The organism is Pseudomonas sp. MF08875 (genome assembly GCF_059862525.1).
Genome location: NZ_JCBCUW010000047.1, coordinates 1 through 44,376, shown reverse-complemented (window position 1 = coordinate 44,376; position 44,376 = coordinate 1). Strand labels below are relative to the sequence as shown.

Below are 44,376 nucleotides of genomic sequence, written 5' to 3'. Positions count from 1 at the left end.
CAAACGCTTCGACTTCAAATGCCCGATCGAGGTGATGGGCGAAGTGATGCAAGAAGCCGTGGTGATGCGGCATGATGCTCCCGCTTCAATTCAATAACCGTGTTGCACTCAGATCCTGCAACCGCCGTTTTTATAAAGCTTGGTAATTTTGCTTATGTTTGTGTTTTGAGGATTTTTTAGAATAAGTTCGAGGGTTTTTCTCGAAATTGAAGTTTTTATTAGTGCGGTGCTTTGTCCGGAGTTAATAGGGGGGATCATAAATGAATTTATATTGTTCTGGGTAACTATGAGTTGGCTGAACGGTTTGTCCAACTTGTCAAATGTATAGAGTACAGGGGGCGTCTGATTGTAAAAGTCCGTGTTCAATGCGGTGATTGTTGACCCTGGCAGCAGGGTGATCCATTCATTCGCGTTATCGTTGGAGGCAACAATAAGGTCGAATTTGACAAGTTCTCGGAACTCGTCAAAAAGCGTGATGGTAAGTGTTGTGTGGCTGGTGATGTTGTCGGTTACTCGCGATGTTACTTGGATGGTCGAACTTTCCGGGTCATAGCGAATATCATTGGTAGTGAGGCTGGCTATCTTCGACTGCAAACCTTCGTAGTTCCATAACGCTTCAGGCGTCGTCGGTACGGGCGGTAAAGTAATAGTGCCGAACTGTTGTTTTCCATGGGGCAGCCAATACTGGAAGCGGCTGGCGCCATTTTCGTCGTGTGCAAATAAGTGGCCTACCCTGCGTACGTGGGCTTCGTCATCTTGTATTGGAATGGAACTTTGAATGACAGGGGGTGGGTTTACATAACCCTCAAAAGGGAATAGGGGCGTGAGGGTGAAGTTTTTGTCGATGCGTAATGTTCTAAGGAATGTATAAGAATCCTTAGTGCCATTGTCGGCATTGCCATGGTGGTGGCCATAGTACAGTGCAAGAAATAGCGTTTCCGGGGACGTTGTATTGTCGTACACCGCGATGGTGTCGGTTGCTTGTTCTACCAAGTGGGGGTCCAGTTTGGGGTCGAACATGTCTTTGGAAGTGCCGTACTCTTCAATATAAGTACGGGGTGTGCTCCAAGTGTTGTCGTATTTTTTATAGGAGCCATACAGCCGAAACAGTGGGCTGGCGGGGGTGGTTTCCCGCACTTGTGCATTGGGTGCTGCCGGGCGGGGGTCTTCAAAGGTCACATCGGCCCAGAAGATGAACAAGCGGTTGTTGAACCATACCGGGCGCACGCTGTGGGTGATGGCATGTTCGCCGATGGGCACGTTGGCCTTGTTCCAGTCCGACCAGGCCGCAGGCAGGGGTTTGTCGTACTTGGGCGCAGGTTGGTCGGGGGAAAGGGCGGGGGCCTTCTGCGGGCGTTGGCTCATGTCCAGGGAGCGCCAGTAAAACTGGTTTTCCGCCGGCGACTTGGCGACAAAGTAGTAGGGGCTGTTGGCAAAGTCCTGGCCGTCGATATAGCCATTGAGGCATTTGAGGTTGGCGATTTCCTCGAAGCGTGCCAGGTACGCCAGCACGGCGGCTTGTACGGTGTCTGGCTGGATCTGGGCCTGGTTGATGTCGTTTTCCAGTTGCTTGAAGTTTTCGGTGCGGGTCTGGCGCAGGGTCGGGTCCAGGTAGATGGACGGGAAGTAGTGCAGTTGCTGGTTGGCGGCCCACAGCGGGTATTGATACATCTCTTCGCGCCAGCGCTCCAACTGCTCGGGGGTGAGGCTATTGGAGGCGTAGCCGGGTTCCATGTTCATCAACATGCCGTGGATGTATTGCTGCAGGCTGGCGATGGCGCAGGCCACGGGGCTGGTAGGCACGTCCTGGCTGACCAGCACGTCGAGCAGCAGGTACTCGTAGAGATCGTTGGCGGTTTCGATGCGGTGGTTCAGTTGCAGCTCGATCAAGGTGGGGTCGGCGGGCACCACTTCGTGCAGGTACATTGCCACCAGGGCATCGCGCAGGGATTCGTTGAGCTGTTTTTCAATAGAGGCGGTCATGACTCACTCCTTGACTGTCAGGGTGCCCGGCTGGGGCGCAGAGGCCGCGGCAATCACGGCCTGGCCGACCTTTTTCCAGTCCGTGAAGGCGCTTTGGGGCGTCAGCGCGGTGGCGGCGAGCAAGCCACTGGTGGACAGGCCGCTGGCCAGGCAAGTGGCTTGGCAGCGGCGCACCCAGTCCACGTCGGCCATGGACGTGGCGTGTTTGGACGCCAGCAGGTCGGTCAGTTGTGCGACTTCCTGCTCGTTCCAGGCCAAGAGGTAGGCCAGGGCGGCATTGGCGTTTTCGGCGACGTTGGCCCGTAGTTGCTTGTTTTTCAGTTCGGCTGCGGGCGGGTTGGCCAGCACGAAATAGCTGAGCAAGGTGGCTTCGGGCAGAGGCTGGGAGCGCTGCCAGTGGCCGAAGCGTTCCAGCAGGTAGAGTTCGGCCAGGGCCGGTTTTTGCGTGGCCGGTGGGTTGTAGCCCGAGGCGCCGAGCCAGGTGGGGTGAAGCAGGAACAGGCGCAGGGTGCTCTGGCTGATTTGCAATGCCAGTGCCGCTTCGCCATGGCGCGCGACCCGCGAGTACAGGAAGTTCAAACTGCCGTCGTTGAACAGCGCCGAGAGCAGCAGGTCGTGGACCGAATCCTTAGCCCAGGCCAGTACGGGAGGGGTCAATTGCTTGGGCAAGGCCAGGGTTTCCTGCAGGAGCCCTTCGATCAACTGCTGCTGCCGGTCGTGGGCGGCGATCACCAGCGGCTTGAGGGTTTGCACCGCTTGGGCCTTGACCGCATCGGCCAGGGTGAGCCGGCCGACCACGGTGACCAGCGCGGTTTCGAAGTGTTCCGGTACATCGCTGGCCAAGGGCAGCGCTAGGAACAGGCCTTTACGGTCGATCAAGGGTTTTTTCGCCGCGCCGCCTTTTTCGTCCAGCAGCACGTTGAACCAGTTGATGGCAGGCGTGCCGGCGCCGTCTTCCTTGGCGGGCAACGCTAGGGCCGCCAGTTCCTGCGGGGTCAGCACCGCTTGGGCGGCGGCGTCGTGCAGTTGTAGCAGGCGTTGGGCCAGTTCTTGGGAGATGGGCGTCTTGTCGCGGTCCAGGCCCAGCAAGTGGCGCAGCCGCGGCACGCTGAGGTCGATTTCTCGCAGCCAGCCCAAGGCCCAGTCCATTTGCAGCAGCACGTCGAGGATATCGGTGCTGCCTGCCGTGGCCTGGTCCGCCAGGGTGCCGCGGCTCAGGTGGCTGCGGTACGCATCGCCACCCAGCACCTGGGCCAGGCCCAGGGTGTCGGCCGGCGACAGGCTGAACATCTGGCCGATTCGCGCCTGGCGGTACAGCGACGACACGGTGGTGAGGTCGCGCGTGAGCGCCTTGAAGTCGGCTAGGGTTTGGCGGGCCAGCAACAGCAACGAGTCTTCGGCCGGTTGCAGGCCGAGCCCGGCGGCGAGTTGCAGCAGGGTTTTCTGTGCGGCGGGGGTGGCATCCAGGGCGAATGGGGTCTGGTCCAGCACCAGCGGTGTATCGAATACCTGCAAGCGGTTGAATACCTGGTCGAACAGCGGCAAGCGATCGTCCGTGTTGTAGGGCGTCAGGTCATGCAGGAATGCGGCGAATTCCTCGGGCGCCAGTTTGGGGTAGCGGCGGCTCAGGTACTGATACAGGCCTAGGGCTCGCAGGGTGTTGGCGGTCAGTTGCAGGCCCAGGTTCAACGGGCTTTCGGCGCGGATGGCGCTGATAAGCAGGGTGTCCAGCTCGGTGAAAGGGATTTGCGTCCAGCGTTGCAGGCGGATCATGCGTTGCATGCGGTCCAGGCGATCGGGTGAGGTCTTGGTGATGCGCCAGCCGTTGTGATCGCCCACCTCGTAGGGCACCAGGGCCATGGCGTTGTCGTACTGGTCGTTCTGGATGGAAGTGGCATCCGGCGTGGTGGCGGTGTCGTAGTTGCCCGAGCCGGCGCCGTTGACGTAGCAGGCGCCGTAGTGGGACGAATGGGGGAAGCCTCTTGAGTAGCCAGCCCCCGGGCTGGCGGGGTTTTTGCTGGGGACGTTGGCGGACAAGCGCGGGAAATGCCGGCGCTGGGCCAAAAGCCGTTCCAACTGTTCGGAATTAAGGGCTGTGCGGTGCATGAACTCGTTTGCGTCGGTCAGCGAAGGCGCGGTGATCGAGAGTTCGCTGGCGCCATAGTGCGTGGCGAAAAATGCCTGCTCTTGTGCGTTGAGGCTCAAGTGATCGTCCAGGGTCAGGGTGAAGCTATGTTGTGCGACCCTCGCCCCTGCACGATCTACTTGTACCTGGAACGACACGCGATAGCCGTCAGCGATGTTGGGCTCAAGGGCTGTTTTCAGCAGGATGCTCATGTTCGCCGGTTTGCTAGATGCCGGGTGTGTCTGATTCAGCACATACCCGCCCGTTGAACCGATGCGGTTCGAATTCAGAAAGAACTCCACCGGTTTGTCGGGGTTTGTCGCGCTGTTGAATGTGAGAGGCACGGTGGTGTTTCCACTGCCGGAGCCTGGTGCATCGGCCTGTGGCGTGACCACGCCGACCCCAGGTTGATCCTTGGGCAACAAAAAAGACGTGTTCTTGTTGGTATGTATGGCTGAAAACTCGGGCGCGGGGCTCGCCCATGGCTGCCCGGCTGCGAAGTCGTTGAGGGCCAGGTAGAACGTGGTAAACGGCGCCTCCTGGGTCAGTAACTGCTGCTGCTCCGGCCCCAGCCCCGACATCAGTTGCTGGGCGATGGCGCTGTCTTGCTGCACACGGCCGTAGGCGTCGCTGGCGGTGGTGCTCAGGGGCAGCTTGAGGCTGATGCGCAGGTTCAGTTCGCCCAGCCTGGGCTTGCTTCCCGTCAGGCCCTGGACGCATTGCTGGTGGTGCAGGTTGTAAGGGAACTCAAAGGGGTAGCGGCGGCTGGCGAGCACTTCATAGAGGTCTTTGTTCTTGTCCGGGGTGCTGGCCAGGTGGGCATTGATGGTTTTGCCCAGGATGTCGTTGACGAGGTCGAGCATGGGCAGCGGAGTGAAGGTGCTGTCTTGGTCGATCAGCAAGTCCTTGAGGTCGGGGCGGCGTTTGTCCAGCAGCGCGCGGGGTGGCAGGTCGGGGTCCAGGGGGGTGGCCTCCAGTTCGCCGGCAAAGTTGTACAGGCGGCTCAGGTAGGCCACCGGCGAGTCGATGGCGGCGATGGCGCCGACGGAGCAGAAGTCGTCCCAGTTCTCTTTGAACAGGTTTTGGTACGAGGCGCCGATGCTCACCAGCGAACGCACGCCCGTGCGCTGCCCGGCGCTGGACCCTTGCCCTGATGAGGTTTGGTGTTCGCGGTACTGGCGGGCGATCTGCACCGCATACGACATGGCATTGTCGTAGGCCTGCCCGGCGTCGGCGTCACTGTATTGACTCAGCTGCGCGGCAAACACCTGGCGCGACAAGCGGATGATGTCGAACACCGAGGTCAATCCCATCTTCTTCATCGCCACCTTGAAGCTGTGCCGGCCGCTTTTGGCGCGAGTGCTGTCGTCGACGAGGGCTGGGAGTGAAGGGGGATTTTTCTCGTCCATGAAGCGCTCCTACCTTTGAAGGGGGCAGGCGACGGCATGCCCGGCAGGGTTCACGGTAACGAGTTGTGCTAAGGCTGTGACCTGTCAGATCTGACAGTTTTGTGGGGTTTTTTAGACCGAATGGGGTTTAGTGGCGGGTTGTTTATTGCCGATTGAACTGCGTGCCAGCGAGGCAAAAAAAAGGCGAGCGGGTTACCCCGTTCGCCTTTTCATTGACCCGTGGGCGAGGTGCTTAGTGCACTTCTACCGCCAGGCTTTCACTGATTTTCTGTTGCCAGATGGCCGGGCCGGTGATGTGCACCGACTCGCCCTTGCTGTCCACGGCCACAGTGACCGGCATGTCCTTGACGTCGAACTCGTAGATCGCCTCCATGCCCAGCTCGGCGAACGCGACCACGCGGGATTTCTTGATGGCTTGCGCCACCAGGTAGGCCGCGCCACCCACGGCCATCAGGTACACGGCCTTGTGGTCCTTGATCGCCTCGATGGCGGTCGGGCCGCGCTCGGACTTGCCGATCATGCCCAACAGGCCGGTTTGTTCGAGGATCTGGCGGGTGAATTTGTCCATCCGCGTGGCGGTGGTCGGGCCGGCCGGGCCAACCACTTCTTCGCGCACCGGGTCGACCGGGCCGACGTAGTAGATGAAGCGGCCCTTGAGGTCCACCGGCAGGGTTTCACCCTTGTTCAGCATCTCGACCATGCGCTTGTGCGCGGCGTCGCGGCCGGTGAGCATCTTGCCGTTGAGCAATACGGTTTCGCCCGGCTTCCAGCTCTGCACGTCCTCTGGGGTGAGGGTGTCGAGGTTGACGCGGCGCGCCGATGGACCGGCCTCCCAGACGATCTCGGGGTAGGCTTCCAGGGGCGGCGCCTCCAGGGCGGCCGGGCCGGAACCGTCGAGCACGAAGTGGGCGTGACGGGTGGCGGCGCAGTTAGGGATCATGCACACCGGCAGGGACGCGGCGTGGGTCGGGTAGTCCATGATCTTCACGTCGAGCACGGTGGTCAGGCCACCCAGGCCTTGGGCGCCGATGCCCAGTCGGTTGACCTTCTCGAACAGCTCCAGGCGCATTTCTTCGATGCGGTTGGACGGGCCACGCTTAATCAGCTCGTGGATGTCGATGGACTCCATCAACACCTGCTTGGCCATCACTGCGGCTTTTTCGGCGGTGCCGCCGATGCCGATGCCCAGCATGCCCGGCGGGCACCAGCCGGCGCCCATGGTCGGCACGGTCTTGAGTACCCAGTCGACGATCGAGTCGGACGGGTTGAGCATGGCCATCTTCGATTTGTTCTCGGAGCCGCCGCCCTTGGCTGCCACGTCCACTTCCACGGTGTTACCCGGGACGATGGAGTAGTGGATGACCGCCGGGGTGTTGTCCTTGGTGTTTTTGCGGGCACCGGCCGGGTCGGCCAGGATGGAGGCGCGCAGGACGTTCTCCGGCAGGTTGTAGGCGCGGCGCACGCCTTCGTTAATCATGTCGTCCAGGCCCATGGTGGCGCCGTCCCAACGCACGTCCATGCCCACGCGCACGAACACGGTGACGATACCGGTGTCCTGGCAGATCGGGCGGTGGCCGGTGGCGCACATACGCGAGTTAATCAGGATCTGGGCCATGGAATCGCGCGCGGCGGGCGACTCTTCGCGCAGGTAGGCCTCGTGCATGGCCTGGATGAAATCCACGGGGTGGTAGTAGGAAATGAACTGTAGGGCGTCGGCAACGCTCTGGATCAGGTCGTCTTGCTTAATCACGGTCATGAGTCGCGCTCCTCTATAAAGACGGGAACATTTAATAAGGTGGGGCCGGTTGGGTGGCGCTGGTCGCCGACCCCACCTTTGAAGCCACGCCGCTGTGGCAGGCGCGACGCTAAAAAGGCGCGGCAGTATACCCCGCCCCGTGCCCGGGCACACCCGCGGGGCGATAGACCATGGTCGCGGGCGTAGCGGCTGCGTGGGAGCGGTGGTGTGGGTGGGAGTTTCTTTTTCCTCTGTGGGAGCGAGCCTGCTCGCGAGGGAGGCACTCAGTGGCGGTGACGAATAAGGGTAAGACAGTTGCTCCCACAGCGCAGGGATGGGCCCACAGCCGTCGCGCTAAAAATTGAATAGTCATTTGTGGGCCGCATCTCTAAAGTGGCGCATGGCTTGTAGGGTAGGAAACCCGTTCAGCATCCTTTCGCACGGTGAGTCAAAGATTGACCCATAACGTCATCCAAAGCCTGTTGCTCAAGCGTTTCACCCTCGCGGCGGGCACCTATGGGCTGGCATTGCTCCTGCTCTGGCTGGCGTTGCTCAGCGGCCATTTCAAAGCATCCGTGTTCGGCGCCGCCCTGGGCAGCGGCTTGGTGGTGCTCAGCCAGGGCGTATTGCTGGCGCTGTTTCTGACCGGGCGCAACCTGCGCCTGCGCGACCCCAGCCTGACCGAAGTGCAGATTCTGCTGGGCCTGGCCTGGCAAACCTGGCTGATCGCCCACCTGGACAGTGCCCGCGGCGCGTTTTTGGTGTTCTACGTACTGATCCTGCTGTTTGGCCTCTTTCACCTGTCGCGCAAGGCCTTCGTGCGTTGCGCGGCGCTGGTGTTCGTCAGTTTTAGCGCCGTTAACCTGTGGGAGGGCTACCAGTTCCAGCTCCAAGACCCACTGCTCGCCGCGCTCCAGGTGTGCGTGCTGTTCGTGGTGCTAGCCTGGCTGTGCCTGTACGCCAGCTATGTGCAGGCCTCACGGGCCCGCATGCGCCAGCGCCGGTTTGCCCTACAAGCCCACCAGGACACCCTGCGCGGCATGATGCGCCAGCTTGAAGACCTGGTGGCCACCGACGAACTGACCGGGCTGTTCAACCGCCGCCACTTCCTGCGCCTGGCCTCCCGCGAGCTGCACACCCTGAGCCACGGCCAGGTGCATGGCCTGGCGCTGATCGACCTGGACCACTTCAAACGCATCAACGACGTCCACGGCCATGCCGCCGGCGATCAGGTGCTGCAAGCCTTCGCCGCCGTGGCCGGGGCCTGCCTGCGCGAGGGCGACGTACTGGCCCGTTATGGCGGCGAAGAATTCGTCCTGCTGCTACCCGCTTGCGATGCGCAGCGCCTGACCGCGTGCTGCGAACGCCTGCGCATCGCCTTTACCGACGTGCAATTGATCGGCCTGCATATTCACGACCTCAGCCTGTCGGCCGGCATGACGCTGCTGGAATTGGGCGACGACCTCGACGACGCCCTGCACCGCGCCGACCAGGCCCTGTACCGGGCCAAGCGCGACGGGCGTAACCGTTGCGCGGCGGCCTGGGAGAGCGTCGATGCCTGAGCTGCGCGTGGGCGAGCGGCGCTGGAGCGTGGCGCCGGGCAGCAACCTACTCGACGCCCTCAACAGCGCCGGGGTGAACGTGCCTTATAGCTGCCGCGCCGGCAGTTGCCACGCCTGCCTGGTGCAGTGCGTGGGCGAGGTCAACGACCGCCGCCCCGACGCCTTGAGCCCCGAGCAGCGCCAGCAGGGCTGGCGCCTGGCCTGCCAGTGCGAAGTGTTGGGCGACCTGCACGTCAGCGCCTTCGACCCGCTCAAGGACGGCTTGCCCGCGCGGGTCGAGGCCCTCGATTGGCTCAGCGCCCATGTGTTGCGCCTGCGCCTGCGCCCCGAGCGGCCCTTGCGCTACCGTGCCGGCCAGCACCTGGTGCTATGGGCCGGGCAGGTGGCGCGGCCTTATTCCCTGGCCAGCCTGCCGGGCGAAGATGACTTTCTGGAGTTTCACCTCGATTGCCACTTACCCGGGCAATTTTGCGATGCCGCCCGGCGTTTGCAGGTGGGCGAGCCGATTCGGCTGGGTGAACTACGCGGCGGCGCGTTGCACTACGACCCCGACTGGCAGGCCCGGCCCCTGTGGCTGCTGGCAGCGGGCACCGGGCTGGCGCCGCTGTTCGGTGTGCTGCGCGAGGCCTTGCGCCACGACCACCAGGGGCCGATCCGCGTTATTCACCTGGCCCATGATGAGCAGGAGCACTACCTGGCCAAGCCCCTGGCGGCATTGGCGGCCCATCACGCCCACCTGACGATCGACCTGCTCACCGCCGCCCAGGCGCCTGCGGCCCTGAGCCAACTGCGCGTGCCCTCGCGCCAGACCCAGGCCCTGCTGTGCGGCGCCCCCGACAGCGTCGAAGCCTTCGCCAAACGCCTGTACCTGGCCGGGCTGCCGCGCAACCAACTGCTGGCGGATGTGTTCTTGCCCCACGGGTAGGTACGCCAGGGCAGGCCCCATCGCGAGCGGGCTCGCTCCCACAGAATGTCGACGACCCGTTGTGGGAGCGAGCCTGCCGTGCGATGGCGGTGGCCCAGGCAATGCACATGCCCATGCAAAAAGCCCCGGCACTTGCATGCCGGGGCTTTTGGGGTGTTGCGGGGCTGGGCTTAGACCATTTTGTCGCCAACGTGCAGGATTTTCATGCCGTTGGTGCCGCCAATGGTGTGGTAGCTGTCGCCCTTGGTCAGGATCACCCAGTCGCCTTTTGCCACGACGCCCAGCTTGAGCAGTTCGTCGATGGCCGCTTGGCTCACTTGCTCGGGCGGCAGCGAGGCCGGGTCGAACGGTACGGTGTACACGCCGCGGAACATCGCCGCGCGGGCCTGGGTTTCACGGTGCGGGGAGAACGCGTAGATCGGCACCGACGAACGGATGCGCGACATGATGAGCGGCGTGTAGCCACTTTCGGTCAGGGCGATGATCGCCTTCACGCCCGGGAAGTGGTTGGCGGTGTACATCGCCGCCAGCGCGATGCTCTGGTCGCAGGTCTCGAACACCTGGCCGATGCGGTGGCTGGAGGTTTTGCTGGTGGGGTGCTTTTCCGCGCCCACGCAAATGCGCGCCATGGCTTGTACCGCTTCGAGCGGGTAGAGGCCGGCGGCGCTTTCGGCCGAGAGCATCACGGCGTCGGTGTAGTCGAGCACGGCGTTGGCCACGTCGGACACTTCGGCGCGGGTCGGCATCGGGTTCTGGATCATCGACTCCATCATCTGGGTCGCCACGATCACCGCTTTATTGTGGCGGCGGGCGTGCAGGATGATTTTCTTCTGGATACCCACCAGCTCGGCGTCGCCGATTTCCACGCCCAGGTCGCCACGGGCCACCATGACCGCGTCGGAGGCCTTGATGAGGCCGTCCAGGGTTTCATCGTTGGCCACCGCTTCGGCGCGTTCGATCTTGGCCACCAGCCAGGCTGTGCCGCCGGCTTCGTCGCGCAGTTGGCGGGCGTATTCCATGTCGGCTGCATCGCGCGGGAACGACACCGCCAGGTAGTCCACTTCCATCTCGGCGGCGAGCTTGATGTCGGCCTTGTCTTTTTCGGTCAGGGCCGGGGCGGTCAGGCCGCCACCGCGACGGTTGATGCCTTTGTGGTCCGACAGCGGGCCGCCGATGGTCACGGTGCAGTGCAGCTCGGTGGCCGTGGCGGTATCGACGCGCATCACCACGCGGCCGTCGTCGAGCAGCAACTCATCGCCTACGCCGCAGTCCTTGACCAGGTCCGGGTAGTCGATGCCGACCACTTGCTGGTTGCCTTCGGTCAGCGGGTGGCTGGTGGAGAAGGTGAACAGGTCACCGATTTTCAGCTCGATTTTCTTGTTGGCGAACTTGGCGATGCGGATTTTCGGGCCTTGCAGGTCACCCAGCAGGGCGACGAAGCGGCCGTGCTTGGCGGCCAGTTCACGCACCAGGCGCGCGCGGGCCTTGTGCTCGTCGGGCGTGCCGTGGGAGAAGTTCAGCCGGGCAACGTCCAGGCCTGCCAGGATCAGTTGTTCGAGCACTTCTGGCGAGTTACTGGCAGGGCCAAGGGTGGCGACGATTTTGGTACGACGAACAGACATGCACAGACTCCTGAGTTCAAGGGCCCGGCAAGGCTACTCCGCTGCAAAGCTGTAGTCATTGTTCGCATGCACTACCTTATGGCTTTGATGCCGAACTGAAGAAATCCGCCAAGGGGCCGATACAGGCCACAAGACAGGAGAACCTTTTATGCGATTCGTGCTTATTGCCGCCCTGGCCCTCAGCGTTGTGGGCTGCACCCGTTGGTCGATGGACCACCATTTGAACAGCGCCTACCGCGCCTACGAGCGTGGTAACTGCGACCAGGTGATGTTGGAGTTGTCCAAGGTCGAGCGCGAAAGCCGTACCCGCCGCTACGTGCAGCCGGAAGTGTCGCTGCTGCGCGGCCAATGCCTGGAACGCCAAAAACTGTTCGTCGACGCCGTGCAGACCTACCAGTTCATCATCAGCCAGTACCCGGCCAGCGAATACGCCTACCGCGCCCGTGCGCGCCTGGAGACATTGCAAAGCCTGGGCCACTACCCGACCCGCAGCGCGGCGGCCGTTCGCCCGACTGCCTTTTGATGCTGAGCATCATTTAATAGCTGGCCGTCAGCCAGCTTTGCGCTAGTCTTCGATATCAGGGTGTTTAGAGTGTCAACCCTAAAACCCGATCCTACTTGGGAGCGGCAGCAGTCAGCGCAGGGCCCTGGGCCGCAGGCGCACCACGACCGAGGAGAGCACGCCGGCCAGCACGGGCGCGTTCCGAAGCATTAGTGTGGCCATGCTTAATGGCCTTTGTAGGGCGAGCCTGCGTATGTTCACTAACCGCCGGATTGAGCGGCATCAACTGCCGTATTTCCTCAAGGTTTTCAACAGCATCACCGACAAACCCATTGGCTACCTGGGCAACGTCTCCGAAGACGGCCTGATGCTCATCAGCCAGATCCCCATCATGACCGACGCCGACTTCTCCCTGCGCCTCAAGGTTCCCGACAGCGAAGGCGCGCTCCAGGTCATCGATCTTCAGGCCCGCTGCCAGTGGAGCCATGAAGACGCCACGCCAATGCACTACGACGCCGGTTTTGTGGTGCTCAACGCCGCCCCCGAGTACCTGCAACTGGTGCGGGCCCTGCGTTGCTACTTCAGCTTTCGCTCCTTGTCTGAATCGGCCTAGGGGCCCTTCAGTGCCGCTTGCCCGCTGGCGGCAGGGCCAGCGCGGTTAGGAGCCCAGCGCGGGTTCCTGGTCCAGGGCTTTCTCCAGCAACAACCCGCCCAACTCCATCAGGCTGTAGATCGCCAGTGCCAGGTTGCGCTGGCGCCCGTCCAGGTCGTCGGACAAATCCAGGGTCAGGGCGCTGGCCGAGGTCAGGGTTTCAAAGGCATGGGCCAGTAAGGCCTGGGGGTTGATATCCGCCGCTACCGCAAACAGTTTCGCCCCCGCAGGGCGGCGTGGCGTGTCGGTGGGCGTTAGCAGGTAATAGTCCAACGCCCGGTTGGCGGCGTCGTGCAGTTTGTGCGGGTGCAGGTCGTCGTAGGGCGAGACTTCGGGGGGGCTGGGGGTGATCTTGAACATGCTTTCGATTCCTTGAGTGGGCTGCCACCGCTTCGCTACTAAACGAAGGGTGGCGGCTGTACGCAGGTTAGTAGACCGGGGAATCGAAGAAGCCGGCGCGCCGAAGCGCCCTGCGCACAGCCACCATCAAGTACAGGCGTAATGCCTGATTGCTTGCAGGTGTTGAGTGTCTTCAATTACCAAGGGCTACTAAACCCGGCCGCTGATGGGCAGCGACAGGGGCGAACATTAGCCACGACAACCCAGGCACTCAAGCGAGCGGATTCTGGGGGATCTGTAGATTCTGGCGCAAGGTGGCGTAGGCGGTGTAGGTGTTGAGGCGGGGCTAATAGGGCAGCACACGGACGGGGCGCGGGCGCTATGCCGTTGGTCGGAACTGTCAGATCTTACAGGTAGTTGAGAGGTTGATGAGGTGTTAGAGCTATACAGCAACTTCTATCGATTTGATTGGGTGCGCAGTTATGAATACTGAAAATAATATTCCGACTACTCCATTGGCAGTTCCCCAAGATGTATTCCCCCAATCAAATGCCACGTTGCCTTCGTATTTTAATGTTAAAGCTAGGGCGGAATCGTTAAGTGCCCACAGATGGGAGCTGGAATTTTTTGATTTGCAAGATTCGGTGCGTTTTATATTCGATTCAGCATCACCCTGGCTGTCGGCTTGGATAGAAGTCCCACCAGGAGAATATGATTATTTCAGGATTCGTTACTTTGCGTCGGCGGGCGCCAGTGACTGGGCGTATATGAGAAATATTAAAATAATTATAGATAAGCCGAGTGTCATGTTTCCCGAGGAGAATGAAGTACTTGAAGTGGGGACTATTTTTTATGGGTATGCCTATCCAGGCTCAAGAATTTCGGTAAGTATGCCTGGAGGCGGAGAAGTTGCAAGTGCTAGGACTAACGATGAGGGGGCATGGGATTCAACGCCACTGCCTGCGCAGTATGGCCCCGGGTCACATGAACTTCATGTGGCGGCTATCTATAATGGTCAAATTTCGGCGTGGGTATTTAGAAAGTTCAAACTCAGGCCGCCAAGGCTGACCATTTTGGATTTCTCATCAGATGTTTATCCAGATCAGACTCTGGTGGTTTCCGGAGTCTACCAAGGTTTGGCAACGGTGAAAATTTTTGATGGTAATAATCGTGAGGTGCCTGGAAGTATTACAGGGACCGGGGCTTTTCGCACATTTACGCCGAATATTCCGTGGGCACTCGGTAGTCACTCAGTCAAGGCGGTGCAAATTATCGCCAACCTGGAATCCACCCCAAGTAATATCAAGGCGTTCTGGGTGCGTATTCCTAAACCTCATATTTTTTCTCCCGCAGAAGAGGGCACGGTTAATCTTCTACCGGTTTTCTCAGGGAACAACGGTTGGGCTGGACTTGGCTCAAGAGTTTCAGTTCAACAGGAGGGCGGACATGAATGGGCGAATGCTGTGCCGCTTTCATCAGGCAATTGGATGACGCAGCCGTTACCCGCGGATTTTATAGCGGGTACCCACACTCTCTATGTCCGTATTGATAAAGGGGCAGAGCATTCGGATTATGTCGTTCGCACCTTTCATATCAGGCCGCCAAGACTCGTTTTATCTACGCCCGAATGTTCGTGTCTGCCTGGGCTTACCCTTAATCTGACAGGGCTTTATTTGGACGGTAATGATCTAACCCTGGCAGTGTTTGATAATTACGGAAAAGAAATACCGGGTTCTTTTTCTGGAGGTGGCACAACCAGGATATTTACGCCTGCTGTACCGTGGCCGATAGGTGAAAATATCGTTTACGCGACTCAAGTTTCGGGCGGGGTGAGTTCATTGCCCAGTGACCCGATTACTTTTTTTATCATTATTCCTTCACCTGAAGTATTAACGCCTGGGGAGGAGGGGATAGTCGATCTCGGCTCGATTTTCTCCGGGCGCAATGCGTATGTGGCGGCGATGTCGAGAGTGTCGATCAGAAATTCCACCAACCATGTTGAACAAGCCTGGGCTACACCATTGGTAGACGGTCGCTGGACTTCGACACCACTCTCATTGGCATCGAATCCTGGCCAATACATCGTTTATGTGGTGGTGGAAGTCGGTACGCAAAGCTCAGCAAAGGTCTTTCGCCGTTTTAGTGTCAGGCCACCTAAACCAGTAATCATTGCCCCCAGTGCTCCTGTGTTTCCCGAGCAAACACTGGTCATTACAGGCGTGTATACAGGCCAGGTTTCATTAAAGGTATTTACCAGCGCTGGTATTGAAATACTCGGAAGTTTTACAGGGGCTTCAGGAAGCAGGACTTTTACGCCGAGCACCGCTTGGTTGCCCGGTAGCAATGCGGTCAAGGTTGTACAGAGTGTTGCGGGAGTGGAATCACTGCCCAGCGATGTTCGCACGTTCATTGTCAGTATTGCGGCGCCGGAAATTCTCGAACCCCTAGAAGATGGAGTAGTTGATATTGGTTCATCGTTTTCCGGGCGAAAGGGCTATGCAGGTGTCGGTTCAAAGGTGACATTGCAAGAGTCTGGCGGTTATGAGCGGGCGACCGCTGAAGCGGCTCTCGATGGAAGTTGGACTTCAACGCCGTTACCCTCGAGCTTAGTTCCTGGGAGCTACACGCTGTATGTGCGTGTAGATAAAGCAGGCATGCCTAGTTCTGCGTATGTTGCTAGGTCTTTCAGAATACGCCCGCCAAAGTTGACGATCACTGCGTTAGAAAGTGTAATTTTGCCAGACTCGTCACTTCAGGTGGCGGGGGTTTTTGCTGGCTCGACAGAGCTAAAAGTCCTCAAGGAGCAAGATGTTGTTGTACCAGGCGATTTTTTGGGAAGTGGAGCAGTTCGAACATTTAAGCCGGAGCTACCTTGGGCTCAAGGTGAAAATAGAGTTCAGGCGGTACAGGTTTCTGGTGGAGTGGAATCACTGGCAAGTGACGAGTGTGTCTTTCAGGTAGATGGCAGAACACCAGTTATCCAAGTGCCAGCAGAAAATGAAGTTGTTGATATGGAATCTCCCGTTTCCGGTACTGACGGGGTGCCAGGGTACAAGGTTGTTCTCTACCTGGAAGGAAATTCTGATCAATGGCGCAACACAACAGCCGATCAGTGGGGCGGCTGGGAGATACCCAGTTTAAGGTTGGGTGCCGGCGAGTTTGGTATAAGTGTTCGTAATATTTTGGGTGATCTGGAACTGCCTTTGAGCCCGGTTCGGTATTTCAAGTTTAGACCGTTGGTTCCGCAGATTACTTTCCCCGAGCAAGGCGCTGGAGTTGAGTTGGGTGCAGCTGTGGCCGGAGTCAGGGGGCATCCTGGAGGTAAGGTTGCTGTTCAGGATGCGCGTAATAATCTGACCTTGAGAGAGGCCGTGGTGAACCAGGATGGAACGTGGAGCACTTCATCATTGAATTTCGATGCAGGTGAGTATGAAGTTCAGGCGCTTAGTATTTACAACGGCATTGAGTCCGTGCTGAGCAATTCACTTGGATTTTCAATAAAGCCTGCTGCACCTAACATTATTGCGCCGACTGGCGATGTTACTCCCGACGTGATTTTGGAGATCTCCGGGGTGCATGCTTTTGCTTCAAGGCTGGAGATGTTCGATAGTGAAAATGTACCTGTACCAGGCGTTTTTACTGTAGAGGGGGCAATAAGGAAGTTTACTCCTTTAACCCCATGGGCTGAGGGCGAGCATAGGGTCAAGGTTGTTCAAGTTGTCAATACGGTCACCTCGGATCCAAGTGAATTGTGTACTTTTTTAGTGAAGGCAAAAATTAGCCCCCCCGTGATTGTTTTTCCTGTGAGGGGGGGTGAGTCATCTTCCAGCCCGGAAATTAAAGGCAGTCACGCGCATCCGTATGCCGATGTTCACGTGCGCCATGTTGAAACTAAGGACCAACTGTTCCACGGCCCAGCCGACGCGGATGGCAACTGGTCATTTGTGGTTACGGACCATTTCCCTCTGGGCCATCACGCTCTGGAGACCATGCAACTGGACCGTGGCAGTGCTTCCGAGTGGAGCGCGCCGCACCCCTTCGAGGTGGTTCGCACTGCGGTTGGGCTGCCTGATATCAATCGGCCAAGGCCCAATCAGAACATTTACCCTGTGTTTGTCCAAGGTAGAGGTACGCCTCAGGCAACGGTGAACTTGCGACTCAAGCAGGCGGGTGTCCTCGTGGCCAGCTCAAGCGTGCGTGTATCGACTTCACAAAGCTGGAGTTGGGCTCCTGTAGCTGGATTGCTGCCGGGCAGCTACACGGTCGAGGGCCAACAGGTCTATGGCGCGAATGAATCAGGATGGACGGTACCTGCGGTGTCTTTCAACTTGGTGGCCCCCACGATCCGGTTTGCCGAGGCCGCCCCGGTGATCGGGCATCCGGTAGTGGAAAACGGCGAGTGGGTGTTACTGCGTACCCGGGTCGTGGATACCCTTACGTCGCAGCCGGTGGTTGGGCAGCCAGTGGACTGGCGCGAGGACAACGACCAGCCTCTTGGTACGACGGTGACTGACCAGGATGGTTGGGCCAGTTATCGTTATGTGCCGGTGAATGCCGAGTCGCATTGGGTGGTGGCGACTATCACCCACCCGGATAATCCGTTGACAAGGTTTGTTCAGCCATTTGAGATCCATCCGGATCAACGTAATCCCTGGTTACGTGAGTTCACCCTGTACCTCAACGATGAGCCCGTGGACTTTGCGGCGGAGGGCGTCGTGTTGCGTTCGGGCAGGTCCTATCAGCTGAAGCTTGTGGTGCGCCCAGGCAGCCCACTGATCGAGCAGACCACCGTGGCCCTGGAGGACGAGCAGAATGCCGAGCTCCTGGGCATCGAGGCGTCGCCGGCCCTAGGCAGTGAGCTGTTAATCACAGCGCAGCCGTTGGTATGGTCGGTTGCGGTCGAGGGGGTGGAAAGCGGCTATTTCGGCTTGAAAATAAGCTCTCCAAAACTGCCGGACTGGGTGCTGCCTGGGCGCGTTATCGGGACGAACCTGGCGGGTGATGTGGCGTTGGTGTTGGATGAGGTGATTGCCCTGAAGTTCGGCAGTGCGGGTTACCCCTGCCACGGCGTTGAGCACCAGTTGAGGTTACGGCCTACCGCAGGCAGCGCCTTGCTGGGCCAGACGGTGATACTGCACTGGTCGGGTGAAAGTGAGCAAGCGCTGGGGATTGCCTTGCTGCCGCGCCCCGGCCAGGCATTTGTGTTGGGCGAGGAGGGCATAACCTGGCAGTTGGACTGTCGCAACAGCATTAAAGACGGGGTGTTTTCATTGCGCCTGGAGGTGCCGCAGTTGGGTATCAGCTCGGCCGAGCTACAAATGGAGCTGGGGCATAACAAGGTCTACGTCAGCAAGCACACTGGGCCGACTCAGGTTAATCCGCCTTGGGGCTATTGGGTGATTGGCATTGAGGTCAGATCATTCTTTACCAAGCAGTTGGCGGCGGGGGCTCGCATTAAAGTTACGCGTGAGGGGCAGCCACCCACCTACGAGCGTGCGAATGCTCAAGGGCAGGTTTCGGTCAGCTACCCGCAGGGGGCATGGGCGTCTCTGTCGCCCGATAACAGATACGACGGTAAGTACGAGGCGCCATAGCGGCCCATCCGTTTTTTCCACACCAGGTGACGTGCCAGCCTGAGGGCTGGCCGCCACCCCCCACGAGCGCCTAGACTTTGCCGGTCTTTTGCACAGGAACGCGCCCGTGACTTCGATTTTTTGGTACGACTACGAAACCACCGGCATCAACCCCCGTTGTGACCGCCCGCTGCAAGTAGCGGGCATTCGCACCGATGCCCAGCTCAATGAAATCGGCGCGCCGGTCAACCTCTATTGCCGCCCCAGTGCCGACATCCTGCCGCACCCGATGGCCAGCCTGATTACCGGCATCACCCCCCAGCGCTTGGCCGAGCAGGGCCTGGATGAGGCGGATTTCATCACCCGCGTACACGCCGAACTGGCAACGCCCGGTACCTGTGGTGCGGGCTACAACACCCTGCGTTTCGACGATGAGGTGACGCGCTACAGCCTGTACCGCAATTTCTTCGACCCCTACGCGCGGGAATGGCAGGGCGGCAATAGCCGTTGGGACTTGATCGACGTGGTGCGTACCGCCTACGCCCTGCGCCCACAGGGTATCGAGTGGCCTCAGGAGGACGGCCAGGTGACCCTCAAGCTCGAACGCCTGACGGCCGCCAATGGCATCGACCATGGCCAGGCCCACGATGCCCTGTCGGATGTACGCGCTACCATCGCCCTGGCCCGGCTGATCCGCGACAAGCAACCGCGCCTGTATGAGTGGCTGTTCCAGCTGCGCAGCAAGCACAAGGTTATGGAGCAGATCACCCTGTTGGAGCCGATGGTGCATATCTCCGGGCGGTTTTCGGCGGCGCGCCATTATGTGGGTGTGGTCCTGCCCCTGGCCTGGCACCCGCGTAACCGCAACGCGCTGATTGTCTGCGACCTGCACCTGGACCCCCAGGGTTTGCTGGAGCTGGATGCCGAGACCTTGCGCCAGCGCCTCTACACCCGCCGCGAGGATCTGGCCGAAGGCGAGTTGCCGGTGCCGTTGAAGCTGATTCACATCAACCGCTGCCCGGTGGTGGCACCGCTGAAGGTAGTGCGCGGTGACGATCAACAGCGCCTGCAACTGGACATGGCGCTTTATCAGGCCCAGGCGCAACAGCTAAGTGCGGCGCAAGAACAGTGGCTAGATAAACTCCAGGCCATTTATGCCCACGAGGATTTCACCCCCAGCGAGGACCCGGAACAACAGTTGTATGACGGTTTCCTGGGGGACCGTGATCGGCGTTTATGTGAGCAAGTGCGCACCGCCGACCCCGCGCTATTAGGCAAACAACAATGGCCGTTCGATGATGAGCGTTTGCCAGAATTATTATTCCGCTACCGGGCGCGTAACTTTCCCCAAACCCTCAATGATGAGGAGCAAGAGCGTTGGCGAATATTCTGTCAGCAGCGTTTGTCAGTCCCGCAGATGGGCGCGCCCAATACCTTGCAGGCCTTTAACGACGCTACCGTGCAATGCCTGGAAACTGCCACGCCGGCGCAACGCCAGGTGCTGGAACAATGGCAGGCATATGCCCGCGCATTGGGTGAGGCTTTTAATCTTTGAACCCTGCGCACTAAATCGCAGGCATAAAAAAACGCCAGTCACCTGGCGTTTTTTATCGTCGCAGAGCACCTGCGCCGGGGGTGTGGCTTAGCCCAGCAGGGTAGCCCAACCTTCTACAACATCACCGCCCCACTTGGCTTTCCACTCTTTCAGAGTCTTGTGGTTGCCACCTTTGGTTTCAATGACTTCGCCATTGTGCGGGTTTTTATATTGTTTAACCTTGCGCGCACGTTTGGTGCCGGTAGTTTTCACGGCGCCGCGTGGGGTCTTGGCGGTTTTGGATTCTGGGTCCAGCAGCGCAATGATGTCGCGCAGGGATTTGGAGTATTCGCCCATCAGGGTGCGCAATTTGCCTTCAAATTCCAGCTCGGTTTGCAGTTTGTCGTCTTGGGACAGATTCTTCAAACGGGCCTGCAGCTCTTTGATGGCTTCTTCGGTGGCGCGATATTCGTTAATCAGGGACATGAGGATTACCTTATGTTGGGCGCTGGATGATAAGTGCGGTGGCGCAATAATAGTCAGGCAGTTTGACCAAGTAAACATTTAACCGGGTTTTTATTTAATTTAATTAGATCGCTTAGTCAAAACTGCGCTAATGCCAGAGTTAAGTAGCAGGCCCGGCTGTTGCCAATAGCGCAGGCAACCGCACGGGCCCCTCTGCCTGGCCGCACCTGCCCCAGGCTGGTCGGGGGCGACGATTGGCCCGCGAAGAAGAGCTGTCATCAATACTGCAGTTTTGCCGCGCAATCGCTAGAATGGCGGCCTTTGCGAAGTTCTGGAGTCTCCCCCTAATGCGCACTTTTCGTCTGGTGATTGCTTGCCCGGACCGCGTCGGCATCGTTGCTAAAGTCAGTAACTTTCTGGCGTCCCATAACGGTTGGATCACTGAAGCGAGCCATCACTCGGACAACCTCAGCGGTTGGTTCTTCATGCGTCACGAGATTCGTGCCGACTCCTTGCCCTTCGGTATCGAGGCCTTGCGCGAGGAATTCGCGCCCATCGCCCAAGAGTTCTCGATGAACTGGCGCATCACCGACACCGCGCAGAAAAAACGCGTGGTGCTGATGGCCAGCCGCGAGTCCCATTGCCTGGCGGACTTGCTGCACCGCTGGCACAGCGATGAACTCGATTGCGAGATTTCCTGCGTGATCTCCAACCACAATGACCTGCGCAGCATGGTCGAGTGGCACGGCATCCCGTACTACCACGTGCCGGTCGACCCGCAGAACAAACAGCCGGCGTTCGCCGAAGTCTCGCGCCTGGTCAAACAGCACGAGGCCGAAGTGGTGGTACTGGCACGCTACATGCAAATCCTGCCGCCGGACCTGTGCAGCGAGTACGCCCACAAAGTCATCAACATCCATCACAGCTTTCTGCCCTCGTTCGTCGGCGCCAAGCCGTACCACCAGGCTTCGATGCGCGGCGTGAAGTTGATTGGTGCCACGTGCCACTACGTCACCGAAGAGCTGGACGCCGGGCCGATCATCGAGCAGGACGTGGTGCGCGTGAGCCACAGCGACAGCATCGAGGACATGGTGCGTTTTGGCCGTGACGTCGAGAAGATGGTGCTGGCCCGAGGCCTGCGTTATCACCTGGAAGACCGCGTGTTGGTGCACGGCAACAAGACCGTGGTGTTCTGATACCCACCCTGGAGGTGTTTGCGATGGCCGACCCGCTGGACAAAGCCACCTCCCAGGCCCCGGCGACCCTGGGCGAGGGTTGCCTGAGCCGTTACGACCCCGACGACCTGAGCCCGGAGGATGGCACCGAGTTTCCCGGTGCCGCCGAACTCTGGGACCAGCTCAAGCCCGACGCCGACGCCCCTGCCTCCTGAGCCGCCAGCCACCCGGCCTTGGTCATGGGCCGGCGACCTTCTTCCAGTAATTGCCCCAGGGTGTCGAGCCAATAGCGGCGCGACCGCCCGTGGCGCATGTCCACCGGGTGCAGCCCCAGGCGAATCACCGGCTCCTGGCGCCAGCGCTGGCGCCGTTGTTCGCACACCCAGTGCGAAACGCTTCGGCGCCAGGCACTGCGGGCACTCCACACCAGCCCCGGGGCGGCCACGGCGGTGAAATCCGGTAAGCGGTACAGGTGCTGCATGTCGCTGGTGTAGCGCAGCGGTAATCGTCGCAACGCCTGGCGCGTGCCTGCGCTCATCAACCACGCCGGGGCGACGAAGCCCTGCACCGGCCAGCGGTAGCGCTCGAACAGCTCCAGGCCACGGTGCAGGCGCGTCAGGGCCGCGGCCTCGGATAACCGATAAAACTCGCCTTCGTGGGTATACACCCGGCGCATGAACCAATCCCGTGGACCGCTTGGCGGCGGGCCGTCGTCGGCGTGGAAGTAGCCATGCAGGGCCAGTTCGTCGCCGCGCGCCAGGCGTTGCTCGAGCAGGCTGCACAACGCGGGGTGGGCGTCGAGGGGCGCGCGGTGGTGAAAGTGCGGCACCACCAGCCAGGTCATGGGGATGTTGCCCAGGGCATCGACGGCTTGCACCAGGGGTTGGTAGTCGGCCCAGGTGTGTGGCGCCACATCGTGCAGCACCAGCAACAGGCTGCGTTCAGCCATGGGCGCGCAGCGGGGCCTGGCCGGCGACTACGGCCCGGTAGTGGTGCAGCAGGCTATCGACCACCCTGTCCCAGGAGTATTGCTGTTCGACGTGGCGCCGCGCCTGCCGCCCCAGCCGTTTAGGGTCGTGGCGCAGCAGTTCGGCCACGGCGCTGGCCATGGCTCGCGGGTCGCCGGGGGCGCAGAGCAGGCCGCACTCGGGGGTGACGATTTCGCTGAACGCCCCGGCCGCCACCGCAACCACCGGCAGGCCGCAGGCCATGGCTTCGAGCAGCACCAGGCCGAAGGTTTCCTGGTCGCCGGCATGCAGCAGCGCATCGGCGCTGGCCATCAGGCGTGCCACTTGGGCGGCGGGGCAGAATTGATCGACCACGGTGACGTTGTCCGGCACCGCCGTGGGCATGGATGAGCCCACCAGCAGCAGGTGATAGCGCTCCCCCAGGTGCTGCATGCAACGCAGCAACACCGGCAGGTTTTTCTCCTTGGCGCCGCGCCCGGCGAAAATCAACAGGTGGGTGTCGGCGGCGATGCCCAACTCGGCCCGCAGGCCCGGGTCGCGGGCGGCGGGGGTGAAGGTGTGCAGGTCCACGCCCAGGGGTTGGACGTGGACGTTGCGCACCCGTAAGCGCATGAGTTTGTCGGCGATCACCTGGCTGGGGGCCAGCACCCGGTCGAAATGGCCGTAGAGCTTGCGCACGTAGACTTCGACATTGGGCGTGCACCAGGTGCCCATGCGGTTACTGGCCAACAGGGGCAGGTCGGAGTGGTAGAAACCGATGACCGGCACGTCCCACTGGCGCCGCGCGTCGAGGGCCGCCCATGCGGTCAGGTAGGGGTCGCCGACCTCAATCAGGTCGGGCTGCAAACGGCGCAACGCCTTGCACCACGGCGCCAGGCGCACCGGGAAGCGGTAGCCCTTGCCGAAGGGCACGGCTGGGCTGGCGACGGTGTGGACGCCATCGTGCTCGCCACTGCGCGCGCCGGGTATCAGCAGGCTGTGTCGAATGCCTGGGTGAGTGCCCAGGCGATGGTGCTTGGCATCCAGGTAAGTGCGCACGCCGCCGCTGGCCGGGGCGTAGAACATGGTGATGTCGGCGATGTGCACGGTGCGTATCCCTCCCGTCGAGCCTGATGTTCAGGGTTGACCTTGATGAAGGATAGTTGTTCGGTTGGATGTAGGCGGTGAGCGCCCCTGACGTAGGCAAAGGCCTGGTCAGGGGGCTTGAGGGGCGTCAGGTCAGATGCGGAAGCTGCCGACCAGGTGCTTGAGGCGGGCGGCTTGCTGTTCCAGGTCGGAACAGGCGCGCAGGGTAGCTTGCAGGTTTTCCACGCCCTCTTGGTTGAGGGTGTTGATTTCGGTGATATCGACGTTGATCGACTCGACCACGGCGGTTTGCTCTTCGGTGGCGGTGGCCACCGATTGGTTCATGCCGTCGATCTCGCCGATGCGCTGGGTCACGCTGGTGAGGCGTTCGCCGGCCTGGTTGGCGATTTCCACGCTGTCCTGGCTGTGGCGCTGGCTTTCACTCATGGTGCTGACCGACTCGCGGGCGCCCACTTGCAGCTCTTCGATCATGGTTTGCACCTGTTGCGCCGACTCCTGGGTGCGGTGCGCCAGGTTACGCACTTCGTCGGCCACCACCGCGAACCCGCGCCCGGCCTCACCGGCCCGTGCCGCCTCGATAGCGGCGTTGAGCGCCAGCAGGTTGGTCTGCTGGGAAATGCTGGTGATGACTTCCAGGATCTGCCCGATGTTTACGGTTTTGCTGTTGAGCGACTCGATATTGCTGCTGGAGGCGCTGAGCATCACCGACAACTGGTTCATCGCTGCGATGCTGCGGTCTACCACTTGCTGGCCATCGGTGGCCAGGCTGCGTGCCTCGCTGGAGTGTTGGGAGGCGAGGGCAGCGTTCTGGGCGATTTCCTGGGCGGCGGCGCCCAATTGATTGATGGCGGCCGCGACGCTGCTGGTGCGCGAAGACTGCTGGTCGGAGTTGAACATCGACGAGTTGGAGGCACTGACTACCCGCAACACCACCTCGTTGACGTGCTCGGTGGCCGAGGACACTTCGCGGATAGACGTATGAATACGCTGCACGAAGTGGTTGAACGCGGTGCCCAGGGTGCCGAATTCGTCGTGGCTGTGGATGTTCAGGCGGCGGGTCAGGTCGCCTTCACCGTCGGCAATGTCCTGCATGGCGCGGGTCATCACGTGCAGCGGTTGCAGCAGGATGCGGATCAGCATGCCCAGCAGGGCGATGATGATGACCACTGCGATCACCGTGGCAATGATGGCCGAGGTGCGGAACTTGCTGAGCATGGCGAAGGCTTTGCCTTTGTCCACGGACAGGCCGATGTACCAGTTGACCGAGGGCAGGCCCTTGATCGGGGTGAACGAGACGATGCGCGTGACGCCGTCGAGTTCCACTTCGCTGAAGCCGCCGCCGATACGCGGCGCGTTGTGGGGGAACACGTCGCTCAGGCTTTTCATCACCAGGGCTTTATTGGGGTGGACGAGGATCTTGCCGTCGCTGCTGACCAAAAAGGCGTAGCCCATACCGCCAAAATCCAGGGCGTTAATGGTCTCGACCAGGGTTTGCAGGCTCAGGTCGCCGCCGACCACACCCACGCTTTGCCCGGCCTTTTTCGAGGCGCTGGCCACCGAAATAATCAACTGCTGGGTGGCGGCATCGATATAGGGTTCGGTCAGTGTGGAGCCGCTGCTGGCCTCGGCACCTTTGTACCAGGGGCGCACACGGGGGTCGAAACCGTCGGGCATCTTCGCGTCGGGGCGGATGGTGAAGCTGCCGCTGGCATCGCCCAGGTAGGACGCCATGAAGGTGGACGACAGGGCTTTTTGTTCCAGCAGGCTAGCAACGGCGGCAGGCTCGGGGTTGATGGCAATGTTCTGGGCCAGGTTTTCCACCAGCAGGATGCGCCCGCTCAACCAGGTCTGGATGTTGCCGGCGGTGACCTCGCCCATTTCGTGCAGATAGTCATCCAGGTCGCTGCGGATCGCGTTGCGCTGTAAATAGTCGTTGTACAGCGTAAAGGAGGCGAAGGCAGCAATGACGATGAGGGCGGCGGCAAGCAGAATTTTATGGCTGAAACGCAGATTTTTGTTCATCACTTGGGGTGTCCGCTAAGGTCTTAATGTCCAGGGCGTGCAATGGCAAAAGCACGCAAAATGGCCAGCATTGAAAATAAGCTGATACTTCCACCGCTCCTTAGGGAATTATCTGACGTTAATTTCAGTCTTTTCCGGTCTCTCGCTACTCTCTATCGACCGTTCAGAGCCAAAGCTTAACCATGGGTGACAAAATGCCTGATTCATCGCAACTCGTTATCGGTGCCGACCTCACAGGGCAGCCCATTGCCCAGGCCATGCGCTTGGCCAACCGCCACGGGCTGATTGCGGGGGCGACCGGCACCGGCAAGACCGTGACCCTGCAACGCCTGGCCGAAGCCTTCAGCGACGCGGGCGTGGCGGTGTTCGCCGCCGACATCAAGGGCGACCTGTGCGGCCTCGGCGCCGCCGGCAACCCCCAGGGCAAAGTGGCCGAGCGCATCGCCGGCATGCCGTGGCTCAACCACGCGCCGGCGGCCTACCCGGTGACCCTGTGGGACATCCACGGCAAGAGCGGTCACCCGTTACGCACCACCTTGAGTGAAATGGGCCCATTGCTGCTGGGCAGCCTGCTGGAACTGACTGACAGCCAGCAGTCGGCGCTCTACGCCGCGTTCAAGGTGGCGGACCGCGAAGGCCTGTTGTTGCTGGACCTCAAGGACCTCAAGGCGCTGCTCAACCATTTGCGCGACAACCCGCAGTTGCTGGGCGACGACAGTGCATTGATGACCACCGGCTCCAGCCAGGCACTGATGCGCCGTTTATCGAGCCTGGAGCAACAGGGCGCCGAGGCGTTGTTCGGCGAACCGGCGCTGCAACTGCAAGACATCCTCGCGCCGGCCAGCGACGGCCGCGGGCGCATTCATTTGCTCGATGCCAGCCGCTTGGTGCACGAAGCGCCGAAGGTTTACGCGACCTTCCTGCTGTGGCTGCTGGCGGAGCTGTTCGAGCAATTGCCCGAACGCGGCGACAGCGAAAAGCCGTTGCTGGCGCTGTTTTTCGACGAGGCGCACTTGCTGTTCGCCGGCACCCCCAAAGCCTTGCAGGAGCGCTTGGAGCAAGTGGTGCGGCTGATCCGTTCCAAGGGTGTGGGGGTGTACTTCGTCACCCAGTCGCCGGGCGACCTGCCCGATGACGTGTTGGCGCAGTTGGGTTTGCGCATCCAGCACGGCTTGCGTGCCTTCACCGCCAAGGAGCAGAAGTCCCTGCGGGCGGTGGCCGAAGGCTTCAGGCCCAACCCGGCGTTCGATGCTTTGGCAGTGCTGACCGAGTTGGGCACCGGCGAGGCGCTGGTGGGCACCCTGCAAGAAAAGGGCACGCCGGGGATGGTCCAGCGAGTGTTGGTGGCGCCGCCGCAGTCGCGCATCGGGCCGTTGACCGAGGCCGAGCGCGGCGCCTTGATCGCCGCCTCGCCGTTGCAGGGGCGCTACGACAAACCCATCGACCGCGAGTCGGCCTATGAAGTGTTGATGAACCGCAAGGGCCTGGGGCCGCAAGAGGACGCGGCGCCCGGTACGGCTGACGCCGCGCAGCCGAGTTTTGTCGACCGTGCCGGGGAGTTCTTGGGTACGCCGACCGGGCGGGCGCTCAAATCCATGGTGGGGCAGATGGCCAACCAGATGGGCCGCCAATTGGTGCGCGGCTTGATGGGGTCGCTGCTGGGCGGGAGCAAGCGCAAGTAAAGAGGGGCGACACGCGAGCAGGCCCGCCGCCCTTACACCTTGGGTTTGGCGTGGGCTGCCAGCCGCTCCAGCGCGGCGCGCAGGTTCGGGTCGCTGATGCCATCGGCCGTGGCCTGGATGGTTTCGGCTGCGGCGCAGGACAAATCCAGGGTGTGGCCGGCAGCGCCTTGCTGCACGGTGGGCGGCTGCACCTTGAACAGAATGCGCGTCAGGCTGGCGAACTCATCGAAGGCCAGTAATTGGCGCTGCAAGCGTTTTTGCTGGTAGCGCAACCGGGTGGCCCAATGCCCGTCGGTGACGATCAACAGCAGGCTGCCTTCGCGCCAGGACGCCACGTGGCAATGCTCGCGGGCGGCCGGTTGCAATTGGCTTTCCACCAGGCGCTGCAAATGGGCCAGGCGTTGGGCGTGGTTGAAAATGGCTTTTAATGGCTTGGCTTCACGCAGCAGGACGGCGGGTGCCCGGGCGGTGAGGGGGCGAAATGCCATGACTGGACACCTGGAGTAACAGAGCGGCCATGGTAGCAGAAACAGCCTGTGGCACCCTGGCCCATTGCGCGGGGCAAGCTTTGCCCATTAAATCAATGACTAACTAATGCCCCGCGCGGGTTGAAGTTAAACAAAACGCCCTTATTTTAAGTGAGCCCCGTCACAGCGCTGTGCCAGCATCGTGGAATAACGCCACTTTCCTCACCACCGTTTCCGGGTAGAATGCTCGTTCGCGCGGCCATGAGGGCTGCTCGGGCGACTCACGGGGCCGCCCTCCATCCCTATGTGTGGAAGAACCTGCCGATATGTTTGCGCCTTTGTTAAAGAAACTTTTTGGAAGCAAGAATGAGCGTGAAGTCAAACGCATGCTCAAAACGGTGCAGCTGGTCAATGCCTTCGAAGAGCAGATGGTCGCTCTCTCGGACGAGCAATTGCGCGCCAAGACCGAAGAGTTCAAGGCCCGCATAGCCAAAGGTGAGACCCTCGACAAGCTCCTTCCCGAAGCCTTCGCGGTTGCCCGTGAAGCGGGCAAGCGGGTCATGGGCATGCGCCACTTCGATGTCCAGTTGATCGGCGGCATGACCTTGCACGAAGGCATGATCGCGGAAATGCGCACCGGTGAAGGCAAGACGCTCGTCGCCACCCTTGGCGTGTACCTCAACGCTCTGTCCGGCAAGGGCGTGCACGTGGTGACGGTGAACGATTACCTGGCCCGCCGTGACGCCAACTGGATGCGCCCGCTCTATGAGTTCCTCGGCCTGACGGTCGGCGTGGTCACGCCGTTCCAGCCGCCGGAAGAAAAGCGTGCCGCCTACGCCGCCGATATCACCTACGGCACCAACAACGAATTCGGTTTCGACTACCTGCGCGACAACATGGCGTTCAGCATGGAAGAAAAATTCCAGCGCGAACTCAACTTTGCCGTGATCGACGAAGTCGACTCCATCCTCATCGACGAAGCCCGTACCCCGCTGATTATCTCCGGCCAGGCCGAAGACAGTTCCAAGCTCTATATCGAGATCAACAAGTTGATCCCGCAACTGGAGCTGCATGTCGAGGAAGTGGAAGGCGAAGTCACCAAGGCCGGCCACTACACCGTCGACGAGAAGACCCGCCAGGTCGAGCTCAACGAAGCGGGCCACCAGTTCATCGAGGAAATGCTCACCCGCGTCGGCCTGCTGGCTGAAGGCGAGAGCCTGTACTCGGCGCATAACCTGGGCCTGTTGACCCACGTTTATGCCGGCCTGCGTGCGCACACGCTGTTTCACCGCAATATCGAATACATCGTGCAGGAAGGCCAGGTCGTCCTGGTGGACGAACACACTGGCCGCACCATGCCGGGCCGTCGTCTGTCCGAAGGCCTGCACCAGGCCATCGAGGCCAAGGAAAACCTGAACATCCAGGCCGAAAGTCAGACATTGGCCTCGACCACGTTCCAGAACTACTTCCGCCTGTACAACAAGCTCTCCGGCATGACCGGTACGGCCGACACCGAAGCGTTCGAGTTCCACCAGATCTACGGCCTGTCCGTGATGGTGATCCCGCCGAACAAGCCGTTGGCGCGCAAGGACTACAACGACCTGGTGTTCCTGACCGCCGAAGAGAAGTACGCGGCGATCATCAATGACATCAAGGAAGGCATGGCCCAGGGCCGTCCGATCCTGGTGGGCACCGCGACCATCGAGACCTCCGAGCACGTTTCGCGCCTGCTTGAGAAAGAAGGCATCGAGCACAAGGTGCTCAACGCCAAGTTCCACGAGAAGGAAGCGGAAATCATCGCCCAGGCCGGTCGCCCGGGTGCGTTGACCATCGCCACCAACATGGCCGGTCGCGGTACCGACATCCTGCTGGGCGGCAACTGGGAAGTGGAAGTCGCTTCCCTGGAAAACCCTACACCGGAACAGATCGCCCAGATCAAAGCCGATTGGCAGAAGCGCCACCAGCAGGTGCTCGAGTCGGGCGGTTTGCAGGTGATTGCCTCCGAGCGCCACGAATCGCGCCGTATCGACAACCAATTGCGTGGCCGTGCCGGTCGCCAGGGTGATGCCGGTTCCAGCCGTTTCTACCTGTCGCTGGAAGACAGCCTGATGCGCATCTTCGCCTCTGACCGGGTGAAGAACTTCATGAAGGCCCTGGGCATGCAGCCGGGCGAGGCGATCGAGCACCGCATGGTGACCAACGCCATCGAAAAGGCCCAGCGCAAGGTTGAAGGCCGCAACTTCGATATCCGTAAGCAATTGCTGGAGTTCGACGACGTCAACAACGAGCAGCGCAAGGTGATCTACCACATGCGCAACACGCTGTTGGCCGCTGACAACATTGGCGAGACCATCGCCGATTTCCGTCAGGACGTGCTCAACGCCACCGTCAGCGCCCACATCCCGCCGCAATCGCTGCCCGAGCAGTGGGACGTGGCGGGCCTGGAAGCCGCCATCGAAAGCGATTTCGGCGTGAAGCTGCCGATCCAGCAGTGGCTCGACGAAGACGACCACCTCTACGAGGAGACGCTGCGCGAGAAGCTGATGACCGAGCTGCTGGCCGCGTACAACGAGAAAGAAGAGCAGGCGAGCGCCGAGGCGCTGCGCACCTTCGAGAAGCAGATCGTGCTGCGTGTGCTCGACGACCTGTGGAAAGACCACCTCTCGACCATGGATCACCTGCGCCACGGCATCCACTTGCGTGGCTATGCGCAGAAGAACCCGAAGCAGGAATACAAGCGCGAATCCTTCACGCTGTTCTCCGAGCTGCTGGATTCGATCAAGCGCGACTCGATCCGTGTCTTGTCCCACGTCCAGGTTCGCCGCGAAGACCCGATCGAAGAAGAAGCACGCCTGCGCGAGGAGGCCGAGGCATTGGCCGCCCGCATGCAGTTCCAGCACGACGAAGCCCCAGGCCTCGAAGAGCCGCAAATCCTCGGCGAGGAAGTCGATGTCGCCCTGGCTACCGCGCCGGTGCGCAACGAGCAAAAGCTGGGCCGCAATGAGCTGTGCTACTGCGGTTCGGGCAAGAAGTTCAAGCACTGTCACGGGCAGATCCAGTAAAACCCCGTTTCACAGGCTGATACACCCGCGCCGCGACCGGCTCCTGCCGTCGCGGCGTTTTGCCATTTAATTCACCGTCCCGCCTCCCTCAATCGAGCCGCGACGGCGCTGACAACATTTATTAAGGAGCGCATTCATGGCTGTTGGTCTTGGTCCTTTGCCCACGCTGCACCCGGTAGCCGGTTTTGAACTCGGCATCGCCTCGGCCGGCATCAAACGTGCGGGTCGCAAGGACGTGGTGGTGATGCGCTGCGCCGAAGGTTCTACTGTGGCCGGGGTGTTTACCCTCAACGCCTTTTGCGCCGCGCCGGTGATCCTGGCCAAGCAGCGGGTTCAGGGCCCGGTGCGTTACCTGCTGACCAACACCGGCAACGCCAACGCCGGCACCGGTGAGCCAGGCCTGGCCGCAGCTGCGCGCACCTGCGCGAAACTGGCCGAGCTGACGGGTGTGGACGCCAGCCTGGTGCTGCCGTATTCCACCGGTGTGATTGGCGAGCCGCTGCCAGTGGAGAAGATCGAAGGCGCCTTGCAGGCTGCCCTGGACGACCTGTCCGTGGACAACTGGGCCGCCGCCGCCACCGGCATCATGACCACCGACACCCTGCCCAAGGGCGCGAGCCGGCAGTTCGTGCATGACGGCGTGACCATCACCGTCACCGGCATCAGCAAGGGCGCGGGGATGATCCGCCCGAACATGGCCACCATGCTCGGCTATATCGCCACCGATGCCAAAGTGTCCCGCGAGGTGCTGCAAAACCTGCTGCTGGACGGCGCCAACAAGTCGTTCAACCGCATCACCATCGATGGCGACACCTCGACCAACGACTGCTGCATGCTGATAGCTACCGGCCAGGCTGACCTGCCGGCCATCACCGAGGCCAGCGGCCCGTTGTTCGCGGCCCTCAAGCAAGCGGTGTTCGAGGTGTGCATGGACGTGGCCCAAGCCATCGTGCGCGACGGCGAAGGCGCGACCAAGTTCGTCACCGTCCAAGTCAACGGTGGCGGCACCCACCAGGAATGCCTGGACGTGGGCTACACCGTGGCGCACTCGCCGCTTATCAAGACCGCCCTGTTCGCCAGCGACCCGAACTGGGGGCGCATCCTCGCCGCCGTCGGCCGCGCCGGTGTGGCCGACCTGGACGTGAGCAAGATCGACGTGTTCCTGGGCGAAGTGTGCATCGCCAGCCGTGGCGCCCGCGCTGCGACCTACACCGAAGCCCAGGGCTCGGCGGTGATGCAGCGCGAGGAGATCACCATCCGTATCGAGTTGGGCCGTGGCCAGTGCAGCGAAACCATCTGGACCACCGACCTGTCCCACGAGTACGTGAAAATCAATGCGGAGTACCGCACCTAAGGTGTCCGCACTGCGTGGGGGAGGGCCTGCTCTCTCCCACGGTTACCGCACCTTTTTATCTGGAGGTCCCGACCATGAGCCTGCACCTGATAATCGGCGACAAACTGTATTCATCCTGGTCCCTGCGCGCGGCCCTGGCCCTTGAGCTGGCGGGCGTGGCTTACAGTGAAGAGCGGGTCAAACTCAACCAGCCCGACACCCGCGAGCGTCTGCTCAAGTTCTCGGCCACCGCCAAGGTGCCGTTGCTGCAAACCGAGCACGGTGTGGTTGCCGACTCCCTGGCCATTGCCGAATACCTCAACGAAAGCTTTCCCCAGGCCCAACTCTGGCCAGCGGACAAGGCTGCCCGGGCCCAGGCCCGTTCGGCTTGCGCACAGATGCACAGTGGCTTTTTCGGCCTGCGCGCCAATTTGCCCTTTGACCTGAGCCGCAACGCGCCGTTGGTGCCGATGCCCGCCGAGGCTCAGGCCGATATCGAGCGCATGGCGGCGCTGTGGGCCGAGTGCCGGGCCCAATCCACCGAGGTCGGGCCATTCCTGTTTGGCGGCGCTACCTTGGCCGATGCCTTTTTCGCCCCTGTCGCCGTGCGCCTGCGCACCTATCAGGTGCCGCTGTCGGCAGCGGACGCGGCTTATGTCGAAACGATTTACCAGTGGCCGGCCTTTATGGCCTGGCACAAGGCTGGGTTGGAGGAAGTGGTACGGTGAAACGCGTTCATGTAGCGGCGGCGGTCATTCGTGATAGCGCCGGCAAAATCCTCATCGCCCGGCGTGCCGACACCCAGCACCAGGGCGGTTTGTGGGAGTTTCCTGGCGGTAAGGTCGAGGACGGCGAAGCGGTTGAGGCGGCCTTGGGCCGTGAGTTGCAAGAGGAGCTGGGCATCCAGGTCACGGCGGCGCGCCCTTTGATTAAGGTGCGCCACGATTACCCGGACAAACAGGTGCTGTTGGATGTCTGGGAAGTGTCCGGTTTTACCGGCGAGCCCCATGGCGCCGAAGGCCAGCCATTGGCTTGGGTGTCGGCGCGGGAGCTGGCGGGCTACGAATTTCCGGCAGCCAATCAGCCCATCGTTGCCGCCGCACGCCTGCCCAGCGAATACCTGATTACCCCCGAAGGCCTGGAAACCCCGGCGCTGTTGCGTGGCATGCAAAAAGCCATCGCCAACGGCACACGCCTGTTGCAACTGCGCGCACCCAACGGCTACGACCCGCAATACCGCGACCTGGCGGTGGACGCCGTGGGTCTGTGCGCGGGCAAAGCGCAGTTGATGCTCAAGGGGCCGTTCGAGTGGTTGGGGGATTTTCCGTCGGCGGGTTGGCACATCACCGCTGCACAATTGCGCAAATATGCGGACAAGGGCCGCCCGCTGCCGGCTTCGCGCTGGTTGGCGGCGTCCTGCCATAACGCTGAGGAGCTGTCCCTGGCCGAGCGCATGGGCGTGGATTTCGTCACCCTGTCGCCCGTGCAACCGACCCAGACCCATCCCGATGCCGAGCCCCTGGGTTGGGAGCAGGCGCGGCAACTGATCGCCCACTTCAGTAAACCGGTGTTTCTGCTCGGCGGTGTCGGCCCGGATCAGCGGCAACAGGCCTGGGACGCAGGTGCGCAGGGTGTGGCGGGGATTCGGGCGTTCTGGCCGCAGGCTTGAGGGTGCCCGGACAGGCGCCGTTTAACCCTGCGGCTTACTCGCCGCTGCCCACAGTACTTCCGCCACCCCTTGGCGCTTGGCCACCAGGCGCGCGGCAACGAACAGCAAATCCGATAGCCGATTGATATACGCCAACCCCACGCCTTGCAGCGGTTCCACCGCGTTGAGCTGTTGGCAGCGGCGTTCGGCGCTGCGGGCCAGGCTGCGGCAGACGTGGGCCTGGGCGATCAGCAGCGAGCCGCCGGGCAGGATGAAATTCTCCAGGGGGCCCAGTTCCTCGTTCCAGCGGTCAATCGCGCTTTCGAGCTGTTCGATCTGCTCACTGTTGAGCGCCTGGTAGACCGGCATCGCCAACTCACCACCGAGGTCGAACAAACGATGCTGGCAGGGCGCCAGAACCTCAATGATCTCCTCCAGCCCGGGGCAAGCCAGGCTGGCCTCGGCCAACCCTGCCAGCAACACACCGAGTTGGCTGTTAAGGGTGTCCACTTCGCCAATGGCTTCGATGCGCGGGTGGTCCTTGGGCACGCGCCGCCCGTCACCCAGGCCGGTTTCGCCTTTGTCGCCGGTGCGGGTGTAAATCTTCGACAGGCGAAAGCCCATAGCTAACTCTCCAATACATTCTGTAGCGCGGTGACGGGCGGGCTACTCGCCAGGGGCAGGCGCAGGGTGAAGCAGGTGCCCTGGCCGAGGGTTGATTGCACTTCCATCTGGCCCTTGTGATTGTTGGTGATGATGAAATAGGACACCGACAGGCCAAGGCCGGTGCCCTGGCCGATTTCCTTGGTGGTGAAGAAGGGCTCGAAGGTGCGTTTGCGCACGTGTTCGCTCATGCCGATGCCGTTGTCCTCGACCTGGATTTCCGCCCACGGCGGGTTCAGGCGCGTGCGCAGGATGATCCGCCCCGGTTCGCAGGGGCCTTCGCGCAGGTGAATGGCCTGGGCGGCGTTTTTCAACAGGTTGAGCAGCACTTGCTCCAACTCGTTGGCGGTGCCGGGCACGGGTTCCAGCGCCGGGTCGAACTGGCGTGTGATGGCCTGGCCCTTGAAGTCGAAGCCGATGGCTAGGTCAAAGTCATTGCTGGCGATTTCCACGGCTTGATCGATCAGCGCCGGCAGGTCGCACGGCGCCATCTGCCGGTTGCTACGGCGGCTGAAGCTGAGCATGTGGGTGACGATTTTTGCCGCACGGGCGCCGGCCTGCTGGATGCCATCGAGCAGTTGCGGCACTTCGCGGCTGTGCAGGTAGCGGTTGACGGTATCGAGCTCAACTCCCACTTGCTCGGCGTGTTCGAGGTTCTTCGGCAACTCGGGTGACAACCTGCGGCGGATGTTCTGCACGTTGTGCAGGATCGCCCCCAGGGGGTTGTTGATCTCGTGGGCCATGCCGGCCGCGAGGCCACCGACCGAGAGCATTTTTTCCGATTGCACCATCATTTCTTCCAGGGACAGGCGCTGGGTGATGTCGTCGATGCGGATCACCACCCCGCGCCCGGCACCGCCCATCAGCGGGTAGAAGGTCAGGGCGTAGTGCCGCGCCTCGTCGTCCTTGAACCAGGTCACGCGTTCGACCTTGGTCACGGTGTGTTCTTCGACGGTTTCCTTGAGTTGCGCCAGGAACGGTTTGAGTGGCTCGAAGGCGAGGAATATCGGCTGGTTCAGCGCTTCGTCCAGGCGCGTGCCGGAGAGGGCACTGGCCTCCTGGTTCCACTGGGTGACGTAGAGCTGTTCATCGAGGGCGATCAGGGCCGAGGGCATGGAGTCGATGATGCTGTTGAGGTAGTTCTGGAAACCGGTGAGTTTCTTCTCGATCTTGCTGCGCACCTGGACTTCCAGCTCCAGCTTGCGGTTGGTATGGCGGGTTTCTTCGGCCAGGCCCTGGGCCTGGTCGTAGGCTGCCTGGGAGTCGTCGCGGGCGCGTTTGAGTTGCTGCTCCCGGGCTTCGATGCGCGAGAGCATGGTGTTGAAGGCTTCGGCCAGGCTGCCGATTTCGTCGTGGTTGCCTCGTGATGCGCGCAGGGCGTAGTTCTCTTCCCGAGTGACCTGGCGCGACAACTCTTCGAGCTGGTGGATGGGCCGGGTAATCAGGCGTTTGATCTGCCGCGCGATAACCAGCCAGAGCAGGACGCTGAAGATCAGGATCCCCAGGCTGGCCGTCAAGGTGCCGGTATAGAAGGCCATGGGCAGTTCGCTGCTGGCCACCAGCAACAGATGGCCTGGCGCTTGGCCGGCCCGGGGCAGGGCGATGACTTGGTTGCTGCGAAACTCGGTGACCTGCCAGGCCTCGATATGCCGATAGTGCATGGGCAGGTCGAGGTTTTCGCCGTGCTGCAACTGGGCCAGGCGCTTGCCGGTGCTGTCGTAGAGCGCTGCGGCCCGCAATGGCGTATAGCTGTTGAGTTCGTCGAGTAACAGCCGGGCGTTGTGTGGCGAATCCAGGGCCTGGGCCGCGAGGCTCGGGTTGGACACCAACCGGCCGATGGTCTGCAGGGCCTGGGGCGCCATGCTCTCCTGGGAGATCCAATAGGCTGCGCTGATAAAGGTCAGGTTGGCCACCAGCAACACAGTGGTCAGTAGCACCAGCAGGGCGGCGAGCAGTTTCTGGCCGACCGGCAGGTTTTCAAGGCGCTGGCGCAAAGGCATCGGGGTCGTCGCGAAAGGGGAATAGGCAGGCAGCGTAGCCGCTGCTCAGCCTGTGGGCAATCCGCCCGTGGCCAGGTGCGCGATGAGGCGCTGTTGCAATTGCTCGAGGTGGGGCAGGTTGAGCTGATGGCGCGTTGCAGCCGCGCAGGCGTAGCCGAGCAAGTAGCTGATTTCGGTGCGGCGCTGGTGGGCGACATCCTGGTACATCGACGAGTAGTTGGCGGCCGTGGCCTGGATTACCCGCTCCACTTCTGCGGGCAGGTCCAGCGCGGCGGCGGGTTGGCCGCAATGTTCGAGCAACTCGCCCAGCTCGGCACAGAGGGTGGCCACTTCACAGTGGTGGGCCAGCAGGCCACCGTTGCGGCAACCGTGCAGTACCGTCAGAGGGTTGATCGCGCAGTTGAGGGCCAGTTTGCGCCACAGGCGTGTGAGGATGTCGGCGCTCCACTCATGGGGGATGCCGGCCGCGCTCAGATCCTCCAACCACAGCGGCGCCAGCGGTTGGCGCACGTCCCCCAGCCAGGTGAAGCCGTGGCCGGCGAACACCACGCGCCAGTCGCCGTCGCGAAAGGCACCTTCGGTGCTGGACGCAAAAATACACCGCGCCCCAGGCACCCGCGCGGCCACGGCGTCCTGGCTGCCGAGGCCGTTCTGCAGCAGGATCACCTGGGCGCCAGGCGCGAGGCGGTGGGCTATTTGTGCGACAGCGGGTTCGGCGTCGTAGGCTTTGCACGCTACCAGGAGGAGGTGGATGGGTTCGCCGGTGTCAGGCGTTTCGCCGGTAATGGCGTGGAAACTGACATCACCTTGCTCCACCAGGGTCAAGCCGCCTACGGCCTGGTAGGCCACAAGGCGCGCAGCGTTGCGCAGGATCAACCGCACGGGCAGACCGGCGCGGGCCAGCCGTGTGGCCCAGAGGGTACCCAGGCTGCCAGCGCCGAGAACGTGCCAAGGAGTGGCCATCAGCTTTTTGCTCGGTGGGGCAGGTGCATGTCAGGCTCGCAGCTTCGCAGGGGAAAGACCCGTTATAATCAGCGCGGATTTTAACCGCAAGCCGGGCGTGCTCCGTTTTCATCGAGCCACGCCCCTTTTTATTGGAGAAATGATATGCCGTCGTTCGACGTGGTATCGGAACTGGACAAACACGAACTCACCAACGCGGTGGAAAACGCCGTCAAAGAGCTCGACCGTCGCTATGACCTTAAAGGCAAGGGCAGCTTCGAGTTCAAGGAAAAAGACCTGACGGTCAACCTGACCGCTGAAGCGGATTTCCAGCTTGAAGCCATGATCGAGATCCTCAAGCTGGCCCTGGTCAAGCGCAAGATCGACGTGCAGTGCCTGGAGGTCAAGGACGCCTACGCTTCGGGCAAGGTCGTCAAGCAGGAAGCCGTGCTCAAGGAAGGCATCGACAAGGAGCTGGCGAAGAAAATCGTCGCCCACGTCAAAGACGCCAAGCTCAAAGTGCAGGCCGCCATCCAAGGCGAGCAGGTGCGCATCACCGGCAAAAAACGCGATGACCTGCAAGAGGCCATCGCCGCGCTGCGGGCCAAGGAATTCGGCATGCCGTTGCAGTTCAACAACTTCCGCGACTGATCCATGGGGTGGGAACCTCTCGGCGTTTTCGGCGTCCGAGGCCCCAGTAACGGCAGAAACCACCGGGCCAGCAGTGCCTGGGGTTTCTGCCGCTTGGTTTTGCGTGCCGGGAAGCCGGAAATAAGGAGAGTCAGATGGACTTAAATGCTGAAGTCGAGAACCTGGTCAAAGCCTCCCAGGCCTGGATCCCGATGATTATGGAATACGGCAGCCGCGTGCTGCTGGCCATCGTCACCCTGGCCATCGGCTGGTGGCTGATTAACAAACTCACCCACAAGGTTGGCCGTTTGCTCGCCCTGCGCAACGCGGACCTGGCGTTGCAGGGCTTCGTCACCAGCCTGGCGAACATCGTGCTCAAGGTCATGCTGATCGTCAGCGTGGCCTCGATGATCGGCGTGGAAACCACCTCGTTCGTGGCCGCCATCGGTGCCGCCACACTGGCCATCGGCCTGGCGTTGCAGGGCAGCCTGGCGAACTTCGCCGGTGGCGTGCTGATCCTGCTGTTTCGCCCATTTCGCATCGGTGACTGGATCGAAGCCCAAGGCACGGCGGGCACGGTGGACAGCATCCAAATCTTCCACACCGTGATTCGTACCGGCGACAACAAAACCGTGATCGTGCCCAACGGCATCCTGTCCAACGGCATCATCACCAACACCAATCGCCAGCCCACGCGCAAAGTGGTGTTCGACGTGGGTGTCGATTACGAGGCCGACCTGCAAAAGGCCCGTGAAGTGCTGCTGGAACTGGCCCGCGACGAACGCGTATTGGCCGACCCGGCGCCGGCGGCCGTGGTGTCTACCTTGGGCGACAGCTCAATCACCGTGTCGCTGCGGGTGTGGGTGAAAACGGCGGATTACTGGGACGTGATGTTCCACTTCAACGAACACTCGCGCGATCGTTTGAAAGCCGCGGGTATCGATATTCCGTTTCCTCAGCGCGTGATTCGCGTGGTTCAGGAATCGACCAACGCATAATACTTGTCTGTTTGGTCAAGTATCGGAAGTTAACTCAAGAGGCTTATGGCCTCTTGAGTTTTTTATGCCTATGAAAATCAATGCTTTTATTTTTTGACGCATAACTAATGGGGGCCGTACCCGTGGCTCGGTAACTAGTCGAGCTTAGTTAGTTGGTTAGCTTGCTATTTAGTTGCTGGGGTTGTGCAATACCCAAGCCATAAAAAAGGCGCCCCCCATATTCAGGAGGGCGCCTTCTTAGTTACAGCAGCGTTTAGGGCGCTGTTGAACTACCAAGCGATTACAAGATGCTCAGCGGGTACTCAACGATCAGACGGACGTCGTTGTTGTTGCCGCTGTCACCCAGGGATTCGTTGGCGCGGTAAACCGCACTGCGGAAGCGGAAGGACAGATCCTTGGCCTGGCCTTCTTGCACTACGTATTTGGCTTCGTAGTTCCATTCGTGTTCTTTGCCTTCGCCATTGCCGCCGGTATCGATATTGTCACCGGTCACGTAGCGAGTCATCAGGCTCAGGCCAGGCACGCCGTATTCAGCCATGTTGATGGTGTACGCGGCTTGCCACGAACGCTCATCTTTTTGGTTGAAGTCGGAAATCTGGATGGAGTTGGCCAGGAACACGGTGCCGCCGCCATCTACGCCGTAGTAGTAGCCTGCGTCGCCGCTGGAGCGTTGGTGCGCGATGGTGAACTTATGGGAACCCAGGGTGTAGGCCGCTGCCAGGGACCAGATCTTGTTGTCGACAGCGCCTGCCAGCTCCTGGCCGTCGCCCTTGGTACGGTAACCGTTGAAGTCGAAGTTCAGCGACTGGCTGTCTGCGATTGGCAGGGTGTAGTTCAGGTTGACGTACTGCTTCTTGAAGTAGTCATCAATATCGGAAGCAGCGACGCCGCCTACGAAATTATCGGTGAACTGGTAAGTCGCGCCCGCGATGTTGGCGGCTGTCAGGCCTGGGGAGTGCTTGCCATTGATGCTGTCACGGCCCATGCCGGTTTGCGAACTCATGGCGCTGAAGCGGCCAGCGGACAGCTCCAGGCCTTTGATTTCCTTGCTGGTAATCAAGGTGCCGGTGGCGATCTCTGGCAGCAGGCGGCTGTCATCGGTGGAGAACACGGGGCTTGCAACGACTTGGTTACCGTATTTGAGGACGGTGTCCGAAAGGCGGAATTTCACAGCACCGCCAGCGCGGGACTGAGTGTCTTCCGGTTGGCCCTCGCCATTGTTGGCGAACAGACCGTTACCCGCACGGCCCGAGCCGCCATCGAGTTTGACCGAGCCGCCGGCAAAGGCATCAACGCCCACGCCGATGGTGCCCTGAGTGAAGCCCGACTCAAAAGTCACCAGTTCGCTCAGGCCGGTGTCCTGACGATAGCCGCTAAGTTTGTTGTTAGGACCGCTGGTGTAGTTGCCGTTAGGCTTGCGAACGTTGCCGTTGCCATTCTTGAAGTCGCGGTTCATGTACTCCATACGAGTCTTTGCGACGAGCGAACTGTCTTCAACAAAGCCTTTGGACTCGTCCTGGGAGGACGCGATTGCGAACTGCGAGGTGCCTGCTGAAACAGCCAGTGCGATCATGCTCCACTTCATCACGCGCATCGTGATTTGCTCCTTTGGTTTTTAGAAGAGTGTTGCCGCTCCACCTGTTTTATTATCTGGGCGGCTCTTTCTTTTTGTGTCGGCGCAAACTTATATCACGCTGACAATGTTGGCGATACTTGCGCCTCTATCCTTTCGGCATCTTTACGACCATGTCGCAAACGGCTCGATAGGTGTCGCAAATTTAACCTCCTGCTGTCATCGTGCTGACAACTTTCACGCTGCTTTAGAGCCTTTGGCACGGATGAAAAAGACGTTGTGCCAAACCAGCGCGATCACCATGGGCAGCCTTGCCACTCTTGTTATGAGTCTTGAAGAGCACCCTGCTAGGAAGGTCTCTTTTCGACAATGGTGTGGGTGAATGCAACAAGCGTGCACAAATCCGATTTCTGTCGCTGTTTTTTTCTAAATACGCATGCTCCCCTGTAAAGGCCTCATAAAGCCGGGGGTTGAGCGGATTTTTTTGGGGCTTGACGCAGGTTTTTTCCTGGTATTCAGCGTCGGTGGATGAACCCGTTATTTCAAAACGTTACCGGTTCACACCGAACGCTGGGTAGACGGCGGATGCTCGACGCACTAAGAGTAGCCGCGCCGCGCGTTTTTGGTGCGCAGGCGATGAGCGGTCTTTTGCGGGCGGCTCGGGGGAGCGTGCAACGCCGGCAAGGTTACTGCGGGGGATAGTGCTTAATTGAAACCGCCGCCCACCCCGATTGCCCCGAATGGTGCGTCAGCGTAAAAAATGTCCCATTTTGGGGCGTGTGCTGTTAGGGGAAGCTTGCCCGGTAACCCTATTGTGCCCTGGCCCGTGAAGGCAGGTGCATTCGCAGGTATGCTGCTCGCCTGCGGCCCGATTTTCCGTGTCAAGGCCGGGAGCCGGGCAGACTTCAGATCAACTGAGCGGGAGTACGCCCAGTGTTTGCTTTAGATGCACGACTTGAACAAGACACCCTCGTTATCGGGGATTTCCCCCTGTCGCGGTTGCTGCTGTCCAATGATTCGACTTACCCATGGTTCATCCTGGTGCCCCGTCGCGACCAGATCAGTGAGTTGTTCGAGCTCGACACTGGCGACCAGCAGCAGCTGTGGCTGGAAACCACAGCGTTGGCGGAGTTACTCAAGGATTTGTTCGACGCCGACAAGATGAATGTGGCGACCCTTGGCAACGTCGTCAGTCAATTGCATATGCACGTTATCGTGCGCAAGCGCGACGATGCCGCCTGGCCGGCGCCGGTTTGGGGCAAACATCCGGCCAAGCCTTATAGTGCAGAACAGGTCGCGGCGATTCGTGCGCGTTTGCGCCCGGTGCTGACTGACAACTTCATCTTCGTGGAGAATTGAGTCATGAGCCTGGAAAACCGAGTGACCGAACTGGAGAGCCGCCTTGCTTTTCAGGATGACACCATCACTGCCTTGAATGATGTGCTGGTGGCTCAGCAACGTGTGGTCGACCGTTTGCAACTGCAAATGGCCGCGCTACTCAAACGCCAGGAAGAAATGGTCGGGCAGTTCGAGACCTTCGAGCAGGACGCGCCGCCGCCTCATTATTGAGGGGCTGATCGCCAGGCAATAAAAAACCGCGAGCAGCCTGGCTGCCTCGCGGTTTTTTTTAGCCGATCAGCGGCGCGGCAGGGCAGCGATCACGTCTTCGGCTTGCAGGCCTTTGTCACGGTTCATCACCGAGAACTCAACACGCTGGCCTTCGACCAGGACGCGGTGGCCTTCGCCACGAATGGCGCGAAAGTGCACGAAGATGTCATCACCGGAATCGCGGGAAATGAAGCCAAAACCCTTGGAGGTGTTGAACCACTTCACCGTACCGGTATCGCGGTTGCTCATGTCGTAGCTTTGGGAGGCGGCGACCGGCGATGAGGTATAGAAGCTGATGCCCAAGTGCAGTAGCACCGCCAGCAAAGCGGTCAAGCCGCTGACCAGAATGGCCGGTTGACCGGCGATTACCGGTAATGGCGCGAGCAGGGTGAGGATTTGCAGGACTACGGCAAGGACCAGCAGCGCGCTGACCAGGTTTTGCAGCTGATGGCGCGGACCTTTGTTCCAGTAAGGAATGACGGGGGCCAGGACCAGGTTGAGCAGGCCAAAGAACGCCAGGTACAGCGCATCGGGTTGTTGCAGGTAAGGGACGGCTTCGGATCGCAGACTGGGAATAAAGGACAGCAGCAAGGCTGCCGCGCCCGTTAGCAGGTGGACGATTTTCAACATTTTGATTAACTCACGTTAAGACGGATCACAAGGAAGAGCGGATTGCGTACGGTTCGCTTCTGAACAGTGTGAGGCGCTGGACACGTACGCAGATCAGCCTATGCGCGGCGCCCAGGTAGACGGGCGCAACGACACACGGTCTATTTAACAGCAAAGGCTGCACCTACTCAAATCCGGTAACAGCTCACTTTTCCCGCGGCCCAGGGGCTGCGCCCCGATTTTTGCGGGCGAAGGCCTGATCTAGACAGGTGGGGCGGTGAATTGCGCTTGTCTGGCCCTTTGTCGGTTGCCCCTATCGCGCGTTGGAGGAGCGGGCGGCAATCAAGCCTGCAAGCCCCCGGGACTCTTGCTAGAGTGGCCTTGCACCTGCTGGATGAGTTCAATCATTTTTTAGGGGATAAACATGGCTATTGATATTGGTATCAGCGAAGAAGATCGCAAATCGATAGTAGAGGGGCTCTCGCGCCTGCTGTCGGATACGTATGTACTTTATTTGAAGACCCATAACTTTCACTGGAACGTTACCGGGCCCATGTTTCGCACGCTGCACTTGATGTTTGAGGAGCAATATAACGAACTGGCCTTGGCCGTCGACGCTATTGCCGAACGTATTCGTGCCTTGGGTTTTCCTGCGCCGGGTGCTTATTCAGTTTATGCGCGGTTGTCTTCCATAAAAGAAGAGGAGGGTGTGCCCAGCGCTGAAGATATGATAAGGCAACTTGTGCAAGGGCAAGAGGCGGTGACACGTACCGCGCGAGGTATCTTTCCTTTACTTGACAAAGTGAGTGATGAGCCTACTGCAGATCTATTAACTCAGCGTATGCAAGTACACGAAAAAACCGCATGGATGCTGCGTTCTCTACTCGATCACTGATTGCGTTTTTGGCGCGAGCGATGCCGTTAGGCAGCGCTCGCGCAAGGCTTTTCTGGGGTTGGGAGTGGCGCTGGGTTGGGCAATCCAATTCGGTGTCTTTGGTTTTAATGTGGTATCCACTTATATTTATAATATTTTAACGGGATATAAATCGCTCCCCTATTGTTGGCTTGTCCTACAGCTGTAGTCATAAAGTCGTCTGGATATAAATATCTGGTTAAGCTTTTATAAGTAACAGATTGTTTATTTTCTGTCGAAATAATACGCGGCAAAGGAGTGTCAAGGTAATGGGGAGAGGGGTAGGTAAAGGTATAAGGGAAATAAGCCGCTTTCAGGATGTAAAGGTTGATCCTTTTGTTCGTGAGTTTGATATGGGGTTGGCTCAACCGTTGTCTCGGTCGGTGCGATTGAACGGCTTTGCAACTTGCCTGCGGCTTGAACAAGTTTACTGGGATATTTTGGCCCCTGAATTCATAGAATAAGCGCAACGCTTGAAACGAGAGGCAGAGAGCCAGCCACCGGTAGAATCCAGGCTCTCACACCGAAGGATTCAAGCGCAGATGACTACGCATTACCGGCAGCTGACTCA

Annotated in this window: 32 protein-coding genes and 3 pseudogenes; 19 read left to right on the top strand and 16 right to left on the bottom strand. The window is 60.6% G+C overall.

Annotated elements, in window-relative coordinates:
* Window positions 1-108: 108 nt before the first annotated feature.
* The 3 genes from AC19YT_RS22730 to AC19YT_RS22720 form a co-directional block, all read right to left on the bottom strand.
* On the bottom strand, window positions 109-1,983 hold the full coding sequence (locus AC19YT_RS22730) for a neuraminidase-like domain-containing protein (protein WP_500611073.1): 1,875 nt from the start codon (window positions 1,981-1,983) through the stop codon (window positions 109-111).
* A 3-nt stretch (window positions 1,984-1,986) separates the two neighbouring features.
* On the bottom strand, window positions 1,987-5,517 hold the full coding sequence (locus AC19YT_RS22725; RefSeq protein WP_500611072.1) for a Tc toxin subunit A: 3,531 nt from the start codon (window positions 5,515-5,517) through the stop codon (window positions 1,987-1,989).
* A gap of 232 nt (window positions 5,518-5,749) precedes the next feature.
* Window positions 5,750-7,273, bottom strand: coding sequence for a fumarate hydratase (locus AC19YT_RS22720; RefSeq protein WP_500598752.1), 1,524 nt, complete (start codon window positions 7,271-7,273; stop codon window positions 5,750-5,752).
* A gap of 434 nt (window positions 7,274-7,707) precedes the next feature.
* On the opposite strand from AC19YT_RS22720, the gene AC19YT_RS22715 reads away from it, so the two are divergent.
* Both AC19YT_RS22715 and AC19YT_RS22710 read left to right on the top strand, forming a co-directional pair.
* On the top strand, window positions 7,708-8,814 hold the full coding sequence (locus AC19YT_RS22715; RefSeq protein WP_095106559.1) for a GGDEF domain-containing protein: 1,107 nt from the start codon (window positions 7,708-7,710) through the stop codon (window positions 8,812-8,814).
* Entirely contained in the window at window positions 8,807-9,739 is a 933-nt protein-coding gene (locus AC19YT_RS22710) for an iron-sulfur-binding ferredoxin reductase (RefSeq protein ID WP_500611071.1), read from the top strand. Before AC19YT_RS22715 ends, AC19YT_RS22710 begins: the two co-directional genes overlap by 8 nt.
* Window positions 9,740-9,909: 170 nt before the next feature.
* On the opposite strand, the gene pyk is transcribed toward AC19YT_RS22710, so the two are convergent.
* Window positions 9,910-11,361, bottom strand: a complete 1,452-nt coding sequence (gene pyk / locus AC19YT_RS22705) for a pyruvate kinase (protein WP_095106564.1) — start codon at window positions 11,359-11,361, stop codon at window positions 9,910-9,912.
* Between the two features lie 148 nt (window positions 11,362-11,509).
* Here pyk and AC19YT_RS22700 point away from each other — a divergent pair, with 148 nt between their 5' ends.
* Both AC19YT_RS22700 and AC19YT_RS22695 read left to right on the top strand, forming a co-directional pair.
* Window positions 11,510-11,884: a tetratricopeptide repeat protein gene (locus tag AC19YT_RS22700; protein ID WP_095106566.1), complete on the top strand. Its 375-nt coding sequence runs from the start codon at window positions 11,510-11,512 to the stop codon at window positions 11,882-11,884.
* 232 nt (window positions 11,885-12,116) lie between these two features.
* Window positions 12,117-12,476, top strand: a complete 360-nt coding sequence (locus AC19YT_RS22695) for a PilZ domain-containing protein (protein ID WP_095106568.1) — start codon at window positions 12,117-12,119, stop codon at window positions 12,474-12,476.
* A 45-nt stretch (window positions 12,477-12,521) separates the two neighbouring features.
* Here AC19YT_RS22695 and AC19YT_RS22690 read toward each other — a convergent pair whose 3' ends face one another.
* Window positions 12,522-12,875: a DUF6124 family protein gene (locus AC19YT_RS22690; protein WP_095106570.1), complete on the bottom strand. Its 354-nt coding sequence runs from the start codon at window positions 12,873-12,875 to the stop codon at window positions 12,522-12,524.
* Between the two features lie 461 nt (window positions 12,876-13,336).
* Between AC19YT_RS22690 and AC19YT_RS22685 the strand changes: the two genes are divergently transcribed.
* Entirely contained in the window at window positions 13,337-18,448 is a 5,112-nt protein-coding gene (locus AC19YT_RS22685; RefSeq protein WP_500611070.1) for an Ig-like domain-containing protein, read from the top strand.
* Window positions 18,449-18,554: 106 nt separating this feature from the next.
* Entirely contained in the window at window positions 18,555-19,982 is a 1,428-nt protein-coding gene (gene sbcB, locus AC19YT_RS22680) for an exodeoxyribonuclease I (RefSeq protein WP_500611069.1), read from the top strand.
* Window positions 19,983-20,069: 87 nt separating this feature from the next.
* Here the strand turns inward: sbcB and mvaT are convergent, their stop codons facing one another.
* Window positions 20,070-20,447 (bottom strand): histone-like nucleoid-structuring protein MvaT, encoded by a 378-nt coding sequence (gene mvaT, locus AC19YT_RS22675; protein WP_095106578.1) that lies wholly within the window; start codon window positions 20,445-20,447, stop codon window positions 20,070-20,072.
* Between the two features lie 326 nt (window positions 20,448-20,773).
* Here mvaT and purU point away from each other — a divergent pair, with 326 nt between their 5' ends.
* Entirely contained in the window at window positions 20,774-21,622 is an 849-nt protein-coding gene (gene purU / locus AC19YT_RS22670; protein ID WP_095106580.1) for a formyltetrahydrofolate deformylase, read from the top strand.
* A gap of 23 nt (window positions 21,623-21,645) precedes the next feature.
* Window positions 21,646-21,816 (top strand): hypothetical protein, encoded by a 171-nt coding sequence (locus AC19YT_RS22665; protein ID WP_500611068.1) that lies wholly within the window; start codon window positions 21,646-21,648, stop codon window positions 21,814-21,816.
* On the opposite strand, the pseudogene gpgD reads toward AC19YT_RS22665, so the two are convergent.
* The 4 genes and pseudogenes from gpgD to AC19YT_RS22645 all read right to left on the bottom strand — a co-directional run.
* Window positions 21,813-22,550, bottom strand: a pseudogene (gene gpgD, locus AC19YT_RS22660) (N-acetylglucosaminyl phosphatidylglycerol deacetylase); the annotation flags it as partial. The gene AC19YT_RS22665 and the pseudogene gpgD sit on opposite strands and share 4 nt — an antisense overlap.
* Window positions 22,543-23,664: an N-acetylglucosaminyl phosphatidylglycerol synthase gene (gene gpgS, locus AC19YT_RS22655; RefSeq protein ID WP_500611074.1), complete on the bottom strand. Its 1,122-nt coding sequence runs from the start codon at window positions 23,662-23,664 to the stop codon at window positions 22,543-22,545. The gene gpgS and the pseudogene gpgD, both read right to left, overlap by 8 nt.
* 123 nt (window positions 23,665-23,787) lie before the next feature.
* Window positions 23,788-24,552 carry a methyl-accepting chemotaxis protein gene (locus AC19YT_RS22650; RefSeq protein WP_371856214.1) on the bottom strand — a complete coding sequence of 255 codons (765 nt, stop codon included), beginning with the start codon at window positions 24,550-24,552 and terminating at the stop codon, window positions 23,788-23,790.
* Between the two features lie 93 nt (window positions 24,553-24,645).
* Window positions 24,646-25,677: pseudogene (locus AC19YT_RS22645) on the bottom strand (HAMP domain-containing protein); the annotation flags it as partial.
* Between the two features lie 194 nt (window positions 25,678-25,871).
* On the opposite strand from AC19YT_RS22645, the gene AC19YT_RS22640 reads away from it, so the two are divergent.
* Entirely contained in the window at window positions 25,872-27,359 is a 1,488-nt protein-coding gene (locus AC19YT_RS22640) for a helicase HerA-like domain-containing protein (RefSeq protein ID WP_095107024.1), read from the top strand.
* Window positions 27,360-27,391: 32 nt separating this feature from the next.
* On the opposite strand, the gene AC19YT_RS22635 is transcribed toward AC19YT_RS22640, so the two are convergent.
* Window positions 27,392-27,847 (bottom strand): DUF721 domain-containing protein, encoded by a 456-nt coding sequence (locus tag AC19YT_RS22635; RefSeq protein ID WP_095106588.1) that lies wholly within the window; start codon window positions 27,845-27,847, stop codon window positions 27,392-27,394.
* A 305-nt stretch (window positions 27,848-28,152) separates the two neighbouring features.
* Between AC19YT_RS22635 and secA the strand changes: the two genes are divergently transcribed.
* From secA to AC19YT_RS22615, 4 genes are all read left to right on the top strand, one after another.
* Window positions 28,153-30,888, top strand: a complete 2,736-nt coding sequence (gene secA, locus AC19YT_RS22630) for a preprotein translocase subunit SecA (protein ID WP_095106590.1) — start codon at window positions 28,153-28,155, stop codon at window positions 30,886-30,888.
* 136 nt (window positions 30,889-31,024) lie between these two features.
* The gene (gene argJ / locus AC19YT_RS22625) at window positions 31,025-32,242 is read left to right on the top strand and encodes a bifunctional glutamate N-acetyltransferase/amino-acid acetyltransferase ArgJ (protein WP_500611067.1); all 1,218 of its coding nucleotides are present in this window, start codon (window positions 31,025-31,027) and stop codon (window positions 32,240-32,242) included.
* A gap of 74 nt (window positions 32,243-32,316) precedes the next feature.
* A complete protein-coding gene (locus AC19YT_RS22620) occupies window positions 32,317-32,949 on the top strand; it encodes a glutathione S-transferase (protein WP_500611066.1) in 633 nt (210 codons plus the stop codon).
* Entirely contained in the window at window positions 32,946-33,890 is a 945-nt protein-coding gene (locus AC19YT_RS22615; RefSeq protein ID WP_500598738.1) for a Nudix family hydrolase, read from the top strand. Before AC19YT_RS22620 ends, AC19YT_RS22615 begins: the two co-directional genes overlap by 4 nt.
* A gap of 21 nt (window positions 33,891-33,911) precedes the next feature.
* Here AC19YT_RS22615 and AC19YT_RS22610 read toward each other — a convergent pair whose 3' ends face one another.
* From AC19YT_RS22610 to AC19YT_RS22600, 3 genes are read right to left on the bottom strand one after another with little or no spacing between them, the layout of a single operon-like run.
* Window positions 33,912-34,493 (bottom strand): cob(I)yrinic acid a,c-diamide adenosyltransferase, encoded by a 582-nt coding sequence (locus tag AC19YT_RS22610; RefSeq protein WP_095106598.1) that lies wholly within the window; start codon window positions 34,491-34,493, stop codon window positions 33,912-33,914.
* A gap of 2 nt (window positions 34,494-34,495) precedes the next feature.
* The gene (locus tag AC19YT_RS22605; protein ID WP_500598737.1) at window positions 34,496-36,532 is read right to left on the bottom strand and encodes a sensor histidine kinase; all 2,037 of its coding nucleotides are present in this window, start codon (window positions 36,530-36,532) and stop codon (window positions 34,496-34,498) included.
* Window positions 36,533-36,577: 45 nt separating this feature from the next.
* Window positions 36,578-37,495 carry a putative 2-dehydropantoate 2-reductase gene (locus AC19YT_RS22600; RefSeq protein WP_500611065.1) on the bottom strand — a complete coding sequence of 306 codons (918 nt, stop codon included), beginning with the start codon at window positions 37,493-37,495 and terminating at the stop codon, window positions 36,578-36,580.
* 144 nt (window positions 37,496-37,639) lie between these two features.
* Between AC19YT_RS22600 and AC19YT_RS22595 the strand changes: the two genes are divergently transcribed.
* Both AC19YT_RS22595 and AC19YT_RS22590 read left to right on the top strand, forming a co-directional pair.
* On the top strand, window positions 37,640-38,125 hold the full coding sequence (locus tag AC19YT_RS22595; protein ID WP_095106604.1) for a YajQ family cyclic di-GMP-binding protein: 486 nt from the start codon (window positions 37,640-37,642) through the stop codon (window positions 38,123-38,125).
* 134 nt (window positions 38,126-38,259) lie between these two features.
* Window positions 38,260-39,102: a mechanosensitive ion channel family protein gene (locus tag AC19YT_RS22590; protein ID WP_095106606.1), complete on the top strand. Its 843-nt coding sequence runs from the start codon at window positions 38,260-38,262 to the stop codon at window positions 39,100-39,102.
* A gap of 280 nt (window positions 39,103-39,382) precedes the next feature.
* Here the strand turns inward: AC19YT_RS22590 and AC19YT_RS22585 are convergent, their stop codons facing one another.
* On the bottom strand, window positions 39,383-40,696 hold the full coding sequence (locus tag AC19YT_RS22585; RefSeq protein ID WP_095106608.1) for an OprD family porin: 1,314 nt from the start codon (window positions 40,694-40,696) through the stop codon (window positions 39,383-39,385).
* 912 nt (window positions 40,697-41,608) lie between these two features.
* On the opposite strand from AC19YT_RS22585, the gene AC19YT_RS22580 reads away from it, so the two are divergent.
* The gene (locus AC19YT_RS22580; RefSeq protein ID WP_500611064.1) at window positions 41,609-42,034 is read left to right on the top strand and encodes an HIT family protein; all 426 of its coding nucleotides are present in this window, start codon (window positions 41,609-41,611) and stop codon (window positions 42,032-42,034) included.
* Window positions 42,035-42,037: 3 nt separating this feature from the next.
* Complete coding sequence (locus tag AC19YT_RS22575; RefSeq protein WP_095106612.1) at window positions 42,038-42,244, top strand: SlyX family protein; 207 nt, start codon at window positions 42,038-42,040, stop codon at window positions 42,242-42,244.
* A gap of 66 nt (window positions 42,245-42,310) precedes the next feature.
* Here the strand turns inward: AC19YT_RS22575 and AC19YT_RS22570 are convergent, their stop codons facing one another.
* Window positions 42,311-42,913, bottom strand: a complete 603-nt coding sequence (locus tag AC19YT_RS22570; RefSeq protein WP_500598732.1) for a cold-shock protein — start codon at window positions 42,911-42,913, stop codon at window positions 42,311-42,313.
* A gap of 403 nt (window positions 42,914-43,316) precedes the next feature.
* Between AC19YT_RS22570 and AC19YT_RS22565 the strand changes: the two genes are divergently transcribed.
* Both AC19YT_RS22565 and AC19YT_RS22560 read left to right on the top strand, forming a co-directional pair.
* Window positions 43,317-43,787, top strand: coding sequence for a Dps family protein (locus AC19YT_RS22565; protein WP_095106616.1), 471 nt, complete (start codon window positions 43,317-43,319; stop codon window positions 43,785-43,787).
* 287 nt (window positions 43,788-44,074) lie between these two features.
* Window positions 44,075-44,248 (top strand): annotated as a pseudogene (locus AC19YT_RS22560) (ribbon-helix-helix domain-containing protein); the annotation flags it as partial.
* Window positions 44,249-44,376: the final 128 nt, after the last annotated feature.

Excerpts from the sequence above, each read along its gene's own strand:
- AC19YT_RS22730 (WP_500611073.1), bottom strand. The coding sequence starts at position 1,983 with ATGACCGCCTCTATTGAAAAACAGCTCAACGAATCCCTGCGCGATGCC.
- AC19YT_RS22725 (WP_500611072.1), bottom strand. The coding sequence starts at position 5,517 with ATGGACGAGAAAAATCCCCCTTCACTCCCAGCCCTCGTCGACGACAGC.
- AC19YT_RS22720 (WP_500598752.1), bottom strand. The coding sequence starts at position 7,273 with ATGACCGTGATTAAGCAAGACGACCTGATCCAGAGCGTTGCCGACGCC.
- AC19YT_RS22710 (WP_500611071.1), top strand. The coding sequence starts at position 8,807 with ATGCCTGAGCTGCGCGTGGGCGAGCGGCGCTGGAGCGTGGCGCCGGGC.
- pyk (WP_095106564.1), bottom strand. The coding sequence starts at position 11,361 with ATGTCTGTTCGTCGTACCAAAATCGTCGCCACCCTTGGCCCTGCCAGT.
- AC19YT_RS22700 (WP_095106566.1), top strand. The coding sequence starts at position 11,510 with ATGCGATTCGTGCTTATTGCCGCCCTGGCCCTCAGCGTTGTGGGCTGC.
- AC19YT_RS22695 (WP_095106568.1), top strand. The coding sequence starts at position 12,117 with ATGTTCACTAACCGCCGGATTGAGCGGCATCAACTGCCGTATTTCCTC.
- AC19YT_RS22690 (WP_095106570.1), bottom strand. The coding sequence starts at position 12,875 with ATGTTCAAGATCACCCCCAGCCCCCCCGAAGTCTCGCCCTACGACGAC.
- AC19YT_RS22685 (WP_500611070.1), top strand. The coding sequence starts at position 13,337 with ATGAATACTGAAAATAATATTCCGACTACTCCATTGGCAGTTCCCCAA.
- mvaT (WP_095106578.1), bottom strand. The coding sequence starts at position 20,447 with ATGTCCCTGATTAACGAATATCGCGCCACCGAAGAAGCCATCAAAGAG.
- purU (WP_095106580.1), top strand. The coding sequence starts at position 20,774 with ATGCGCACTTTTCGTCTGGTGATTGCTTGCCCGGACCGCGTCGGCATC.
- AC19YT_RS22665 (WP_500611068.1), top strand. The coding sequence starts at position 21,646 with ATGGCCGACCCGCTGGACAAAGCCACCTCCCAGGCCCCGGCGACCCTG.
- AC19YT_RS22650 (WP_371856214.1), bottom strand. The coding sequence starts at position 24,552 with ATGTTCAACTCCGACCAGCAGTCTTCGCGCACCAGCAGCGTCGCGGCC.
- AC19YT_RS22640 (WP_095107024.1), top strand. The coding sequence starts at position 25,872 with ATGCCTGATTCATCGCAACTCGTTATCGGTGCCGACCTCACAGGGCAG.
- AC19YT_RS22635 (WP_095106588.1), bottom strand. The coding sequence starts at position 27,847 with ATGGCATTTCGCCCCCTCACCGCCCGGGCACCCGCCGTCCTGCTGCGT.
- secA (WP_095106590.1), top strand. The coding sequence starts at position 28,153 with ATGTTTGCGCCTTTGTTAAAGAAACTTTTTGGAAGCAAGAATGAGCGT.
- argJ (WP_500611067.1), top strand. The coding sequence starts at position 31,025 with ATGGCTGTTGGTCTTGGTCCTTTGCCCACGCTGCACCCGGTAGCCGGT.
- AC19YT_RS22620 (WP_500611066.1), top strand. The coding sequence starts at position 32,317 with ATGAGCCTGCACCTGATAATCGGCGACAAACTGTATTCATCCTGGTCC.
- AC19YT_RS22610 (WP_095106598.1), bottom strand. The coding sequence starts at position 34,493 with ATGGGCTTTCGCCTGTCGAAGATTTACACCCGCACCGGCGACAAAGGC.
- AC19YT_RS22605 (WP_500598737.1), bottom strand. The coding sequence starts at position 36,532 with ATGCCTTTGCGCCAGCGCCTTGAAAACCTGCCGGTCGGCCAGAAACTG.
- AC19YT_RS22600 (WP_500611065.1), bottom strand. The coding sequence starts at position 37,495 with ATGGCCACTCCTTGGCACGTTCTCGGCGCTGGCAGCCTGGGTACCCTC.
- AC19YT_RS22595 (WP_095106604.1), top strand. The coding sequence starts at position 37,640 with ATGCCGTCGTTCGACGTGGTATCGGAACTGGACAAACACGAACTCACC.
- AC19YT_RS22590 (WP_095106606.1), top strand. The coding sequence starts at position 38,260 with ATGGACTTAAATGCTGAAGTCGAGAACCTGGTCAAAGCCTCCCAGGCC.
- AC19YT_RS22585 (WP_095106608.1), bottom strand. The coding sequence starts at position 40,696 with ATGCGCGTGATGAAGTGGAGCATGATCGCACTGGCTGTTTCAGCAGGC.
- AC19YT_RS22575 (WP_095106612.1), top strand. The coding sequence starts at position 42,038 with ATGAGCCTGGAAAACCGAGTGACCGAACTGGAGAGCCGCCTTGCTTTT.
- AC19YT_RS22570 (WP_500598732.1), bottom strand. The coding sequence starts at position 42,913 with ATGTTGAAAATCGTCCACCTGCTAACGGGCGCGGCAGCCTTGCTGCTG.
- AC19YT_RS22565 (WP_095106616.1), top strand. The coding sequence starts at position 43,317 with ATGGCTATTGATATTGGTATCAGCGAAGAAGATCGCAAATCGATAGTA.